50 protein-coding genes (1 of these 50 running past the window's edge) are annotated in these 44125 nt (G+C 70.5%); 20 read left to right on the top strand and 30 right to left on the bottom strand.

All coding sequences use genetic code 11. The annotated features are described in order from the left end of the window. Positions 1–112 precede the first annotated feature (112 nt). Positions 113–1864, bottom strand: a complete 1752-nt coding sequence (locus ACSGDB_RS12545) for an alkaline phosphatase D family protein (protein ID WP_434995109.1) — start codon at positions 1862–1864, stop codon at positions 113–115. A gap of 168 nt (positions 1865–2032) precedes the next feature. Here ACSGDB_RS12545 and ACSGDB_RS12540 point away from each other — a divergent pair, with 168 nt between their 5' ends. From ACSGDB_RS12540 to ACSGDB_RS12515, 6 genes are all read left to right on the top strand, one after another. Beyond that, positions 2033–3076 (top strand): hypothetical protein, encoded by a 1044-nt coding sequence (locus tag ACSGDB_RS12540; protein WP_434995108.1) that lies wholly within the window; start codon positions 2033–2035, stop codon positions 3074–3076. 126 nt (positions 3077–3202) lie between these two features. Next, positions 3203–3397: a hypothetical protein gene (locus ACSGDB_RS12535; RefSeq protein ID WP_434995107.1), complete on the top strand. Its 195-nt coding sequence runs from the start codon at positions 3203–3205 to the stop codon at positions 3395–3397. A 141-nt stretch (positions 3398–3538) separates the two neighbouring features. Then, positions 3539–3847 (top strand): hypothetical protein, encoded by a 309-nt coding sequence (locus tag ACSGDB_RS12530; protein WP_434995106.1) that lies wholly within the window; start codon positions 3539–3541, stop codon positions 3845–3847. Between the two features lie 98 nt (positions 3848–3945). Next, positions 3946–4371 carry an NAD(+)--rifampin ADP-ribosyltransferase gene (gene arr, locus ACSGDB_RS12525; protein ID WP_434995105.1) on the top strand — a complete coding sequence of 142 codons (426 nt, stop codon included), beginning with the start codon at positions 3946–3948 and terminating at the stop codon, positions 4369–4371. A 52-nt stretch (positions 4372–4423) separates the two neighbouring features. Beyond that, a complete protein-coding gene (locus ACSGDB_RS12520; protein ID WP_434995104.1) occupies positions 4424–4975 on the top strand; it encodes a phosphoribosyltransferase family protein in 552 nt (183 codons plus the stop codon). Between the two features lie 174 nt (positions 4976–5149). After that, positions 5150–5809 (top strand): dihydrofolate reductase family protein, encoded by a 660-nt coding sequence (locus ACSGDB_RS12515; RefSeq protein WP_434995102.1) that lies wholly within the window; start codon positions 5150–5152, stop codon positions 5807–5809. Positions 5810–5826: 17 nt separating this feature from the next. Here the strand turns inward: ACSGDB_RS12515 and ACSGDB_RS12510 are convergent, their stop codons facing one another. The 7 genes from ACSGDB_RS12510 to ACSGDB_RS12480 form a co-directional block, all read right to left on the bottom strand. After that, entirely contained in the window at positions 5827–6606 is a 780-nt protein-coding gene (locus ACSGDB_RS12510) for an enoyl-CoA hydratase/isomerase family protein (RefSeq protein WP_434995128.1), read from the bottom strand. A 60-nt stretch (positions 6607–6666) separates the two neighbouring features. Then, entirely contained in the window at positions 6667–7797 is a 1131-nt protein-coding gene (gene paaE / locus ACSGDB_RS12505) for a 1,2-phenylacetyl-CoA epoxidase subunit PaaE (RefSeq protein WP_434995101.1), read from the bottom strand. Then, on the bottom strand, positions 7797–8309 hold the full coding sequence (gene paaD / locus ACSGDB_RS12500; RefSeq protein ID WP_434995099.1) for a 1,2-phenylacetyl-CoA epoxidase subunit PaaD: 513 nt from the start codon (positions 8307–8309) through the stop codon (positions 7797–7799). Before paaD ends, paaE begins: the two co-directional genes overlap by 1 nt. A 21-nt stretch (positions 8310–8330) precedes the next feature. After that, positions 8331–9155 (bottom strand): 1,2-phenylacetyl-CoA epoxidase subunit PaaC, encoded by an 825-nt coding sequence (gene paaC, locus ACSGDB_RS12495; RefSeq protein ID WP_434995098.1) that lies wholly within the window; start codon positions 9153–9155, stop codon positions 8331–8333. Then, positions 9152–9499, bottom strand: a complete 348-nt coding sequence (gene paaB / locus ACSGDB_RS12490) for a 1,2-phenylacetyl-CoA epoxidase subunit PaaB (protein ID WP_434995097.1) — start codon at positions 9497–9499, stop codon at positions 9152–9154. Before paaB ends, paaC begins: the two co-directional genes overlap by 4 nt. After that, the gene (gene paaA, locus ACSGDB_RS12485; RefSeq protein WP_434995096.1) at positions 9500–10480 is read right to left on the bottom strand and encodes a 1,2-phenylacetyl-CoA epoxidase subunit PaaA; all 981 of its coding nucleotides are present in this window, start codon (positions 10478–10480) and stop codon (positions 9500–9502) included. Between the two features lie 152 nt (positions 10481–10632). Beyond that, positions 10633–11085, bottom strand: a complete 453-nt coding sequence (locus ACSGDB_RS12480) for a helicase associated domain-containing protein (protein WP_434995095.1) — start codon at positions 11083–11085, stop codon at positions 10633–10635. Between the two features lie 138 nt (positions 11086–11223). Between ACSGDB_RS12480 and ACSGDB_RS12475 the strand changes: the two genes are divergently transcribed. Then, positions 11224–11835 (top strand): TetR/AcrR family transcriptional regulator, encoded by a 612-nt coding sequence (locus tag ACSGDB_RS12475; protein WP_434995094.1) that lies wholly within the window; start codon positions 11224–11226, stop codon positions 11833–11835. Positions 11836–11986: 151 nt separating this feature from the next. Then, entirely contained in the window at positions 11987–12568 is a 582-nt protein-coding gene (locus tag ACSGDB_RS12470) for an endonuclease domain-containing protein (RefSeq protein ID WP_434995093.1), read from the top strand. 109 nt (positions 12569–12677) lie between these two features. Here ACSGDB_RS12470 and paaZ read toward each other — a convergent pair whose 3' ends face one another. Genes paaZ through ACSGDB_RS12450 form a run of 4 tightly spaced genes read right to left on the bottom strand, consistent with a single transcriptional unit; the run spans position 12678 to position 17668 of the window. Beyond that, positions 12678–14765: a phenylacetic acid degradation bifunctional protein PaaZ gene (gene paaZ, locus ACSGDB_RS12465; RefSeq protein WP_434995091.1), complete on the bottom strand. Its 2088-nt coding sequence runs from the start codon at positions 14763–14765 to the stop codon at positions 12678–12680. A 58-nt stretch (positions 14766–14823) separates the two neighbouring features. Next, entirely contained in the window at positions 14824–15723 is a 900-nt protein-coding gene (locus ACSGDB_RS12460) for a 3-hydroxyacyl-CoA dehydrogenase family protein (RefSeq protein WP_434995090.1), read from the bottom strand. Next, on the bottom strand, positions 15720–16460 hold the full coding sequence (locus ACSGDB_RS12455; protein WP_434995089.1) for an enoyl-CoA hydratase/isomerase family protein: 741 nt from the start codon (positions 16458–16460) through the stop codon (positions 15720–15722). Before ACSGDB_RS12455 ends, ACSGDB_RS12460 begins: the two co-directional genes overlap by 4 nt. Continuing rightward, positions 16460–17668, bottom strand: a complete 1209-nt coding sequence (locus ACSGDB_RS12450) for a thiolase family protein (RefSeq protein WP_434995087.1) — start codon at positions 17666–17668, stop codon at positions 16460–16462. The genes ACSGDB_RS12455 and ACSGDB_RS12450 overlap by 1 nt, the downstream gene beginning before the upstream one ends. A gap of 157 nt (positions 17669–17825) precedes the next feature. On the opposite strand from ACSGDB_RS12450, the gene ACSGDB_RS12445 reads away from it, so the two are divergent. After that, complete coding sequence (locus tag ACSGDB_RS12445; protein ID WP_434995086.1) at positions 17826–20021, top strand: S9 family peptidase; 2196 nt, start codon at positions 17826–17828, stop codon at positions 20019–20021. Here ACSGDB_RS12445 and ACSGDB_RS12440 read toward each other — a convergent pair. From ACSGDB_RS12440 to ACSGDB_RS12420, 5 genes are read right to left on the bottom strand one after another with little or no spacing between them, the layout of a single operon-like run. Continuing rightward, complete coding sequence (locus ACSGDB_RS12440; protein WP_434995127.1) at positions 19952–21031, bottom strand: LacI family DNA-binding transcriptional regulator; 1080 nt, start codon at positions 21029–21031, stop codon at positions 19952–19954. The genes ACSGDB_RS12445 and ACSGDB_RS12440 overlap by 70 nt on opposite strands. Then, a complete protein-coding gene (locus ACSGDB_RS12435; protein ID WP_434995084.1) occupies positions 21031–22518 on the bottom strand; it encodes a GH1 family beta-glucosidase in 1488 nt (495 codons plus the stop codon). Before ACSGDB_RS12435 ends, ACSGDB_RS12440 begins: the two co-directional genes overlap by 1 nt. Beyond that, positions 22515–23426, bottom strand: coding sequence for a carbohydrate ABC transporter permease (locus ACSGDB_RS12430; RefSeq protein WP_434995083.1), 912 nt, complete (start codon positions 23424–23426; stop codon positions 22515–22517). The genes ACSGDB_RS12435 and ACSGDB_RS12430 overlap by 4 nt, the downstream gene beginning before the upstream one ends. Further along, entirely contained in the window at positions 23423–24409 is a 987-nt protein-coding gene (locus tag ACSGDB_RS12425) for a carbohydrate ABC transporter permease (RefSeq protein WP_434995082.1), read from the bottom strand. Before ACSGDB_RS12425 ends, ACSGDB_RS12430 begins: the two co-directional genes overlap by 4 nt. Before the next feature lie 3 nt (positions 24410–24412). Continuing rightward, a complete protein-coding gene (locus ACSGDB_RS12420) occupies positions 24413–25705 on the bottom strand; it encodes an ABC transporter substrate-binding protein (protein WP_434995081.1) in 1293 nt (430 codons plus the stop codon). Between the two features lie 519 nt (positions 25706–26224). On the opposite strand from ACSGDB_RS12420, the gene ACSGDB_RS12415 reads away from it, so the two are divergent. Beyond that, positions 26225–26596 (top strand): hotdog fold thioesterase, encoded by a 372-nt coding sequence (locus ACSGDB_RS12415; protein ID WP_434995126.1) that lies wholly within the window; start codon positions 26225–26227, stop codon positions 26594–26596. Next, on the top strand, positions 26593–27462 hold the full coding sequence (locus tag ACSGDB_RS12410; RefSeq protein ID WP_434995080.1) for an SGNH/GDSL hydrolase family protein: 870 nt from the start codon (positions 26593–26595) through the stop codon (positions 27460–27462). Before ACSGDB_RS12415 ends, ACSGDB_RS12410 begins: the two co-directional genes overlap by 4 nt. Here the strand turns inward: ACSGDB_RS12410 and ACSGDB_RS12405 are convergent. Continuing rightward, positions 27459–28253, bottom strand: a complete 795-nt coding sequence (locus ACSGDB_RS12405) for a tyrosine-protein phosphatase (RefSeq protein ID WP_434995079.1) — start codon at positions 28251–28253, stop codon at positions 27459–27461. The genes ACSGDB_RS12410 and ACSGDB_RS12405 overlap by 4 nt on opposite strands. 83 nt (positions 28254–28336) lie before the next feature. Between ACSGDB_RS12405 and ACSGDB_RS12400 the strand changes: the two genes are divergently transcribed. The 4 genes from ACSGDB_RS12400 to ACSGDB_RS12385 are packed head-to-tail and all read left to right on the top strand — an operon-like array spanning position 28337 to position 31849. Next, positions 28337–28774, top strand: a complete 438-nt coding sequence (locus tag ACSGDB_RS12400; protein WP_434995078.1) for a VOC family protein — start codon at positions 28337–28339, stop codon at positions 28772–28774. A 47-nt stretch (positions 28775–28821) separates the two neighbouring features. After that, complete coding sequence (locus ACSGDB_RS12395) at positions 28822–29775, top strand: 1,4-dihydroxy-2-naphthoyl-CoA synthase (RefSeq protein WP_434995077.1); 954 nt, start codon at positions 28822–28824, stop codon at positions 29773–29775. Positions 29776–29782: 7 nt separating this feature from the next. After that, on the top strand, positions 29783–30913 hold the full coding sequence (locus ACSGDB_RS12390; protein WP_434995075.1) for an AMP-binding protein: 1131 nt from the start codon (positions 29783–29785) through the stop codon (positions 30911–30913). Positions 30914–30961: 48 nt separating this feature from the next. Beyond that, on the top strand, positions 30962–31849 hold the full coding sequence (locus ACSGDB_RS12385) for a 1,4-dihydroxy-2-naphthoate polyprenyltransferase (RefSeq protein ID WP_434995073.1): 888 nt from the start codon (positions 30962–30964) through the stop codon (positions 31847–31849). A gap of 75 nt (positions 31850–31924) precedes the next feature. Here the strand turns inward: ACSGDB_RS12385 and ACSGDB_RS12380 are convergent, their stop codons facing one another. Beyond that, positions 31925–32230 carry a DUF4229 domain-containing protein gene (locus ACSGDB_RS12380; RefSeq protein ID WP_434995072.1) on the bottom strand — a complete coding sequence of 102 codons (306 nt, stop codon included), beginning with the start codon at positions 32228–32230 and terminating at the stop codon, positions 31925–31927. A gap of 30 nt (positions 32231–32260) precedes the next feature. Between ACSGDB_RS12380 and ACSGDB_RS12375 the strand changes: the two genes are divergently transcribed. Continuing rightward, positions 32261–32707: a PLD nuclease N-terminal domain-containing protein gene (locus ACSGDB_RS12375; RefSeq protein WP_434995071.1), complete on the top strand. Its 447-nt coding sequence runs from the start codon at positions 32261–32263 to the stop codon at positions 32705–32707. 127 nt (positions 32708–32834) lie between these two features. Here the strand turns inward: ACSGDB_RS12375 and ccsB are convergent, their stop codons facing one another. The 5 genes from ccsB to ACSGDB_RS12350 all read right to left on the bottom strand — a co-directional run bounded on the left by ccsB (position 32835) and on the right by ACSGDB_RS12350 (position 37783). Continuing rightward, positions 32835–33860 (bottom strand): c-type cytochrome biogenesis protein CcsB, encoded by a 1026-nt coding sequence (ccsB, locus tag ACSGDB_RS12370; RefSeq protein ID WP_434995070.1) that lies wholly within the window; start codon positions 33858–33860, stop codon positions 32835–32837. Further along, positions 33860–35581 (bottom strand): cytochrome c biogenesis protein ResB, encoded by a 1722-nt coding sequence (resB, locus tag ACSGDB_RS12365; protein WP_434995069.1) that lies wholly within the window; start codon positions 35579–35581, stop codon positions 33860–33862. Before resB ends, ccsB begins: the two co-directional genes overlap by 1 nt. Before the next feature lie 51 nt (positions 35582–35632). Continuing rightward, positions 35633–36388, bottom strand: coding sequence for a cytochrome c biogenesis CcdA family protein (locus ACSGDB_RS12360; RefSeq protein ID WP_434995125.1), 756 nt, complete (start codon positions 36386–36388; stop codon positions 35633–35635). A gap of 57 nt (positions 36389–36445) precedes the next feature. Next, positions 36446–37015, bottom strand: a complete 570-nt coding sequence (locus tag ACSGDB_RS12355) for a TlpA family protein disulfide reductase (RefSeq protein ID WP_434995123.1) — start codon at positions 37013–37015, stop codon at positions 36446–36448. 90 nt (positions 37016–37105) lie between these two features. Beyond that, positions 37106–37783 carry a histidine phosphatase family protein gene (locus tag ACSGDB_RS12350; RefSeq protein WP_434995068.1) on the bottom strand — a complete coding sequence of 226 codons (678 nt, stop codon included), beginning with the start codon at positions 37781–37783 and terminating at the stop codon, positions 37106–37108. Positions 37784–37934: 151 nt separating this feature from the next. On the opposite strand from ACSGDB_RS12350, the gene ACSGDB_RS12345 reads away from it, so the two are divergent. Together ACSGDB_RS12345 and ACSGDB_RS12340 are read left to right on the top strand one after the other, a co-directional pair. Then, positions 37935–38492 carry a YceI family protein gene (locus ACSGDB_RS12345; protein WP_434995066.1) on the top strand — a complete coding sequence of 186 codons (558 nt, stop codon included), beginning with the start codon at positions 37935–37937 and terminating at the stop codon, positions 38490–38492. A 200-nt stretch (positions 38493–38692) separates the two neighbouring features. After that, on the top strand, positions 38693–39322 hold the full coding sequence (locus tag ACSGDB_RS12340; RefSeq protein WP_434995064.1) for a hypothetical protein: 630 nt from the start codon (positions 38693–38695) through the stop codon (positions 39320–39322). A gap of 31 nt (positions 39323–39353) precedes the next feature. On the opposite strand, the gene ACSGDB_RS12335 is transcribed toward ACSGDB_RS12340, so the two are convergent. Both ACSGDB_RS12335 and ACSGDB_RS12330 read right to left on the bottom strand, forming a co-directional pair. Further along, positions 39354–40040 (bottom strand): redox-sensing transcriptional repressor Rex, encoded by a 687-nt coding sequence (locus tag ACSGDB_RS12335; protein ID WP_434995063.1) that lies wholly within the window; start codon positions 40038–40040, stop codon positions 39354–39356. Positions 40041–40224: 184 nt separating this feature from the next. After that, complete coding sequence (locus ACSGDB_RS12330; protein ID WP_434995062.1) at positions 40225–40488, bottom strand: glutaredoxin family protein; 264 nt, start codon at positions 40486–40488, stop codon at positions 40225–40227. Between the two features lie 97 nt (positions 40489–40585). Here ACSGDB_RS12330 and ACSGDB_RS12325 point away from each other — a divergent pair, with 97 nt between their 5' ends. Then, positions 40586–41398 (top strand): HAD family hydrolase, encoded by an 813-nt coding sequence (locus ACSGDB_RS12325; RefSeq protein ID WP_434995061.1) that lies wholly within the window; start codon positions 40586–40588, stop codon positions 41396–41398. 112 nt (positions 41399–41510) lie between these two features. Here the strand turns inward: ACSGDB_RS12325 and ACSGDB_RS12320 are convergent, their stop codons facing one another. From ACSGDB_RS12320 to ACSGDB_RS12305, 4 genes are all read right to left on the bottom strand, one after another. Next, positions 41511–41609: a 30S ribosomal protein bS22 gene (locus ACSGDB_RS12320; protein ID WP_003792170.1), complete on the bottom strand. Its 99-nt coding sequence runs from the start codon at positions 41607–41609 to the stop codon at positions 41511–41513. Positions 41610–41803: 194 nt separating this feature from the next. Next, positions 41804–42016, bottom strand: a complete 213-nt coding sequence (locus ACSGDB_RS12315; protein ID WP_434995058.1) for a helix-turn-helix domain-containing protein — start codon at positions 42014–42016, stop codon at positions 41804–41806. 163 nt (positions 42017–42179) lie between these two features. Beyond that, the gene (locus tag ACSGDB_RS12310) at positions 42180–42725 is read right to left on the bottom strand and encodes an ArsR/SmtB family transcription factor (RefSeq protein WP_434995056.1); all 546 of its coding nucleotides are present in this window, start codon (positions 42723–42725) and stop codon (positions 42180–42182) included. Positions 42726–42784: 59 nt separating this feature from the next. Beyond that, positions 42785–43987: an acetoin utilization protein AcuC gene (locus tag ACSGDB_RS12305; RefSeq protein WP_434995055.1), complete on the bottom strand. Its 1203-nt coding sequence runs from the start codon at positions 43985–43987 to the stop codon at positions 42785–42787. 135 nt (positions 43988–44122) lie between these two features. On the opposite strand from ACSGDB_RS12305, the gene ACSGDB_RS12300 reads away from it, so the two are divergent. Beyond that, positions 44123–44125, top strand: the beginning of a protein-coding gene (locus tag ACSGDB_RS12300; RefSeq protein WP_434995054.1) for a TrkH family potassium uptake protein. The gene runs 1410 nt beyond the window's last position; 3 of the gene's 1413 nt are visible here — the first part of the coding sequence; its start codon is at positions 44123–44125; its stop codon lies beyond the right edge, outside the window.

Genomic DNA, 44125 nt, shown 5'->3' with positions numbered 1-44125 from the left:
GCGGGTGGTCCTCCGCCAGTTGCAGGTGAAGCCGGGCGGCCTGGACACGCAGACCTTCCTGGGCTTCGAAGACCTGGACAAGCGGTGACCCCGTGCCGTCGCCCCCCGCCCCCTACCGTCGCCGCCCCCTCCGCGCCCGGGTGCCCTCGGGAGCCGAGAGCGTCGCCTCGGGTTCCGCGTCCCCTCCGGGCGGATTTCCCGCGCCGCGCCGCGGCACGGTCATGGCGGCAACCTCCTCGAGCCGGGGGTGAAGATGGTCGTCGCCGTCCACCGTCCCCGATTGCCACGACAGGCTGAGGCCGTCCGCGGTGTCCTCGAGTGATGCGAGATTGTTGTCGAACCACGGACCCCTGATGGTCCGCCAGCGGAACGGCGGATCGGGGACCTTCACGGAGCGCGCCACGAGGGCCCCGACGGGTGCCGCCACGGCATAGGAGAGGATGGCGGTGGAGGAGCGCAGCAGCCGGGGCAGCGGATTGCGGATCGGCGAGCAGACCACCTGGAGGATCCGGCTGCCCGCCGTCCGGTCCACTTCCGCGACGTACGAGAAGTGGACGTCTCCCGACAGGAAGGCCACCGTCTCCGGTGCCGGGCCCCGGTTGCCGTCGGCCACGTCCGTCGCCATGCGGGCGACGGCGCGGAAGCTGTTCTGGAAGGCGGCCCAGTGTTCCAGATCCATCCCCTGCCGCAGCTTCTCGCCCAGCCGTGCGCCCCGCGCTCCCCACGCACCCTGTGCGAGGGCCTCGTCCCACGACTCGATGTGATGCAGCCCCAGCGGCAGGAGGAACGGCAGCGACGTTCCCACCAGCAGGTGCCGGAACCCGCCCACCATCCTGGAATCCAGCCAGGCCGTCTCCTCCTCGCTGAGCAGGGCCCGCGCATCGGGTGTCAGCACGCGGGATACGCGGGAGTCGACGACGATCAGGCGCGTGTCATCGAAGTCGCGGCAGTAGCTCCAGCGGTAGCTGGCCGGGTCCTTGTCCGCCCGATCGGCGAAGGCGTCGAGCTCCTCGCTCAGGTCGATCTCGGCGGCGTCGTGATGGTTGACGATCCGTTGCCACATGCGGTCCTCGGCGCGCTCGTCCGGCGACAGGTTGCCCAGGTGCTGGTACACCCAGTACGACGCCAGACCCGCGACGATCCGGTCCTGCCACCAGGAGGTGGCCTCCATCTCCTGCTTCCAGGAGGTGGAGGCGTTCCAGTCGTCGCGGATGTCGTGGTCGTCGAAGATCATGGCGCTGGGAAGGGTGGACAGCAACCAGCGGTTGGCGCCGTCGGACCAGGCAAGTTTGTACAGGTGGGCGTACTCCTCGTAGTCCTTGAGCTCGGCGCCGGGTTCCTCCTCGATGTCCCTCCGCCCGCGGATGAACTGCTGCATCTCGTCACTGGTGGAATCCGCGTACACCTGATCGCCGAGGAAGAGCATCAGGTCGGGTCGCGGTGACCTGTCGTCCCCTGCCCGGTCGAGCGCATAGGCACGCATGGCGTCGACGCCGTGGGTGCGGTTGCCCTCCCTGGTGTGGGGGACACTGGTGCGGCAGGACCCGAAGGCCAGCCGCAGGGGCGTCCCCGGGGTGCGTGTCGCAATGCTCGACGGCGGGAACCCGGGAACCGGCTCAGGGTCCGGCCAGGCCTGGTGTCCATCGATCTCCACCGTGTAGGCGGTGACGCTTCCCGGCTCGAGTCCGTCCACCTCGACGAGCGCGTAATGGTGGCCGTGGACCGCGAACGTGCGTGCCTCCCAGGATCGCCCGGCAGCCCGGACGGCCACACGTGCCGCTGCGCCGACCTCCACCCAGATACTCGCCGAGGTTGCGTCGACATATCGCAGGATGGGGCCAAGAACGAGGGACGTCGGTGTCATACGTATGTTCTACCCTTCTACCCGTCGGTCCGCAGGTCGATGTTGGAGAACGTGCCGTAGTCGTCGAGACCCGAGGCAAGGCGGAACTGATGCTCCGGCGACGTGGAACGATCCCTCTGCAACACTGGGGCCATGGTGCGTGAGCTCGCTGGGTGGCAGGAAGCGGCTGTGGCGGATTCCCTGATCCGGGTGAGCCTGTTCGAGCCCGTCGCGGTGATCCGGCGTCGAGGGGCGCCGGATCGGGTGGTCACCTGGGCTGACCTTCCGATCGGCAGGATCAATCCCACCATCCAGGTGACGGCCGCTTCCGGTGGAGCATGGGTCCTCTACACGCCGGCGACGGCGGATGAGGTGATGGAACGCGACGGAACCTCATCGCGGGTAGGATCGACGGCCATCCATATCTCCCCGTCGGGCGACGTCGTCCGTTTTCTGGACCTCATGAATGTTCATCTCTTGGGGTCCACCCGACATGGCCTGTGGCTTTGGTCAGGTCACTGGGACGTGAACACCACCGCGGACTGGCTGAGGGTGCGTGAGCTTCTGGTCCTCGACGCCGGCGGAGCGACGAACCCCACGAGCATCGATCGGATGCCGCTGATGGCCTTCGACGACGGGTCATCGCCACACCTGGTGGTGTATGCCTCGGCACCGGAGGAACTCCTCGACGCGTACGGTGGCACCGAACACACCTACCGGTGCCTGCAGATCGATCTGCCTGCCGGCGACCTTCCTGCCGCGCTTCGGATCGGAGCACAACCCTCCACCCCGATTGAAGCGACAAGCATTCCAGGGTGGTCCGAGGATGCCGCCCCTGCGACGTATCCCCTCGCTGCGGGGGATCCACGTGCGCGGTGGGACCTGGTCGATCTTCCGGCGGAGCAAAGGGAAGCAGCCGTGGATGCTGTCTGCGCCGAGTTCGCCGATCTGGACGCGTACTGGCGGACGCCCGCCGGAAACACGTCGCCCCTCGCGGACGGTGTGACGGATACCCGCGTCGACATCATCGGGCGATGGCCCGAGACGCGAGTCGAGGTGAGCTTCGCCCACCCTCACTTCCCGCAGGGTCGACTACGGAGAACCTACCGTGTGTTCGACGACGCCGGGCGCGTCAGGTCGGTGCACTACGCCGCGATCCATCTCATGGAAGACCTCGACACCGGAGCTCTGCCACCGGTCGGCAACCCCCGCAACGCCGTCCTGGACATCTGACATCACGCATCAATCCATCCCCTGTCGGGGCTCTCACCCGGTAGCGAGATCGGTCGAGGCAGACCAGCACGGGGCCGCACCCGTGGGTGGCTGAGAGCCCAGGATCAACTTCCCGAGTGGGAAGGGGTGCTGATCGAGACATCGTCCGGGAAGTTCGAGCTGTCCCACGGAGTCACCCGCGACACCCGGGAGGAGATCGCGGCGTCGTTCGTCGTCGGCGCCGAGTACGACGTCGAGACCGGCTGGTTCTCACGCGTGGTGATGATCGGCCTCCTCGACGAGATCGGTTCGATACGGGACTACGGGCTGGTCACTCCGTGATGACCATCGGGATCGGAACGAGCAGCGCCAGCAGCTAGGATCCAGGAATGACCCGAGGAAGGGGACGGGAGAATTGATGAGCGAGATCGCGAACCCTGATGCCGCGGATGAGTCCGTCTCTGAGGGACTCGGGGATACCGCATGACCAGCACGCCGCGCACCGTCGAAGCCGTCCGGGACGAGATCATCGCCGCCATCGCCGAGGTTCGCGCTGCCGCACTGCTGGGTCAGGATGAGCAGCGGGCCCATACGGCCGACCGGCTCGACGGACTGTTCGCAAACGTCACGGATCGGCGAGGTCTCCGCGAAGCTTCCGCGCGGGCGCTCAGTTTCTACCGCGGCGGGGCAGGCTCATTCCGCGACGTCGGTTATGCGGCTGCAGGGCACGCCGTCGACCGTCTGCATGCTGCCCTGCGGCGTGGCCGGTCCTGGTTCCTGCGGAACTCCTGACCGACTCGTGAGGGCCCGGGACGGGCAGGGGAGCTGCGGCAAGGTCCTGCTGAAGTGGCATACTCGCGGTTCAGAGTACGCCCGTAGAAGGAGTTCCGGTGTCCCGACCACTCGAAGAGGGCCCGTTCTTCCATGGCACGGTGGCGGATCTGAAGGTGGGCGATCTGCTCACGGCGGGCCGCCGATCGAACTACCGTCCCGAGATCATGATGAACCACATCTACTTCACAGCGCTCGCTGCCGGCGCCGGCCTCGCCGCGGAGCTCGCCGCGGAACTCGCAGAAGGGTGCGTCGCCACTCCACGGGTGTATGTGGTCGAACCCGTCGGACCGTTCGAGGACGACCCGAACGTGACCGACAAGAAGTTCCCTGGTAACCCCACGCGGTCGTACCGCAGCAGCCACCCGCTGCGCATTGTCGGCGAGATCACCGAGTGGACCCGATTGACACCCGAACAGTTGCAGACCTGGCGGGACCGGTTATCGGTGCTCCTCTCGAGCGAAAAAGGCGAGATCATCAACTGAGGTCCGCCGGGTCGTGCACGGATACTTCCGGCCGTGTTGCAAGGATGGATGCATGCGGACGGAATCTGGGATGCGGGATCGTCTTCGGCAGTCCTTCCGATGGCGAGGGGACCGGACCGATCCGGACTTCCGGGCCGATGTGACCGGATGGTGGCGCAGCCCGGACACACTCCTGTCGCTCGGTCCGGGTCTCGCGGCACTCTTCCCTGACGTGGTACCGACCGTCGTCATGGGTACCGAGTCCCATGGCAGCTTGCTCGGCGTCCTCACGGCACAGCACCTGGGTATCGGTTTCGCGGAAGTGCGGAAGGATCCTGGACGGGCGGCCGACAGCGATGCCTGGTGGGAGGTGTCGAGTGGACCCGACTACCTCGACCGGAATCTGCGACTCGGGCTGCGCCGCTCACTGTTGAAGGCCGGGGACAGGGTCCTCTTCGTGGATGACTGGATCGCCACCGGCGCCCAGGCAGAGGCGTGCCACGCCCTCGTCGAGATGAGTGGCGCGACCTGGACCGGCGCCGCGGTCGTCGTCGACGGGCTGGAGAGAACGTCCCTACGACGGAAGCTCCAGGTCAGATCGATGCTGAACGTCCGAGAGCTCTGACCCGACGGGACACGCTCTGTCCGGCAGGCGGATCGCCTGCCGCACCCTCAGATGCTCGAAGTCCCCAAGTGCCCGTCCCGCCATGTACATCGTCGGTCCGATTCTCTAGTGTCGGTCGTCAGTCGCCATGTCCGGTGATCCGATGCCGATGAACGACACGCTCCAGGAGGTCCCATGTCCCTCGTCCGGGTCCACAACTTCTCCGTCTCCCTCGACGGCTTCGCCACCGGCGAAGGGCAGACACTCGATGCCCCGTTCGGTCACGCGGGCTCACGGCTCATGGAGTGGGCGATCGGCACCCGCACCTTCCGCGAGATGGGCCTCAGCGGGGACGCGGAGGCCTCCTTCGGCGTCGACGATGCGTTCGCGAGCGCGTGGGGGCCCGGGATCGGCGTGGAGATCATGGGCCGCAACAAGTTCGGACCCCAGCGTGGGCCCTGGAAGGACGAGGAGTGGAGGGGCTGGTGGGGCGAGAACCCCGTGTTCCACACCCCCGTCGTCGTCCTGACGCATCATCCCCGGCCCGTCCTCGAGATGGACGGCGGGACGAGCTTCCACTTCGTCGACGCCGACCCCGCCGCCGCGCTGGAGCAGGCCCGCGCCCTGGCCGACGGCCTCGACGTGCGGATCGGCGGCGGCGCCGTCACGATCCGGCAGTTCCTCGCGGCCGACCTCGTCGACCACCTGCACGTCGTCGTCGTGCCGATCGTCCTGGGCCGGGGCGAACGCCTGTGGGACGGCCTCGAGGGGCTGGAGGAACGCTTCGACGTCGAGGTGACACCCTCCCCGACGGGGGTCGTGCACCTGGTCCTCACACGCCGGCCGACCCGGTAGGCCCGGGAAGCCGAGGATCAGGCGCCGAATCGCGGCGGCCGCTTCTCCCGGAACGCCTCGAGGCCCTCGCGATAGTCGTCGGAGACCCCGAGCACGCCCTGGACCTCGTTCTCGTCGCCGATGGCCTGCCACAGTCCGAGGCGCTCGTCGCGGATCCGTGCGACGAGGCGCTTCGAGGCGACCAGCGCCGGCAGCGGACCGGCCGCCGCCCGCGCGGCCTTCGACCGGGTGAACTCGAGCAGGTCCCCGGCAGGCACGGCGCGGCTGAAGAGTCCGCCGGCCACCGCCTCCGTGCCCGTCATGAGGTCTCCCGTGTACATGAGGTCCAGCGCCCGGTGCGGGCCGAGCCGTTCCGTGAACAGCCAGTGCCCCCCGGAATCCAGCACCAGCCCGAGCGCGGCGAACGGCGAGCCGATCTTCGCGGTCTCCGCGACGTACACCACGTCCGTCGCGAGCAGCAGGCCCAGTCCGACGCCGAGGCACGCGCCCTGCGCGGCCGCGAAGGTCGGTGCGGGGAAGTCCGCCATCTTCCGCAGCAGCGGGGTGAGCGTGGCGTCGAGGAACCCGAAGGCGTCGTCGGCGCCCGGCTGGACGGAGCCGAGGTCCCGGCCCGCACAGAACGCGCGTCCCTCCCCCCGCAGCACGAGCGCGCGGACGGTGCCCTCCTGCACGCCGGCCGCAGCGGCGTCGTACGCGGCGGAGAGTTCGGCGAGCGCCTGCCCGTCGACGGCGTTGAGCCGGTACGGCGCGTCCAGCACCACCTCGGCGATGCCGTTCTCGATGCCGAGGCGGATCATGCCCGCGGAGGGGCCGCCGGCCGACGGCGTGGTCGTGGAGGGGGTGGTCATGGCTGCCTCTCAGGCGTCGTAGTCGACGGCGACGGCGTCGCTGGTGGGGTGGGCCTGGCAGGTGAGGACGTACCCGGCGGCCAGCTCGTCGGGTTCGAGGGCGTAGTTCTCCTCCATGGCCACCGTGCCCTGGACGACTTTCGCACGACAAGTCCCGCACACCCCGCCGGCGCACGCGAACGGCACGTCGGGCCGCACCCTGAGGGCTGCGTTGAGGATGGACTCGCGGGCGTGGGTGGGGCTCTGCACGGAGCCCTGCAGCCCGTCCAGGTTGAAGGAGATGGTGTAGTTGTCCCCGTCGTCCGCGGGCACCACGGGGCGTCCGTGGCTGCCCTCCGGTCGGGTGGGCTCGCCGGTGGTGAACAGTTCGAAGCGCACCCTGTCGGCAGGCACACCGCGTTCGGCGAGGACGTCCCGGCACAGCTGCACCAGCTCGAACGGTCCGCAGAGGAACCACTCGTCCACCCGGTCGGTGTCGATGACCGTGCCGAGCAGCGCCTCGAGCTTCTCGGCGTCGATCCGGCCCGAGAGCAGCGGCGAGATGCGCTGCTCGCGGGACAGGACGTGGTGCAGCGCGAAGCGCGCGGGGTAGCGGTCCTTGAGGTCGGCGAGCTCCTCGAGGAACATGACGTCCATCGCGGCCCGGTTCGCGTAGACGAGGTCGAAGCGCACGTCCGGACCGGCGGCGAGCATGGACCGGGCGATCGCGATCACCGGGGTGATGCCGGATCCGGCGGCGACGGCGACGAGGGAGACGGGTTCCTCCCCCGGCGTCGTGCGTGGGGTGAACTGGCCCAGCGGGCTCATGGCCTCGAGCGTGTCCCCCGCTTTCAGGGATTCGTTGGCCCAGGTGGAGAAGACGCCGCCGAGGTCGCGCTTCACGGCCACGCGCAGCTCGCCCGGGCGCGGGTCGGCGCAGATCGAGTAGCTGCGGCGGACCTCCCGGGGCACGCCGTCGACGTCGAGGGTGGCGCGCAGCGCGACGTACTGGCCGGGCAGGTACCCGAAGGCGTCCTGCAGGTGGGGAGGGATCTCGAGGGTGACCTCGACGGCGTCGTCCGTCAGCCGGCGGACGCTGCGGACGGTGAGCGTGTGGAAGGCGCTCCGCCGCTTGGTGGAGGGGGCGAGGACAACGGCCATCAATGCACCTTGAAGTAGTCGAAGGGTTCCCTGCAGTCGTTGCACACGTACAGCGCCTTGCAGGAGGTGGACCCGAAGCGGGTCAGTTCGCGGGTGTTCAGGGACGAGCACTGGGGGCACTTGACGCTCAGGCCGATGCGCACCGGCCCGGCAGCAGCCTTGCCCGTGGGCGGCGCGATCCCGTACTGGGCGAGCTTCGCCTTGCCGTCGTCGCTGAGCCAGTCCGTGGTCCAGGCGGGCGAGAGCACGAGCCGGACGGCCACGTCGTCGTACCCCGCCGCGTGCAGTGCCGCGGTGACGTCGTCGCGGATGGCGTCCATGGCCGGGCAACCCGAGTAGGTGGGCGTGATGGCGACCTCCACCCGGCCCGACGGCGCCACACGGGCCTCGCGCAGCACCCCGAGGTCCTCGATGGTGAGGACCGGGATTTCCGGGTCGCAGACCGTCGCCGCGACGTCCCAGGCCGCCGCGTCGGGGGCCGCCGAGGGCCGCAGGTCCATGCCCGTCACCATGCCGCGCTCACCGGGAGCCCCTCACCACGACGCCCCGGGATGTTCGCGGGCGAGGACCTGCATCTCGGCGAGCAGGTACCCGAGGTGCTCGCTGTGGCGTCCGAGGCGCCCACCACCGACGGCGCCCGGCACCGCGGGGACCTCGAGTCCGGCCTCGGCGAGGACCGCGCCGACGGCGTCGTCGAAGGGTGCACGCAGCGCGCTCGGGCGCACACCGGCGTCGCCCACCTCGTCGATGAGCGGGTAATCGGTGAACAGTTCCTCCACGTAGGGCCAGGTGAGCCGGAGTCCGGCGATCATCCTGCGGCGCGACTCCTCCGTGCCGAGCGCGAGGCGCAGCACCCACTGGGTGGCGTGGTCCCGGTGGTAGTCGACCTCCTTGACGGCCTTCGCGGCGATCGCGGCGATCGTCGGGTCGCTCGAGTGGACGAGGCGGGAGTAGAGCTCCCACTGGTAGAGCGAGACGACGAACTGCCGGGCGATGGTGCGCGCGAAGTCCCCGTTGGGCTGCTCGACGAGGTGCACCGAGCGGAACTCGGGCTCGCGGCGGAAGTAGGCGAGGTCGTCCTCGGTCCTGTCCCAGGCGCGGCCGGCGTAGGTCAGGAAGGACCGCGCGTGGCCGATCTGGTCCAGCGCGATGTTGGCGAGCGCCACGTCCTCCTCGAGTTCGGGGGCCCGGGAGATCCACCAGCCGAGACGCTGCGCGAGGATCAGGGCATCGTCGCCGAGCCCGAGTGCGTACAGGGCGACGGCGTCGCCGGGCTTCTCCTCCTGCAGGGCGATGTCCTCGGGCCGCAGCGCGTTGCCCGGGGTGATGCGAGTGGCACTGGCGTTCGCCTCGCTCACAGGTGCTTCACCCCCTCGCTCTTCGTGTAGTACGTGGCGTGCCGGTAGTCCTTGCCCTGGGGCGACTCGAAGAAGGCGTCCTTCGCGTCCGGATCGCTCGTGATGATCGACGACGCCGGGACCACCCACAGGCTCACGCCCTCGTTGCGGCGCGTGTACAGGTCCCGCGCGTTCCGGACGGCCATCTCGGCGTCGGGCGCGTGCAGGGATCCGGCGTGCACGTGGGACAGGCCGCGCGAGGAACGCACGAACACCTCCCAGAGCGGCCAGGCCGCGCGGTCCTCGTGGAGACCGGACGACGGTGCCGTCGCGCCGTCGTCGCCCGTGGTCGATCCGCCGGTCATCTAGGCCACCTTCGTCGTCGTGCGCTTCGCGGCCTGCCGGGCGGCGTACGCCGAGGCGGCGTCGCGGACCCAGGCGCCGTCCTCGTGGGCTTCCCGGCGCCGTTCCAGGCGCTGCGCGTTGCAGGGGCCGCGGCCGGCGAGGACTTCCTTGAACTCGTTCCAGTCGAGGGGGCCGTGCTCCCACCGGCCGGTCTCCTCGTCGAAGCGGACGTCCTTGTCCGGCAGCTCGAGCCCGAGGACCCTGATCTGCTCGACGACCATGCCGACGAACCGGGAGCGCAGCTCGTCGTTGGAGAAACGCTTGATCTTCCATTCCATGGACTTCTGCGAATTCGGCGAGTCCTCGTCCGGCGGGCCGAACATCATCAGCGACGGCGCGTACCACCGGTCGACGGCGTCCTGGGCCATGGCGCGCTGCTCGGGGGTACCGTTGGCCAGCTCGAGCAGGATCTCGAAGCCCTGCCGCTGGTGGAACGACTCCTCCTTGCAGATGCGGACCATCGCGCGCCCGTACGGGCCGTAGGAGGCACGGCAGAGGGGCACCTGGTTGCAGATGGCGGCTCCGTCCACGAGCCAGCCGATGGCTCCGATGTCCGCCCAGGTCAGCACGGGGTAGTTGAAGATGCTCGAGTAGCGTGCCTTGCCGGCGATGAGGTCCTCGGTCATCTGCTCCCGCGGGGTGCCGAGGGTCTCCGCGGCGGAGTACAGGTAGAGCCCGTGCCCGGCCTCGTCCTGGACCTTGGCCATGAGCACGGCCTTGCGCTTCAGGGACGGTGCGCGCGTGATCCAGTTCGCCTCCGGCTGCATGCCGATGATCTCGGAGTGCGCGTGCTGGGAGATCTGGCGGGTCAGGGATTTGCGGTAGTCCGCGGGCATCCAGTCGCGCGGTTCGATGCGGGAGTCCTGACTGATGAGGTCGTTGAAGACCTTCTCGCCGTCGGCGTCGTGGTCCGCGCGGGTATCGATCGCTGTAGCCGTCATGGTGCCTGCCTCGCTCGTCCGGACGCCCGGTTTAATTACCGACCGTTCGTTCAGTATAGGGAGCGTGCGTGAGGACAGTCAACGGTCGGGCGGGCGGGTTCCGGGCGGCGGGAGGGGCGCGATCCCCCGGGGGCGGGCTGGGGAGCCGGGTATCAGCCGACCCGGGCGAGTGGCGCGTCCCTACTGTCCTGGCTCCCGGCCAGGATTTCCCGCAGCGCCCGGGCAGGGGCGTTCTCCGTGGCCCCGGAGGAGAGTTGGGCGTTCATCCATGCGGCGAGCCGCCTCTCGCCGGCGGAAGCGGGGGACGAGAGCGAGGGCAGCCGGCCCTCGTCCTCGAGGAACTCGGAGATGCTGTCGACCTTCAGCCAGGCCGCCCCGGTGCGCTGGTGCTCGACCGTCTCCTCGGAGAGGAGCCCGGCTTCGCAGAGCTTCGCGCGGTGTGCGGGCGTCAGCCGGCCGGCACGCGCGGCCTTGCGCTGTTCGTCGAGCCACATCGCCAGCCGGTGCTCACCCGGCGTGGGCGCCCTGAAGTACGGATCCCGCCCCTCGCTGTCACGGAAGGCGATGAGTGCCCGCAGGCGGAGGTCCCAGGAGGTGGTCAGCATGGGAACGCCCTTTCGAGGAAAGCAGGTGAGAGTAATAAGGCTACTACTTACTAGGCAGGCTAACTATCACCCGTTGGGGTGATCTTTCGTTCGCGCGGTGGCGCTCGACCGACCGGTCGGTCATGCAAAGATGGGCGCATGACCGTCGATGGATCCCGCCCTGCCGCCACCCGGCGCGGACGCCCCGGATACGACCAGCAGTCGGTCCTCGCGGTCGCGGTCGCGGCCTTCAACCGGCACGGCTACGAGGCGACCTCGATGGGGATGCTCGCCGAGGAACTCGGCATCAGCAAGTCGGCGATCTACCACCACGTGCCGTCGAAGGGCGACCTCCTGCGCCTGGCCCTCGACCACGCACTGGGCGGCCTGGAAGCCGTGCTGCAGGATCCGCGCTCGCACAGCGGCCCCGCAGATGTCCGGCTCGAATTCGTGCTGCGGGGGACCATCGCCGTCCTGACCGAACGGCTCCCCTTCGTCACGCTGCTGCTGCGGCTGCGCGGCAACACGGAGGTCGAGCGTGAGGCCCTGGAGCGGCGCCGCACCTTCGACCGCGAGGTGGCGGCGCTGGTGGATGCCGCGCGGCACGAGGGCTCCATCCGGAAGGACATCGACCCGAGGACCACCACGCGCCTGATCTTCGGCACCATCAACTCCATCGTCGAGTGGTACAAGCCGGGCGGGCCGTTGACCGCGGAGAAGCTCTCCGACGACGTCATCCACATGGTGTTCGACGGCCTGCACCGCCGCTGACGAGCCGGGTCGCTGGGGATCCCCCTGCGCAGCACCGTCACGTGGGCATGGTCGGACATTCCCACTCCGCGCCGCCGCGCAGGGGGACGAGGCCCGTCCACATACCGATGCCCGCCCCCGCTCGGGCCCACGGGTGGGAGATCCTGCTGCCATGGATGTACTGACCGCGCTGACGGCAACGGGCGTCGACCACGGCCGGGGTGTCGAGGGGGAAGGTCTCCTGGTACACCGGGCCGCCCTGCCGATCCCGACGCCGGCCGTGTGCCTGCAGTGCGTCCGCTGCCTGCCCGAGCTCGACGCCCTGTGCATCGTCGAGTCCGCCGTCGTCCTCGGCTTCGTACTCCTCTCCGACCTGCGCACAGAAGCCGGGCGCCGCAACGCGGCGGCACTCCGGCGCATCCTGGACCTCCTCGATCCGCACTCCGAATCGATTCTCGAGACCGTTGCGCGCTATCACCTGCGCCGAGCCGGGTACCAGGTCGCTTCGCAGGTACATGTCCCCGGGGTGGGGCGCCTCGACCTCATGGTCGACGGCATCCTGGGCATCGAGGCGGACGGTCGGCAGTACCACAGCGGCCAAGGCGAGTTCGAGGAGGACCGCCGGCGCTGGAACCTGCTCACCACCCGGGGCGTGCCGGTCCTGCGCGTGACCCATGCCCTGCTGACCCGCCGGCCGGACCACTTCCTGGCCCTCGTGCGGCACGCCGTCGCCGCGCACCGACCCCGAGGCTGAGGGCGTCCCCGGTGCCGAGCCTCCCGGAACGCACGCCCGTGGAGTGGGAATGTTCGAACACTCCCACTCGGTCCGGGCGTGCAGTGGGATCAGCGGGCGGGAAGCGCCGCTACTTCCGCACGAGGGTGAGGACGTCGTAGGTCGCCACGATCTCGTCGTCCTGGTTGTGCAGGACGGCGTCCCAGGCCACCTCCCCGTACTCATCCGTCTCACGCGGCGTGATGCGCTTGGCCGTCAGGGTCACGCGGATGGAGTCCCCTGCCGCGACCGGCGTGATGAACCGTAGGTTCTCCAGCCCGTAATTGGCCAGCACCGGACCGGGCGCAGGGTCCACGAACAGGCCGGCGGCCCAGGACAGCAGCAGGTACCCGTGGGCCACGATCCCCGGGAAGAACGGGTTCGCGGCCGCCGCGTCCTCGTCGGTGTGCGCGTAGAAGGTGTCCCCCGTGGTCTCCGCGAAGGCCTCGATGTCCTCCAGCGTCACGCGGCGCAGCTCCGACCGCACGGCGTCCCCGATGCGCAGCGTCGCCAGGTCCTTCCGGAACGGGTGGGTGTCCTCGAATCGGCGGTCCGCGCCGGTGTGCCACTCCCCCGTGATGCTCGTGAGCATGTTCGGCGAGCCCTGCACGGCGGTGCGCTGCATGTGGTGCAGCACCGAGCGCATGCCGCCGAGCTCCTCGCCGCCGCCCGCACGGCCGGGACCGCCGTGCACGAGGTGCGGGACCGGCGACCCGTGGCCCGTGGAGCTGCGGGCGTCCTCGCGGTTCAGGATGAGGACGCGGCCGTGGTGCGCGGCGATCCCGAGCACGAGCTCCTGGGCCACCGCCGGGTCGTTGGTGCACACCGTGGCGACGAGGGAGCCCGAGCCGAGGGCGGCCAGGTGGACGGCGTGCGCGAGGTCCTCGTAGCCGATGACGGACGCGACCGGCCCGAAGGCCTCCACCGAGTGCAGGGCGCCGGCCTCGACGTCCTGCCAGGTGAGCAGCACCGGTTCCATGAACGCGCCGTCGGGGGCCTTCCCGGAGGTGTTGTCGGCGAGGACGACGTCGGGCGCGTCCAGCGAGCCGAAGGCCAGGGAGGCGCCGCCGTCGAGCAGTTCACGCACGGCGTCCTGCACGCCCTCGAGCTGCGCGAGCGAGGCCAGCGCGCCCATGGTGACGCCGTCGGCGCGCGGGTCGCCCAGTGTCACCCGCGAGCGGATCCGTTCGCCGGCGGCGCGCACGACGTCGTCGACCAGCGCCTCGGGCACGATGGACCGGCGGATGCTCGTGCACTTCTGCCCGGCCTTGACGGTCATCTCGGTGACCAGGGACCTGATGAAGGCCTCGAACTCGGGGGTGCCCGGCACGGCGTCCGGTCCGAGGATGGCGGCGTTCAGGGAGTCGGTCTCGCACGTGAAGCGGACGCCGCCGCGCTCGACGGACGGGTGGGACTTCAGGTGGTTCGCGGTGGACGCCGAGCCGGTGAAGGACACGAGGTCGCGGTAGTCGAGGTGGTCGAGGATGTCGCGGGCCGGTCCGGAGACGAGCTGCAGGGAACCCTCCGGGAGGATCGCGGAGCCGATGATGAGCTTCACGACGGCGGCGGTCAGGAATCCGGTGGGCGTCGCCGGCTTCACGATGGTGGGGACCCCGGCGAGGAATGCGGGGGCGAGCTTCTCGAGCATCCCCCACACCGGGAAGTTGAACGCGTTGATCTGCACCGCGACGCCGGGGATGCGCGTCTGGATGTGCGTGCCGAGGAAGCACCCGTCCTTCGACAGCACCTCGGGCGGGCCGTCCACGATCACGTGCGAGTTCGGCAGCTCGCGGCGTCCCTTGGACCCGAACGTGAAGAGCACGCCGATGCCGCCGTCGATGTCGACCATGGAGTCGACCCTCGTGGCGCCGGTCTTCGCCGACAGCTCGTACAGCGGCTCGCGCTGCGCGTTCAGGTACTGCGCGAGTTCCTTGAGCTTCAGCGCGCGCTCGTGGAAGGTGAACCGCCCGAGGGCCGCCTGGCCCGTGGTTCGCGCGAACCGGACGGCCGCGGCGGTGTCGATCCCTGCGGTGCTGACGAGGGCGAGGTCCTCGCCGGTGCTGGCGTCGCGCACCACGGTGCCGTCGCCCTCCGCGGCGGTCCGCTCGGGTGTCCACCAGGCGTCCTCGAGGAAGCTGGGGACGACGTCGATCTGTACTCGTTCCGGGGCGGTGGTCATGGTCCGCTCACCTTTCACTGGTGCTGCCGGGATGGGCGCTGGGGTTCGGTCGGGTCGGTCAGGGGGCGGGCGACGGCGGGGCGTCGTCCCAGGCGAAGAAGCCGCGACCGCTCTTGCGGCCCAGCTCGCCGCGCGCGACCTTCTCGCGGAGGATCGCGGGCGGGTCGAAGCGCGGCCCGAGGGTGGACGCCAGGTACTCGGCGATGCCGAGGCGGACGTCGAGGCCCACGAGGTCCGTGGTGCGCAGCGGGCCCACCGGGTGCCGGTAGCCGAGCACCATCGCCGCGTCGATGTCCTCGGCGGTCGCGACGCCCTCCTCGAGCATGCGCATCGCCTCCAGCGCGATGGCCACGCCGAGCCGCGAGCTCGCGAAGCCCGGTGAATCACGCACGACGACGGGCGTCTTGCCGAGGGCCGCCGCCCAGGACCGGGCGGCCCGCTCGAGCGCGTCCGCGGTCTCCGTGCCGAGGACCACCTCGATCAGGGCCGAGGCCGGGACGGGGTTGAAGAAGTGGAGCCCGCAGAACCGCGCGGGACGCCGCAGGGCGTCGGCGAGCGCGTCGACGGACAGGGAGGAGGTGTTCGTCGCGAGCCAGGCGCCGTCGTCGAGCACGTCCTCGACGGCCCGCAGCGCCTGCCGCTTCAGGGCGGGATCCTCCGGCACGGCCTCCACCACGAGGCCGCAGCCGCCGAAGTCCGCGTAGTCCGTCGACACCGAGACGCGGGCCTCGAGGTCCGCGAGCGGGGACGCCGTCGTCCCGCGCTCGACGCTGTGGGCGAGGGCCCGGGTGACGCGGTCGAGCCCGGCCTGCGCCGCGGCGTCGTCCCGTTCGACGACGACGACGCTCGACCCGGCGAGGCAGAATGCGTGGGCGATGCCGGCGCCCATGCGCCCACCGCCCAGGACGCCGACGCGCGCCGGGACACCCGCGGGAATGCTGGTGGGGTCGGTGCTCATGAGTCCTTCTTCCGGTCGAGGAACCGCTGCATGCGGTCGAACTTCGCGTCGGACTCGAAGAGGACGGACTGCGCCAGCTGGTCGATCACCGGGTGCGCGTCCCGGGGTGCGTGGAAGACGCTCTTGGTGATGCGGACGGCGAGCGGGTCCTGCCGCGCGATGCGGTCGGCGAGCGCGTGGGCCGCCGGCAGGAGGTCGTCCGGCGCGTGGATCCCGGTGATGAGGCGGGCCTCCAGGGCCTCCTCGGCGGTGAGGATGCGCCCGGCGAGGAGGATCTCCAGGGCGAGGGGCTCCCCCACAAGCTCCTTGAGCCGCCAGGTGGCGCCCGCGGCGGGCAGGATGCCGAGGCCGGTCTCCGGGTTGCCGATCTTCAGGCGCGGCGTCCCCAGCCGGAAGTCCGCCGCGAAGGCGAGTTCCGCCCCACCGCCCAGGGCGAAGCCGTCGAGGGCGGCGATGACGGGCATGGGCAGACCGGCGATGCGGGCGAAGAGGGTCGAGTTGATGCCCGCCAGGGCGTCGTCGCGGCGGCGTTCGCGCAGTTCGGCGATGTCGGCGCCCGAGGCGAAGACGCCGTCGGACCCGGTGAGGATGAGCGTGCGGGGCGAGTCCTCGAGGTCCCGGCACACCGCGTGCAGCTCGTCGACCATCCGGCGGTCGATCGCGTTGCGGGCTTCCGGCCGGTGCAGTTCGACGACGAGGCGGCCGGGCGCGTCGGTGAGCTTCAGCGACGACGCCATCAGACGGCCTCGACGAGCAGGGCGGTCCCCTGGCCGACGCCGACGCACATGGTCGCCAGCCCCAGCCTCCGGGCGGGGCCGGCGAGTTCGCGCTCGAGCCTGCCGAGCAGGGTGACGGCGATGCGCGCCCCCGAGGATCCGAGCGGGTGGCCGAGCGCGATCGCCCCGCCGTCGCGGTTCACGATCCCCTCGTCGAGCCCGAGCCGGCGGATGCACGCGAGCGACTGCGTGGCGAAGGCCTCGTTGAGTTCGACGGCGCCGAGCTCGGCGACGGTGAGCCCGGTGCGCTGGAGCACCTTCTGCGTGGCCGGCACCGGGCCGATGCCCATGATCTCCGGTGGGACGCCCGCGGACGCGCCGTCGAGGATGCGGGCGCGCGGCGTCAGCCCGTACCGCTCGATCGCCGCCTCGGACGCGACGATGACGGCGGAGGCGCCGTCGTTGAGTGAGCTGGAGTTGCCGGCGGTGACGACGCCGTCGGGCCGGACCACGGGGCGGAGGCCGGCGAGGGCGTCGAGGGTGGTGTCGGCCCGCGGTCCCTCGTCGGTGTCCACGGAGAAGGACGTCCTGCCGCGGTTCACCTGGACGGGGACGATCTCGTCCGCGAAGCGCCCGGCCTCGATGGCGGCGAGGGCGCGCTGGTGGGAGCGGAGCGCGAAGGCGTCGGCGTCCTCGCGCGTGATGCGGTCCAGCGCTGCGACTTCCTCCGCGGTCTCGGGCATCGAGTAGGTGGCCTTGTCGCGGGCGGCGAGACGCGGGTTGGTGAAGCGCCACCCGATCGAGGTGTCCACCACGGCACCGGGCTTCGCGAAGGCCTTCGCGGGCTTCTCCAGGACCCACGGCGCGCGGCTCATGGATTCGACCCCGCCGGCGACGACGATGTCCGCGGCCCCGGCCCTGACCATGTGGGACGCCATGATGATGGCGGAGAGGCCCGACGCGCAGAGCCGGTTGACGGTGATCCCGGGGACGTCGTCCGGGAAGCCCGCGAGGAGCGACGCGAGCCGTGCGACGTTGCGGTTCTCCTCTCCCGCGCCGTTGGCATTGCCGAGGATCACCTCGTCCACCGTGGCCGGGTCCACCCCGGCGCGCTGCACGACAGCGGAGAGCACGAGCGCTGCGAGGTCGTCCGGCCGGACGCTCGAGAGGGCGCCGCCGTACCGGCCGACCGCGGTGCGGACGCCACCCACCAGGAACGCCTCGGCCATGTTCGTCTCCCTCGTCGTCGTGGTCGGCCCGCTCCTGTCGAAACGAATTACCGAACGTTCGTTCTGTAAAGGCCTGCTCCAGAATTGCACGGCCGCCCAGCACGGTCAACCGGCCGCCGCATCGAGGCCGCGGACCGGCAGTGGCAAGATGGACGCCATGACCGCTGACGCCACCGCGACCGAGATCCCCCTGCCCTCGCCCGCCCGGAAGGTGCCCTCCGAACGCACGCACCACGGGGACACGTTCATCGACCACTACGAGTGGATGCGCGACAAGGAGAGCCCGGAGCTGATCGAGCACCTGAAGCGCGAGAACGCGTACACCGAGGCCGTCACCCGCGGCCAGCAGCCGCTGCGCGAGGCGATCTTCGGCGAGATCAGGGACCGGACGCAGGAGACGGACCTGTCCGTCCCCGCCCGGAAGAAGGGGTGGTGGTACTACTCCCGCACCGAGGAGGGCAAGCAGTACGGCATCCAGTGCCGCGTGGCCGCCGAGGACACCGGCGACCTCGGCCGCGACTGGACGCCTCCCGTGGTGGTCCCCGGCCGGCCCGTCCCGGGCGAGCAGGTCATGCTCGACGGCAACGCACTCGCCGAGGGCAAGCCGTTCTTCTCGCTCGGGGGCCTGTCCGTCACCGAGGACGGCACGCTGCTCGCCTACAGCGAGGACAACGCGGGCGACGAACGCTTCACGCTGCGCATCAAGAACCTGGAGACCGGGGACCTGCTGCCGGACGCCGTGCCGAACGTCTTCTACGGGCTGGCCTTCTCCCCGGACGGCACGCGGGTCTACTACACCGTCGTCGACGACTCCTGGCGCCCCTACCAGGTGCGCGCGCACACGCTGGGCACCCCCGTCGACGAGGACGCCATCGTCTTCCAGGAGGACGACGTCGCCCTGTGGACCGGCTTCGAGGTGTCCGCGGACCGGACGCAGCTGCTCATCAGCATCGGCTGCTCGGAGTACAGCGAGTACCGCGTGCTGGACCTCGCCGCCCCGGAGCGCGGGTTGACCACGCTGCTCTCCCGCGACGAGCGCATCCTGTACGACGCCGAGCCCCTCGACGTCGACGGCGTGCCGCACTACCTGCTCACCCACAACCGTGGCGCGAAGAACTCGATGGTGAGCCTCGTCGCCGCTGCCGAGTTCGCGAAGCCGCTCGCCGAGCAGTCGTGGACGACGGTCATCCCGCACGACGACGCCGTCCGCGTCGAGGGCGCCTCCGTCACCCGCACCCACCTCGTCCTGTCCGTGCGCAAGGACACCATCGAGCGCGTGCAGGTCCTGCCCCTGGCGGGCCTCGGGACTCCCGGGCAGGCCGCGCCGTCGGAACCGGACTTCGACGAGGAGCTGTTCACGAGCAACCTCGCCAACGCGGAATTCGACTCCCCCATCATCCGGCTCTCCTACACCTCCTATCTCACGCCCCCGCGCGTCTTCGACTACGTGCTCGAGGACGGTTCCCTGGCGCTGCGGAAGGAGACCGAGGTGCGCGGCGGGTACGACCCCGCGGACTACGTCGCCGAACGGCACTGGGCGCCGGCCGCGGACGGCACGCTGATCCCGCTGTCCGTGATCCGGCGCGCGGACCTCGTCCGGGACGGCTCCAACCCCGGCTTGATCTACGCGTACGGCAGCTACGAGGTCAGCATGGATCCGGCGTTCTCGATCGCCCGGCTCTCCCTGCTGGACCGGGGCATCGTCTTCGTCGTCGCGCACATCCGCGGCGGCGGGGAGATGGGCCGCAGCTGGTACGAGCAGGGCAAGAAGCTGGCGAAGAAGAACACGTTCACGGACTTCGTGGACGCCACGACCTACCTCGGCACCTCGGGGTGGGTGGATGCCGGCCGGGTCGCCGCGATGGGCGGGTCCGCGGGCGGGCTGCTCATGGGCGCCGTCGCGAACCTGGCACCGGAGAAGTACCGGGCGATCGTGGCGCAGGTGCCGTTCGTGGACGCCCTCACGACGATCCTCGACCCGGAACTGCCCCTCTCGGCCCTGGAGTGGGAGGAGTGGGGCAACCCGATCACGGACCCGGCGGTGTACCGGTACATGAAGGAGTACACGCCGTACGAGACCGTGCGCCCCGTGGCCTACCCGCGCATCGCCGCCGTGACCAGCTTCAACGACACGCGGGTGCTCTACGTGGAACCCGCGAAGTGGGTGGCCCAGCTGCGCGAGACCACCACGGGCTCCGAGCCGATCGTCCTGAAGACCGAGATGGACGGCGGCCACGGCGGGGCCAGCGGCCGCTATTCGCGCTGGCGCGACGTCGCCTGGGACTACGCGTTCGCCGCGGACGCGGTGGGCGCGACGGCGGTGCTGCCGCGCGCGACGAGCTCCGTCGGGTAGATGACGGGCTCCGGGTGCGAGCCCGGGGCGTCGATCTCCTCGAGGAGCATCCTCCCCGCCCTGACGGCCATCTCGACCATCGGCTGGGTGATCGTGGTGAGGGGCGTCGGCGCCGTCTCAGCGACCGCGTGGTTGTCGTAGCCCATCACGGCGATGTCCCCGGGAACGGTCTTCCCCGCCGCGTGGATGGCATCGATCACGCCGAGCGCCATGAGGTCCGAGGCCGCGAAGACGGCATCGATGTCCGGATGGTCGGCGAGCAGCCTACGGGCCGCGGAGGCGCCGCCCTCCGTGGTGAAGTCGCCGTGCACCGCGGGGCTCTGCGGGAGCCCTGCCTCGGCGAGCCCCTCGTTCCAGCCGCGCAGGCGGTCGACGGCGGCCGTCATGTCGGCGGGACCGGCGACCGTCGCGAGGCGGCGGCGCCCGAGCCCGATGAGGTGCCGGGCCGCGAGCCGGCCGCCGCCCACGTTGTCGGAATCCACATAGGTGACGTCCGAATCCGTGTCCCACGGGCGGCCGATGAAGATGGTCGGGAGGCCCGACTGGGCGAGCGATCTCGCCCAGGAGTCGGCCTCGTGGTGCGAGACGACGATCGCGCCGTCCACGTGCCCGCCGCGCAGGTAGCGCAGGGTGCGGGACGAATCGTCGTCGGCCCGCGACATCAGCAGCACCAGCTGCACGTCGGTCTCCCGGAGGGCCTCCGTGATGCCGGTGATCACGACCGCGAAGAAGGGATCCAGCATGACGCGGACATCCGGTTCCGGGATCACCAGGGCGATCGAGGACGTACGGCGCGTCACGAGGCTGCGGGCCGCGCGGTTGGGGATGTATCCGAGATCGACGACGGCGCGGTCCACCGCGGCCTGCGCTTCAGGGCTGACGCGGTCCCCGCCGTTGATGGCGCGCGACGCCGTGGACCGCGACACCCCGGCCGCCAGCGCAAGATCCTCGAGCGTGGGGCTCGGGCGGCTTGCGGTCCGGCGCAGCGACCGGGGCGGGGACGTGTTCATCATCCCGACAATACGACACCCGCCGTCCCGGCGTCCTGCGCCGTCTCGACGGCCGGCACGGCGTCGGTGGCGGGCACGGTGTTGGTAACGGCCAGGCGCGCGTACCAGAGGGCGCTCGCCTTCGGGGTGCGCTCCAGCGTCTCGTAGTCCACGCGGACCAGGCCGAAGCGCTGGTGGTAGCCCCAGGCCCACTCGAAGTTGTCCATGAGGGACCACGCGAGGTAGCCCCGGAGGTCCACGCCGTCGTCGATGGCGTCCTTCATGGCCCGCACGTGCGCGTCGAAGAAGCCGAGGCGGTCCTGGTCGTCCACGAAGCCGTCGGCGTCCGCGACGTCGTCGTAGGCTGCGCCGTTCTCCGTGACGTAGATCGGGATGCCGGCGGGGCCGGTGTACTCGTCCTGCAGCCGGTTGAGCAGGCGGCGGAGCCCCTCGGGCTGCACCTCCCAGCCCATGCCCGTCACGGGCAGCCCGCGCGGGACCGAGCGGACGCCGTGCGCGGCGACGTAGGGCGAGGAGACCGGACGCTCGAGCGGGGCGTGGCCCTCCTGCGGCGCGGCGTGGCCCGCCGGCGTCGTCGTCAGGGCCTCGCCGTGGTAGTAGTTCACGCCCAGCACGTCGATCGGGGCGCCGATGACGTCCAGATCCCCGTCGCGGATGTGCTCGGCCAGCCCCAGGTGCTCGACGTCGCGGAGGACGTCCTCGGGGTAGGCGCCCCGCAGCACGGGGTCTAGGAAGATGCGGTTGAACTGCCCGTCGACGCGCCGGGCGGCGTCGCGGTCCGCCTCGCTGGCGGGATCGGCGGGATCCGGGACCGTGAGGTTCAGGGTGATGCCGAGCGTCGCCTCCGCATCCCGGCGGCGCAGCTCCTGCGTCGCCAGGCCGTGCCCCAGCATGAGGTGGTGGGCTGCGGCCAGGGCGGCCGTCGGCTCCTGCCGGCCGGGCGCGTGCACGCCGGCGGCGTAGCCGAGGAACGCCGCGCACCAGGGCTCGTTGAGCGTGGTCCAGATCCGGACGCGGTCCCCGAGCGCCTCGTGCATCACCGCGGCGTACTCGGCGAAGCGGTAGGCCGTGTCGCGGTTGGTCCAGCCGCCCTCGTCCTCGAGCGCCTGGGGGAGGTCCCAGTGGTACAGGGTGAGCCAGGGCTTGATCCCGGCTTCCAGCAGCTGGTCCACGAGCTCGGAGTAGAACCGGATGCCCTCGGGGTTGGGCGTGACGCCGTCCGGCATGCAGCGCGACCACGACGTGGAGAACCGGTACGCCTGCAGGTTGAGGCTCTTCATGAGCGCGACGTCGTCGGCCGACCGGTGGTAGTGGTCGCAGGCGACGTCGCCGTTGTGGGCGTCCGCGACGGCTCCGGGGACGCGGGAGAACGTGTCCCAGATGGACGGCCCGCGGCCGCCCTCGCGGGCTGCGCCCTCGATCTGGTAGGCGGCGGTCGCCGCGCCCCAGAGGAAGCCCTCGGGGAAGGTGATCTCGGTACTGCTCATCCTTTGACTGCTCCTTGCATGATTCCGGAAACGAGTTGGCGTCCTGCCACTGCGAAGAGGAGCAGCAGGGGGATGGTGGAGAGCACGGCTCCGGCGAGCACGATCGAGTAGTCGACGAAGTGCGCGGCCTGGAGCAGCTGCAGTGCCACCGGGAGGGTGGGATTGGAGGGGTCCAGCACGATGAACGGCCAGAAGAAGTTGGTCCACGTGGCGACGAACGTGAACAGGGCGAGCATGGCCGCCGCAGGGCGTGCCGCGGGAAGCCCCACGTACCAGAACGCCTGGATCATCGACGCCCCGTCGATGCGCACGGCCTCGATGAGCTCGTCCGGCAGTGCGTCCCGGAGGTACTGGGTCATCCAGAAGACGCCGAACGCCGTGACGACGCCGGGCACGATCACCGCCCAGAGCGAGCCGGTCCAGCCGAGCTTCGCCATGACGATGAACAGGGGCACCACGCCGAGCTGGGTGGGGACCGCCATGGTGGCGATCACGAACACCAGCAGGGCCTTGCTCCCGCGGAACCGGAGCTTCGCGAACGCGAACCCGGCGAGCGTGGAGAACAGGACCACCGAGAAGGCCGTGACCGTCGAGACGAGGATGCTGTTGCCGAGCGCCTTCCAGAACGGGATGCTGTCCAGCACGGTGGCCGCGTTGGCGAAGAAGTTGCCGCCGGGCACCAGGGGGACGCCCTGGCTGATCACCGAGCTGTCGTGGCTGCCCACCAGGAAGGACCACCACAGCGGGAACACCGAGCCGAGGATGACGGCCCCGAGGAACCCGTAGGTGAGGAATCCCGGGCGCCGCATGGTGCCGCCCGGGGCACCGCGACGCCGGCCGAGGCCGCGCTGCGCGGCCCGGGCCGCCCCCTTGCCTGCGGTCTGCTCGATCATGGGGATGGAGCTCATCGTCGGCCTCCCTGGTTGGCGATGCGGCGGGTGATGAGGAAGTTGACCAGCGCGATGACCACGATGATCAGGAACAGGAGCCAGGCGACCGCCGAGGCCCTGCCGAAGTTGCGCTGTCCCCAGCCGAGCTCCCAGATGTACATGGTGAGCGTCTGCCACTGCCGGTCGGCCCCGCCGAGTCCCGCCTGGTCGAAGACCCTGGCCTCGTCGAAGATCTGGAGGCCTCCGATGGTCGCCGTGATCACCACGAAGATGATCGTCGGCCGCAGCATCGGGACGGTGACGGAGAAGAACTGGCGGAGCCGGCCGGCACCGTCGATGGTCGCCGCCTCGTAGACGTCCCGGGGGACAGCCTGCATGGCGGCGAGGAAGATCAGTGCGTTGTAGCCGGTCCAGCGGAAGTTGACCATCGTGGCGATGGCCGCGTGACTGGCAAGGGAGTCCGCGTGCCAGCGGACCGGGTCCAGTCCGATCCCCGTCAATATCGCGTTGACCAGGCCGGCCTGGTCGGCGAAGAGATTGTTGAAGATCAGCCCCACGGCCACGGGAGCCACCACGAAGGGGACGAGGACGCCCATCCTCCAGAACGTCCTGGCCCGGAGGTTGGCGTCCAGCACCGCCGCGATGGCGATGGCGAGGACGACCTGCGGGACGGACGAGAGGAGGAAGATGCTGAACGTATTGCCTACCGCGTTCCAGAAGAACGGCTGCGCGAGGACGAACTGGAAGTTCTCCAGCCCGGTGAACGCGCCCTGTCCCCCGATCAGGTTCCAGTCGTGGAGCGAGACCCATGCGGTGTAGAGCAGGGGGAACAGGCCCGTGACGGCGAAGAGCAGGAAGAACGGGGAGATGTAGAGATACGGCGACAGCTTGACGTCCCACTTCGACACCTTCTGGGAGAAGGCCAGCCGCTTCACGCTCTTGTCGTGTGGCGCCTGCCCTCCCGTGGGGTGGGGGGATTGGACCCGATCCGTGACAGCCATGGGCTACAGAGCGCCTACAGCGGTGACGAACTTCTCCCAGGAGGAGGCGGCGTCGTCGGTCTTGTCGACGTCCACGCGGGTCAGGGCCTGCTGCATCGCATCGTTGATCGCGAAGTACTTGGGGCCCTTGAACGGCGTGACGTCGACGGCGGCGGCCCTGTTGGCGAGGATCTCACCGGTCGGGGCGTCGTTGAAGAACGCGTTGGTCTGGCCCTGGAGCGTGTCGCTCTCGAGTGCGTCGACCTGGCTGGGGAAGGTCCCCTTGGACTCGAAGGCCTTGATCTGCTGCTCGGGGGCCGTCAGCCAGTCCGCGAGCTTCTTGGCCTCGGCCTGGTTCTCACCCTGGGTGGGGACGGTCAGGTAGGAGCCACCCCAGTTGCCGCCGCCGCCGGGGAAGACATCGGCGATGTCCCAGCCCTCGACGCCCTCGGCGTTGCCCTCGATGACGCCGAGCATCCACCCCGGGCAGAGCTTCGTGGCGAAGGCGTCGGACTGGAAGCTGGCCACCCAGTCGTCCTCCCACTGCGTGAGGTGCGCGGACAGACCGTCGTCGACCGATGCCTGCAGGACCTGCTCGTAGATGTCCTTGACCTCGGGGTTCTCGGTGGCGATGACCGTGCCGTCGTTCTCCTCGTAGGCGTTCTGGACCTGGTTGATCATGCCCTGGTAGGTCGCTCCGGCGGAGTCGAACCAGGCCACGCCGTCGCTCGCCGCGACGAACTTCTCGCCGGCGTCGAAGTAGTCCTGCCAGGAGCCGTCCAGCATCTCCGCGACGGACTCGCGGTCGCTCGGGAGCCCCGCCTTCTCGAACAGGTCCGCGCGGTAGCAGACGGCCTGGGGCCCTGCGTCCGTACCGTAGCCGATGAGGGCGCCGTCCTCGGTGGTGGCGGCAGCGGTCTTCCAGTCGAGCCAGCGTCCCTCGACGGCGGGATCGGAGAGATCCGCGAACTGGTCCGGGTACTCGAGCAGTTCGGGCAGCCAGTCCACTTCGATGCCCTCGATGTCGGAGAGGCCGGAGCCGGCGGCGAGCCGCGTGGTGAGGTTGTCGCGGGCCTCGTTCGAGGTGGCGGCCTTCTTGTGCTCGATGGTGACGTTGGGGTTGAGCTCCTCGTATTCGGTGAAGAGCTCCTCGTAGCCGAATTCGTTGAAGGTGCCGACGGAGAGGGTGACCTCCTCGGTGCCGGTCTCCCCCTCCACGCCGGCATTCGTCTCGCCGCCCGACCCGCAGGCGGTGAGGGTCAGGGCGAGGCATGCTGCTGCGGCCGAAAGGGCGGTGATTCGTGCTCGGTTCTGCACGGGTGACTCCTTCGTCAACTCGGATCCCTGCGTCTGCAGCGGATCCTGAATGGGCTTTCCTGATGGCACCCGCGTCCGCAGGGACGCAGGCTGAAACGGTCGGCTGGTGCTTCTCCTTCAGGAGGTCGAAGGCGCCGACGGACGCAGGAGGGCACGGGTGGGCACTCCCGCGGATGCGGGTGGTGGTAGCGGTGAGGAGTGCGGTTCCGCGGGACGAATCCGGTGGGAGCGCTCTCACGCTGTGTCATCCATCGTTGCTGTGACGTAGGACACTGTCAAGTGGGAGCGCTTCCACGGGCACTTCTCCGCGGGCATAACCAGCGTCGTCGCAGGTCAGCGAGGGGGCGCGGCGGGAGCCGTGACCTAATCGTTATGGGAGGCGCCTGTCAGGGATCGTGATCGCCCGGCACTAGAGTGGCGGGCATCCCCGCCTCACGCACCGAACCACAGGAGCAACACGCCGTGACCGACGAAGCCCCACCCCCCTGGACCATCACCCTCGGAGAGCTCGACGAGCGGATGGGGGTCACCATCGTGGAACAGTCGGTGGACCGGGTGGTGGCGACGATGCCGGTCGAGGGGAACCGCCAGTCCTTCGGGCTCCTGCACGGCGGCGCATCCCTCGCGGTCGGTGAGGCCGTGGGGTCCTGGGCCGCGGTGATCCACGCTTCCACGCTCGGCAGGACGGCCGTCGGCGTCGATGTCTCGGCGACCCATCACCGCAGCGTGAGGGAGGGCACCGTCACCGTGACGGCCACGCCCATCCACCTCGGCCGTACGCTCACCACCCACGAGGTGCTGATCACCGACGACGCCGGACGGCGCCTGTGCACGCTCCGCATCACCAACCTGCTGCTGGACAGGCCGATCCCCGGTACGGTGAGCCCATGAACCTCACGACGCGCACCACCAGGATCAGGTCCACGCGGCTCGCCGCCCTTGCCGCGGCGGCCTCGGCTGCCCTGATCGGGGGTGCTGCAGGCCCCGCCGCGGCCGCACCGCCGGCACCGCTGGCCTACGTGGCGCTCGGGGACTCGTACGCCTCGGGGTTCGGTGCCGGCTCCTACGTGAACGCGTGCGGCCAGTCGCCCCTCGGCCTGCCCGGCATCCTGGACTCGAAGAAGCAGGTGGACCTGGTGGCCGACGCCACCTGCGCCGGCGCGAAGGCGGGAACCGAGCCGGGAGGACCCCAGGACCTGCCGGAACAGGTGGCACGCGTCGCCGCCGTCGGTGCCCTCTCCCCGTCCACGGACCTCGTGACCATCTCCGCGGGCGGCAACGACGCGGGCTTCGGGCAGGTCGCCGGTGTGTGTGCCACCCGTCCCGTCGCGGAGTGCAAGCAGTTCATCGCCGTCCAGAACGCCACGGCCCTGCCGGCGCTCGGGCGCACCCTCGACACGCTGTACAGCACGATCGGTTCCGCGGCGCCCGGCGCGACCGTGGTGGTCACCGGTTATCCGCACCTGTTCTCCCCCGAGGCGGGGATGCCCGTGCTCCTGCCAGTCGCGTCGCAGACCGCATTCAACGACGCGACCGACGCCGTGAACGCGGTGATCAGGGACCGGGCCGAGGCCCACGGCTTCACGTTCGTCGACCTCGTGCAGAAGTTCGAGGGGCACGGACTCGGGTCCGCGGATCCCTGGATCACCTTCCAGCCCGGCGCCATCGACAATCTGCACCCGACGGCGGAGGGCTACCGGTCCGGCTACTTCCCCGCCGTGCGCAGCTCCGTGAACTTCGCCCAGCTGCAGCGTTAGGGGGCCTGCACGGAGTGCGTCAGGCGCGCCCTGACGCCGCGGAGTTCCGCCGTCGTCAGACCGGCGTCGCGGAGGTATCGTCCGGCGTCGAGCGATGACAGCAGGCCCTCGAGCTGCCCGCGCGCCCGGGCGAGCCACACCGCGAGCTCGGCATCGGTCTTCGGTGTCTCGTGCGGTGTCGCCTGGCCGCGGTGGCGCTCGTTCATCGTGATGACGGCCCGCTCGTAGTCGGCGACGATCTCCGACAGGCCGATCCCCGCCGCACGGAGCAGCACCGCCACCACGAGCCCCGTGCGGTCCCTCCCGGCAGCACAGTGCACCACCACTCCCCCGGCCGGAGCCGCCACGAAGGCGCGGGCGATGCCGGCGAACTTCTCCGGCCACCGCCTGAGGTTCTCGCCGTAGTGTTCCGGGGAGCTGAGATACGGACCGCAGAGCGCCATGAACTCCTCGTCCGCCTGGTCCTCCGTGGGGAGGTTGAGGAACGTGAACCGCTCCAGGGCAGCGGGGTCGACGAGCGGATCCGTTCCGCGGCGGCCGATCTCGACGGGGTGGCGGAGATCGAGGACGGTCCGGACGCCCTGTGCCCAGGCCTGATGCCACCCAGCCTCCGTGAGCCACTCGCGGCGGCCCATGCGGTAGAGCCGACCCGGCTGGACGGAGCCTCCGACACCGCCGAGGTCCCGAGCGTTCACCGCGCCGTCCCACGGAGCGGCCACCGTCGCCGGCCCGGTGCCCGGGAGCGCGGCCGCCGTGTCCGCTGTGAGGCCGGTGGAGGGGGTCGCATCCATGGCCGAAGCGTAGCAACCGCCCCTGCGGGGCCGTGGTGCGGGGGGCCCTTCCCATCCCCTGCCCGACGTCCTAGCCTTCCGTCATGCCCTTCACCATCCAGATCACGATCGACTGCAGGGACCCGCACGCCCAGGCGGACTGGTGGGCGGAGACGCTCGGCTGGACCGTCGAACCGACCGACGAGGCCTTCGTCGACCGGATGATCGCGCAGGGCTACGCGCGGGAGTCGGACGTGGTCACCCACAACGGCACGCGGGTCTGGAAGGACGGCGCCGCCATCTGCCGGGCGGACGACGTCGGCCGCCCGGGCCGGGAGCGCATCCTCTTCCAGCCGGTGCCCGAACCGAAGACCACCAAGAACCGCATGCACATCGACGTCGACCTGGACGGCGCCGACCGCGACGCCCAGCGGGCGCGGCTGGAGGCGCGCGGCGCCCGCTATCTGGAACGGCACTCCCAGGGCCCGCACGCCTGGTACGTGATGCTCGATCCCGAGGGCAACGAGTTCTGCATCGCCTGACCGCGGGACCGGGTACCCCGGCGTGCCCGCGCCGCTAGACTCGACGGGTGACTGCAGAGCTCCCCGCCAAGGTATCCGACATCTTCGACCCCACCCGCTGGCGGGTCGTGACGGGCTTCGAGGACTTCACGGACCTCACCTACCACCGGCAGGTGGAGCGCGGCGCCGACGGCGGCGTCCTCCGGGACCTGCCCACCGTGCGGATCGCCTTCAATCGGCCCGAGGTGCGCAACGCGTTCCGGCCCGGGACCGTCGACGAGCTGTACCGGGCCCTCGACCACGCCCGCATGACGCCCGACGTCGCCACCGTCCTGCTCACCGGCAACGGGCCGAGCCCCCGCGACGGCGGCCACTCCTTCTGCTCGGGCGGCGACCAGCGGATCCGCGGCCGCGACGGCTACCGGTACGCGGAGGGCGAGACCAGGGAGACGATCGACCCGGCGCGGGCCGGCCGGCTGCACATCCTCGAGGTGCAGCGGCTGATCCGCACCATGCCGAAGGTGGTCGTCGCCGTCGTGAACGGGTGGGCCGCCGGCGGCGGCCACAGCCTGCACGTCGTCGCGGACCTCACCATCGCGTCGGCGCAGCACGGCCGGTTCAAGCAGACGGATGCCACCGTGGGCAGCTTCGACGCCGGCTACGGCTCCGCCCTCCTGGCCCGCCAGATCGGCCAGAAGAAGGCGCGGGAGATCTTCTTCCTCGCCCGCGAGTATTCCGCGCAGGACATGGTGGCCATGGGCGCGGTCAACGAGGCCGTGGATCACCAGGAGCTGGAGGTGACCGCGCTCGCGTACGCCGCGGACATCGCCCGCCAGAGTCCGCAGGCCCTCAGGATGCTCAAGTTCGGGTTCAACCTCGCCGACGACGGCCTCGCCGGCCAGCAGGTCTTCGCGGGTGAGGCGACCCGCCTCGCCTACATGACGGACGAGGCGGTGGAGGGCAAGGAGGCGTTCCTCGAGAAGCGCTCCCCGGACTGGTCATCCTTCCCCTACTACTTCTAGGAGCGGCGTGGAACTCCTCCCCGTACACACCCCCGCGGGCTTCGACGCCCTCGAGCTGCTCACGCCCCTCGCCGCGGCACTCGCCGGCGAGGGTCCCGCCGTCGCCCCGCATACGCCGGCGGATCAGGTGTTCGCCGGGGAGCTGCCCGACGACGGGATCGCAGCGGTCATCAGCACCTCGGGATCCACGGGGACCCCCAAGCAGACCATGCTCGGCGTCGACGCGCTCGCGGCCTCGGCCATGGGCACCGCGTTCGCCCTGAAGGCCGAGGGCCAGTGGCTCCTCACGTTGCCGGTGCACTACGTCGCGGGCTTCCAGGTCCTCGTGCGCTCCCTGTACGCCGGGACCCGCCCCTGGGTCATGGACACCTCCGGGGGGTTCACGCCACAGGCCTTCACCGACGCCGCGGCCGAACTGACCGACCGCGTCCGGTTCACCTCCCTGGTCCCCACCCAGCTGCACCGCCTGCTCGCCGACCCGTCCCCCGAGACGCTCAAGGTCCTGCGCCGCTTCGACGCCATCCTGCTCGGCGGAGCTCCCGCCGGGGCGTCCCTGCGGTCCCTCGCCCGGAGCCAGGACCTGACGATCGTCGAGACCTACGGCATGAGCGAGACCTGCGGCGGGTGCGTCTACGACGGCACACCGCTCGACGGCGTGGAACTCCGGTCGGTGGAGGGCCGCCTGCGCATCGCCGGCCCCGTCCTCGCCGACGGCTACCTCGATGCACCGGGGCTCACGGAGGAGAAGTTCGTCTCCGCATCCGGCCGGCGCTGGTTCGTGACCGACGACGCCGGGGACGTGGCGACGGACGGTTCCGTCACCGTCCACGGCCGGCTCGACGACGTCATCATCACCGGGGCGCTGAAGGTCTCGGCGACGAGGGTCTCCGACGTCATCCAGGCGCTGCCCGGCGTCGAGGAGGCCCTGGTGCTCGGGATCCGCAGCGAGGAGTGGGGCACGGCCGTCGCCGCGGCGATCGTCGGCGAGGTCGACGCCGACGTCGTCCGGCAGGCGGTGCACGTCGAACTGGGAGCGCACGCCGTGCCCAAGGCCGTCGTGATGCTGGACGCCCTCCCCCTGCTGCCGGGCGGCAAGCCCGACCGCCGGACCATCCAGGCGCTCCTCGAACGCGCGTAGGCGTCCGACCCCATTCCGCAGTACCTCCCCGACCCGAAGGACCGACCCGTGGCGACTGCCGCTCAGTGGCTCGAAGGAGCCCGCCCCCGCACGCTGCCGATGGCGTTCGCCCCCGTGATCGCCGGAAGCGCGGCCGCCTTCGGGCTGGGGTCCTTCAGGCCCCTCAACGCGACGCTCGCGCTCGTCGTCTCGGTGCTGCTGCAGGTCGGCGTGAACTATGCGAACGACTACTCGGACGGCGTCCGCGGGACGGACGACGTCCGCGTGGGCCCGCTGCGGCTCACCGGTTCGGGCGCGGCGCAGCCCCGGCACGTGAAGCTCGCCGCGTTCGCCTGCTTCGGCCTCGCCATGCTGGCCGGGCTCGGCCTCATCCTGCTGTCCCAGGCGTCGTGGATCCTGCTGCTCGTCGGTGTGGGCTGCATCGCGGCGGCGTGGGGCTACACGGGTGGCAAGAACCCGTACGGCTACCTCGGGCTGGGCGACGTGTTCGTCTTCGTGTTCTTCGGGCTGGTCGCGACCCTCGGCACCACGTTCACGCAGGCGGGCCAGCTCAGCGCCGCCGCGTGGATCGGCGCGGTGAGCACGGGACTGATCGCCATGGCCCTGCTGATGGCCAACAACGTGCGGGACATCCCGACCGACACCGCCGTGGGGAAGAGGACCCTGGCCGTGAGGCTCGGGGACACCGCCGCACGGATCAGCTACGTGATGATGCTCGCCGCCGCCGTCCTGCTGCCGCTGCTCCTGAGCGGCGAGTATCCGTGGATGCTGCTCGTCCTGCTGCTCGTCCCGGCGTGCCTCAGGCCGAGCCGGCTGATGCTCACGGGCAGCCAGCGCATGAGCCTGATCCCGGTCCTGAAGCAGACGGGGCTTATCAGCCTGGCCTTCGGCATCCTGTTCGCGGCGGGCATCGTGCTGACGCGGACCCTCGGCTAGCCGTCCTGCCCGGGCAGTACAGCTGGACGTCCGGACCCGGCGGGGCTCCCGCCCCGACGCCCCCGGGAGCGGGGATCAGGCCGCGTCGCGGCGGGGCTTGCGGTCCGCGTTGACGGGCGTGTTGGGATCGAGTGCGTCCTCGGCGGCGGCGTCGTCGAGCTCGACCGCCGTCCGGACCGGCGGGGCGCCCGGCGTCATGCGGCGCTGCAGGGTGGCCGCGGCGGCATCCCGGAGATCCCGGGCGAAGAGGTAGGTCACGCACCACGCGAGGACGGCGGCAACGATCGCCGAGAGGAAGAGTCCGAGCCCCAGCAGCACGCACGCGACGTAGAAGACGACGATCAGGAGCAGCCGGAGGGCGGTGAATTTGAGGAAGGGCACGCTCCAAGTTTACTCGCCTACAATTGGCGCATGCCCCGCCTCCTGCTGTTCGCCGCGATCCTCGGAGTCGCCGTCATCATCTACGCGTTGATCGACTGCGTCATGAGCCGAAAACACGAAGTGCGGAGCATCTCGAAGACCGCGTGGTTCATCACCATCCTGCTGCTGCCGCTCATCGGAGCGGGCATGTGGTTCCTGCTGGGCCGCCCGCGCACCGAGCGACCCCCCGGTCCGCGCCGCCCGGCGTCCCGCCAGCCGACCGCCCCCGACGACGATCCCGCCTTCCTGCAGAACCTCGAGGCCCAGCGATGGCAGCAGGCCCGTGAGCAGGAGCGGCGCCGCCGCGAGCAGGAGCAGAAGGAGCGCGAGGCGAAGGCCCGCGAGGCCGGGAAGAACAAGCCCGTGCAGGACGGCAAGCCCGACGGCGACGGCAACGACGACGCCGGGTCCGGTCCGACAGGCGCACACCAGCCCTGACGGGGTCCCAGCCGGCACGGGAGTCCGTTCCCGCGCGGACGGGAGCCAGGACACAGGAAGAGCCCCGCAGCAGGAGCTGCGGGGCTCTTCCTATGTCCTGGCCGGGGCCGGCTGCCGGGCTGTCCGCCTAGACCCCCGAGTAGCTGTGGAGGCCCGAGAAGTAGATGTTGACGATCGTGAAGTTGAAGACGATGCAGAGGTAGCCGACGATCGACAGCCACGCGGCGCGCGTCCCCGTCCATCCCCGCGTTGCACGCGCGTGGAGGTACCCGGCGTACACGGTCCAGATGACGAAGGTCCAGACCTCCTTGGTGTCCCAGCCCCAGTACCGGCCCCAGGCCTGCTCCGCCCAGATGGCACCGGCCATGAGGGTGAAGGTCCAGCCGACGAACGCGATGGCGTTGAGGCGGTAGGCGAGGTTCTCGAGGCTCAGCGCGGACGGCACGAGGCGCAGGAACCGGGCCGAGTCCGCCTTGCCCGCGGAGATCTTGGCCTCCCGCGAGGACTGGAGGAGCTGCAGCACCGACATGGCGAACGTGATGGTGAACAGGGCGGAGGCGGCGACCGCGATGGAGACGTGCACGATCAGCCAGTAGCTCTGGAGCGCCGGGATCAGCCGTGCCACGGGGGTGGGGAACCCGACGGTTGCCGCGCACAGCATGACCACGACGAGACCGACTACGAAGGACCCGACGAAGCGGAGATCCTTGCGGGTGAGCGTGACCAGGAAGATCACGGCGACCAGGAATGCGCCCGTGGTGCAGAACTCGTACATGTTGCCCCACGGCACGCGGTTCGCCGCGACGCCCCGGGTGAGGACGGCGGCGCCGTGGATGACGGCGGCGAGCACCGTCAGGGCGACGGCGATGCGCGCGGCGCCGCGCCGCGGCCCGGAGCCGTAGTCCATCGAGTCGTCGGCCGTGGCGGGGGCGGTCGGCGCGGCGGTCGACGTCGGGCCCCTCCGCCCCCCGACGCCGGCGAGCGCAGGCGTGGCCTGCTCCTCGGCGAGACGGGTCTCGAGCGAGCCGATGGTCGTGCTCGACCGCACGAGGTCGAGCACGAAGAAGATCAGGGCCGCCACATAGGCGATGGAGGCCAGCAGCATGAAGAGCTCACTGACCTGCCCGAGCTCTGCGTTGACTGGTTGTGGCATCAGTTGTCCTTTGCGTTGTGGTGCGACTGCTGCGTGCCTGCCGCCGACGCGGCCTCCGGCACCTTATGTTCCCCCGTGCCGCTGTCAGGGACCGACCAGCGGTCCCTGAGCAGCTTCTCGACGGCCTGGCCCTCGGCGGGCAGCCGGTGGTCCTCGCCGCGTGCGAGCAGCCCGTACTCGACCATGAGGCGGCCGTCGGGGTGCTCGGCGGTGCGGACCCAGAGTCTCCGTCGACCGATGAACAGCGACGCCGTGAGGCCGAGCAGCGCGAGCGTCGAGAAGACGAGCGCACCGACCTCCCCGGGATCGTGGTGGATGTCGAGGGCGACGTACCGCTTCAGCCCGTCGAACGTGACCGATCCCTTGCCCTCGGGCAGGTCGTAGGTCTGGCCCACGCCGAGCACGATCCCGCCGTCGTCGCTGGTCCGGCTGTTCAGTTCCGTCAGGTCCTCGGTGTCCAGCACGTACACGTTCTTCGGGGTGCCGTCGTCGAGCCCCAGATCCCCGTAGTAGGAGTTCAGGTTGAGCTGCGGGTTGAAGGGGTCCGGGTCGCGGGAGAAGGACACGCCCTGCTCGTCCACGAACGCGGTGGGGAGGAAGAACCCCACGAACCCGAGCTGGTCCGGCTTGGCGTCCGGTGCCTTGATGACGATGAGCGACGTGTAGAGGCCGTCCGAGGGGACCGAGACGACCGGCCCCTCCGAGGCGATGTTGCCCTCGCCGTCGCGGACCGTGACGACCGGGGCATAGCCGTTGCCGACGAGGTACACGTTCGTCCCGCCGATCGTGAGCGGCGCATTGACCTTGAGGACCCGGGACTCCTCGGCCGCGCCGGGGCCGTCCTGCGTGGTCACGTTCGCCGTGAAGTCCAGGGGCTGCCCGTAGTGGCTCTCCTGGTCGCGGTCGAAGCGGACGTCGAAGGAGTCCAGCCGGAGGGAGTACGGCTCGAGCCGGTCGTCGGAGAAGTTGGAGCCCGGGCTGAAGGAGTCGTAGCCGATCAGGGTGTTGACGAAGCTGTCACCCTCGACGACGATCTTCTGCCCGTTGTACCCGAACAGCCCTCCGACGGCCACCGAGACCAGGACCCCGATGAGGGAGGTGTGGAACACGAGGTTCCCGAGTTCCTTGGCGAGTCCACGCTCGGCGCCCACCGAGGGGCGGTCCGTCCCGGCGTCGCGCACATCCACGCGGTAGCCGCGCTTCCGGAGGAGGGCCGCGGCCTGCTCGGCGGCGGCGGCGGGCGTGAGCCCCGCGCCGCGGGCCTGATCCGCCGGCACCTCGAGCGTGCCGTGGACGGGCAGTCGCGAGAGCCGCTTCGGCGTGCGGGGCGGCTTGGAGCGCACCGCCCTGAAGTGCGCGATCGCCCGTGGGATCACGCACCCGATGAGCGAGACGAAGAGCAGGAGGTAGATGGCGGAGAACCAGACCGACGAGTAGACGTCGAACAGCTGGAACCAGTCGAGGACGGGCCCCGTGTCCGGGTTGTCCTCGATGTACTGCGTGACGACGGCGGGATTCGCGGGGCGCTGCGGGAACAGCGAGCCCGGAACAGCGGCGACGGCGAGCAGCAGGAGCAGGAACAGCGCGGTGCGCATGCTCGTGAGCTGTGTCCAGGCCCACCGGAGGGTCCCGAGGAACCCGAGGGAGGGCAGGACGACGTCGGACCGGGACGTCGGTGCGCCCGGCCTGTCCCTCGTGTCCTGCGTGAGGTCCTGCTTCACTGTGGGCCTTCCATCAAGTCGATTCGATTCCGTGCCGTGGTGCGCCCGCGATCAGATCGGGAGCACGACGTTGCCGATCAGCAGATCCTGCAGCTGGGTGATCCACAGGTTCCAGACGCCCGTGACCATGAGGACGCCCACGAGCACGAGGAGCCCACCCCCGGAGCGCTGCAGCAGCAGCCGGTGTCGCCGGAAGAACGCGAGCGCACCCATCCCGCGCCGCACGCCGAGGGCGATCAGCAGGAACGGCAGCCCGAGCCCGAGGCAGTACACGAAGGTGAGAACAGCGCCCTTCAGGGCGGTGGCGTCGTTGCCGGAGATGGCGAGCAGCTGCACCGCGCCGAGCGTGGGCCCGATGCACGGTGCCCAGCCGAGCCCGAAGGTCAACCCGAGCAGCGGAGCGCCCAGGAGACCCGCCGGCACCCTGGCGTGGATGCGGCTCTCCCGCTGGAACCACGAGAGTCCGCCCATGAAGATGATGCCGAGGAGGATCACGATCACGCCGAGCGCCTGGAGCAGCCAGCCCTGCGAGACCCGCAGGAAGGCTCCGAGCTGGCCGAAGAGCGTCCCGTAGGCCATGAAGACCACCGAGAAACCGACGACGAACAGGCCGATCCCCGCGAGCATGCGGCCCTTCTTCTGCTTCTCGAGATCGACGCCGGTCAGTCCTGTCACGTACCCGAGGTACCCGGGGACCAGCGGAAGGACGCAGGGCGAGGCGAAGGAGACGAGACCTGCCAGGAGCGCGACGGGCAGCGCCAGGAGCATGGAACCGTTCAGGACGGCGTCGGCGAAGGCGTTGCCCACGGCGAGGGGCACCGGCGCAACCGACGGCCCCGTCATCCGCGCTCCCGGACCCGCGCGCTATTCAGCGAGGGCATCGGAGATCAGGGCCTTGAGCGTGCTGCGGTCGGCGAGTCCGAGGATCCGCGCCGAGACGCGCCCCTCGCGGTCCAGCACGATCGTGGTGGGGACAGCCTGCGGCGGGACGTACCGCGTCATGTCCAGCAGTACGCCGCCGTCCTTGTCGGCGAAGCTCGGGTACGGGATGCCGAAGCTCCGCTCGAAGGCTTCCGCCGTGGCCTTCTCGTCGCGGATGTTCACACCGTAGAAGGCGGCGCCCTGCGGTGCGTAGTCGTCGTGCAGCGAGACGAGGTCGGGGGCTTCCTCACGGCAGGGGGCGCAGGAGGCGTACCAGAAGTTGAGGACGGTGACCTGGCCCTCCCAGTCCGAGCTCGATACGGAGGTACCGTCGAAGAGGGTGCCGGAGACCTCGACGGGCTCTCCCCTGTCGCTCGCCGCGTATTCGGTGACCGAGCCGTCGCCGGCGATGTAGTTCTTGCCGTCCCCGGCGGCGGCCTGCTGCGCCAGCGGATCCTCCGCCGCGCAGGACGTCACGGCGAGCGAGAGCGGCACGGCGAAGGCCAGCGCCATCCGCAGCCTGAGCAGGCGGCGGCGCGGTACGGGACGGAGGGGTGGGGTCACGGCTTCTTCCGTTGAATTCTACGACGTGTAGTAATTCTATTACGCGCCGGGGACATTCGCCGCCTCGGGCAGCAGGTCCGCACACGGCTCGGCGTAGCGCACCCGACGGATGGCCCCGTCCTCGAAGTCGAGGGACGTGACGGACGTCAGCGTACACTCGCGCTGGCGGGGGTCGTGCCAGAGCCGGCGGTGCTCGGCGGCCAGCCTCGTCACCCAGATCGGGAGCTGGTGGCTGACCAGGACGGCCTCCGCGGGGCGGTCCGAGCCCTTGCCCGCGCTGAGCTCGAGGGCCCGGCGCCGGGCGTCGTGGATGCCGACCATCATGCGTTCCACCTGCCCGTGGTAGGGCTCACCCCAGGAGGGGCGGAGGGGATTGACGAGGAACGGCCAGTTGCGGGGCTGACGGATCCGGCTCTTGATCCCCGACATCCCCTCGAAGCGGTTCTCCGCCTCGATGATCCGTTCGTCGGTCGAGATGGCGAGCCCGAGGGCGTCCGCGAGCGGCTGCGCGGTCTCCTGCGCGCGGTCCAGCGGCGAGGCCACGAGGTGCACGATGTCGGCACCGTCGTCCCGCCGCTCCTGGAAGTGCCGGGCCATCTGCGCCGCCATCCGACGGCCGAGATCGGAGAGATGGAACTCGGGGAGCCTCCCGTAGAGGACCCCCTCGGGGTTGTGGACCTCACCGTGGCGCACCAGGTGGACGGTTGATCGCTGCATCCATCCAGTTTCGCGCATGCCGTACGCGACGGCCAATCGACTCCCGCATCCGAATCAGTTGAAGCTTCGACCAAAGTCAGGAATAAAACATGCATATGCATGCTTCTGCTTCATGTAAGCATCCGCACGCCACCATCCTCAGGAGTTCTCCATGACTGTCCCCTCAGGCCTCACCGCCGGCACCTGGTCCTTCGATCCCTCCCACAGCGAGGTGGGCTTCAGCGTCCGCCATGCGGGCATCAGCAAGGTCCGTGGCTCGTTCCAGGACGTCGACGCCGCCCTCACCGTCGGCTCCTCCCTCGAGGACTCGAGCATCTCCGCCACCATCAAGACCGCCTCCTTCACCTCCGGCGACGAGAACCGCGACGGCCACGTCAAGGGCGCCGACTTCTTCGACGTCGAGCAGTTCCCCGAGATGACCTTCGTGTCCACCTCCCACGAGGGCTCCGGCGAGACCTACAGGATCAACGGCGACCTCACCATCCGCGGCATCACCAAGCCCGTGGTCCTGGACGCCGAGTTCAACGGCGTGGCCGTGGACCCCTTCGGCGCCACCCGCGCCGGGGTCTCCGCCTCCACCAGCATCTCCCGCAAGGACTTCGGTCTCACCTGGAACGCGGCCCTCGAGGCCGGCGGCGTCCTGGTCGGCGACAAGGTCACCATCACCATCGAGGCCGCCTTCGTGGCCCCCGCGGTCGCCACGGTCTGATCCGTCGCCCCGGGCCCCGGCGCCCGGCTGCAGGCCCGACGGCCGGCGTCGTCCTCCCGACGACGCCGGCCGTCGGCGTTTCGTCGAGCGTCCTCCGGGGGCCCGGGAACTAGGCTGACGGTGACCACATCCACGATGCGCGCGTCCATGGGGGCACCATCGGCAGGATGACCACCCCTCGATCAGCGGAGGACGCAACGATGAGCACACCACAGGACACCCCGAACGGACAGGACAGCGGGGCGGGCTGGAACGCACCGGGATCGGCCGGCGGCCAGACTCCCCCGTCCCAGCAGGCCCCGTCGCCCTACGGCCGGCAGGACGCCGGCGCCCAGTCCCCGAACTACGCCTACCCGACGTCGGCCGCGCCCGGCCTCACCGAGAAGGGACCGGCACCCAAAGAGGTCCAGCGGGCCTACTACCTCATCCTCGCCGCCGGCATCCTGCACTTCCTGGCCTCCATCCTCTCGCTGACGGAGATCCCCGACGGCCCCGGAGCGCCGGTCCAGATGGTGTTCCAGGTGCTCTTCGCGGCCCTCACCGCGGCGGTCTACGTCGTCCTGGCGATCTTCATCCGCCGGGGCCGGAACTGGGCACGCATCACCGCGACGGTGCTCATGGCGCTCAATGTACTGGTCACCGTCGGCGGCCTGCTGCTCCTGCCGCTGGCGAACCAGGCCATCGAGGCCTCGGGCCAGGAGGCCGTGCCGGTGTCCGGGCTGTCGATCGCGCTCAGCGTGATCATCCTGATCCTCGGCGTCGCCGGCGTCGTCCTGACCTACCTGAAGCCGTCGCGGCCGTACTTCGCGCCGCAGAAGCTCGGGTACTGAGGCCACTGCACGGGAGCCGGGCCCTCCGGCACTACTGGGCGTGGGAGATCGGACCGAGGTCCGGCTCCTGCGCCCTTTGTGCGTGGTAGGCCAGGATCTGCAGTTCGGTGGACATGTCCACCTTGCGCAGCTGCACGTGCGGCGGCACCTGCAGCACCACGGGCGCGAAGCTGAGGATGCTGGAGATCCCGGCCGCGACGAGCCGGTCGCACAGCTCCTGGGCGACCTGCGCCGGGACCGCGAGTACCGCCATGTTGGTGCGGGTGCGCTCCAGCACGGCCTCGAGGTCGTGCACGGCGCTGACCCGCAGGTAGCCCACCTCGGAGCCGATGACGAGCTGGTCGGCGTCGAAGAGCGCCACGATCTCGAAGCCCCGCGAACCGAACCCCGAGTACCCGGCGAGCGCCCGTCCCAGATTGCCCGCACCCAGGATGGCGACGCGCCAGTCGAGCGTCAGCCCGAGGGCGACGGAGATCTGCCGGTTGAGGTACTGCACGTCGTACCCGACGCCGCGGGTGCCGTAGGACCCGAGGTAGGAGAGGTCCTTGCGGAGCTTGGGCGAGTTCACGCCGGCGGCGTCCGCGAGTTCCTCGGAGGACACCCGCTCGATACCCTCGGCGAGCAGGGAGTTCAGCGCCCGCAGGTAGATGGTGAGACGGGCGAGCGACGCCGGCGGGATGTGGCGCGCCGCGTCGTCCACGCGGCGAAGGCCTGGCATGTCCGGCGTTGTCACTGTCATCGGCTCCGTTGCTCGCACCGCCGCGCCCGGTGCGGGAGCCGCGGTTCCGTGATCCCTCGGCGTCGGGGGCGGAAGTACAACCACTGTATGCCGCCGGAGCGGGGCCTCCAAGCCGGATGACGGGCGGCGTGCATGGGTGCGGGGCCGGCCCGGCGAGGGCTCGTCAGGGGGTGGTCAGCAGCCGCCTCAGCCGCGCCTCGTCGATCGACCAGAAGTCGCGCTGGACGCCGTCGATGAACAGGACGGGCAGCTCCTCCGCGAAGCGGGCGCCGAGCGTGGGGTGCTCGGCCGCGCTCACCTCGCGCCAGCCCAGGCCGAGGTCGCCGGTCACCCTCCGCACCACAACGCGGGCGTCCTCGCAGAGATGGCACCCGGGGCGGGTGAGGAGCACGACGCCGGCGCCGGGCGTCTCCGCGGGAGTTTCCATCCCTCCACGGTACTGCGCCCGACCGGCCTCGGCGGAGGAGACCGGACCGGCAGGACGAGCCGTCGGGGTGTCCTGCCGAAGAACTAGACTCGGGGGCATGCCGGACGCCGCGCGGGTCACGCACCCCACCCTCCAGCCTTCGGCGACCGTCGAGGGCGAGGCCGCCTTCTTCGACGTGGACAACACGCTGATGCGCGGCGCGAGCCTCTTCCACGTGGGCCGCAAGATGTACCAGCGCAAGGCGTTCACGCTGCGCTTCGCCGCGGGCCTGGCCTGGAAACAGCTCCGCTTCATCATGCGCGGCGAGACGATGACGGATGTGAACTCGGTGCGCGACGCCGCCCTCGCCTTCGCCATCGGGATCGCCCACGAGGACGTCCTGGCCCTCGGCGAGGAGGTCTACGACGAGATGATCGCCTCGAAGATCTGGCCCGGGGCGCGCGCCCTGGCCGAGCAGCACCTGACCGCGCACCGGCAGGTCTGGCTGGTGACCGGGACCCCCGTGGAGGTCGCCGGCGTGATCGCGAGACGCCTCGGCCTCACCGGGGCCCTCGGCACCGTGGGGGAGGTCGCGGACGGCCTGTACACCGGCCGGCTGGTCGGCGAGTTCCTGCACGGGCCGGCCAAGGCGGTGGCCGTGCTGGCCCTGGCGCAGCGGGAGGACCTGGACCTCGCGCGCTGCTGGGCCTACAGCGACTCCTACAACGACGTCCCGCTGCTGAGCGCCGTCGGGCATCCCGTGGCGATCAACCCGGACCGCCGCCTCCGCCGGCATGCCCGGGCGAACAACTGGCCGGTCTACGACTTCCGCAGCGGACGGCGGGCGGCGACCCTCGGCCTGCGCGCCGCCACCGTCGCAGGATCCCTCTACGGGCTGTGGCGCGGGTACGCCCGGCTCAGGACCCGCTGACCTCAGGAGCAGCACCCGACGGACCCCGTGAACGACGACGGCCCGGCTTCCACGCAACGAATGCGGGAATCCGGGCCGGTCGGCATCCTCCGGCTCGAGGCCGGACGAGTGCCTACTTCTTGTTGCGGCGCTGGTGACGGGTCTTGCGAAGCAGCTTGCGGTGCTTCTTCTTTGCCATACGCTTGCGGCGCTTCTTGATTACTGAACCCATAGAGTCCTCACAAACTGTTGTGTTGCCAGGGCGTACTGCGGCGCGGGGCCTCGAGGACCGCCCTGGTGATGACGAAAGACGCGTGCCTGGTGGCAGTCGCCCGTGTGATGCACTAAGTCGGGCGGGCTCGAGACCCGCCCAAAACGCTCCTTAACAGGGTACATCCGTTTGGGGAACCCGCGGACGACCGGCGATCAGGCGCTCGCGGCCTGCCCGTCGACCTGCGACCGGTGGAGGAACCCCTCGACCGCGGACTGGGGGACGCGGTAGGAGCGGCCGAACTGGACGGCGGGCAGGTCTCCGGCGTGCACGAGCCGATACACGGTCATCTTCGAGACGCGCATGAGCTCGGCCACTTCCGCGACCGTCAGGAACTGCACATCCGAGAAGTTGTTCCCGTCTGCCATCTCACCACTATTCCTTCGCATGGAGGCTTGCACTTCACCCTGGGGCCTATCGAAAGCGCTGCCCGGGCGACCGATCGGCGTGTCGCCTTGTAGCAAGAGGATAATCCGCCTAGAGGATCACTCTAGTGGCAGATGGGGCTGGAGTGAAAGACGGCCGACGGGCCTACGCCGACGGATCGCGCCGTCGGCGCAGTTGGGCCAGCAGGTCCGCGGCGCGCTCCGCCGCACGGCCCATGGTCCGCCCCATCGGGGGCCGCGGTGCGTCGCCTCCGGCGGGTCCCGACTGCGCCGCGAGGACCGCGGTGGCCAGCGCCGGCGTGGCCGCGGCACCCGGCGCGTCGACCGTCTCCGGCTCGAGCGCCGCGACGACGTCCGCCACCGTCGCGAACTCCGGGGACGGCCGGTCCAGTCCGTCATCCGCGGGGGCCGCGGGCGGTCCCGCGGTCCCGGCATCCTCGAACCCGGCAAGCCAGTCGCGCACCACGCCGAGCGGCGCGGCGTCCAGCGAGTAGTAGCGCTTCTGTCCCTGGGCCCGCATGCTCACCAGGCCCGCCTCCCGCAGCACCTTCAGGTGCTTCGACACCGTCGGCTGACTGACCTGCAACTCGATCACGAGCTCCCCCACCGCCCTGTCGCCGTTCCGCAGATTCTCGAGGATCTGCCTGCGTGTGCCCTCGGCGACGACGGCGAATACATCATCGATTCCCATCCGCCTACCCTAGCGATATATACGCCGCACGGCATCCTGACGTGGCCGGCGGGTCCCGGTCAGTCGAACCAGGGGTCCAGTCCATGGAGGGGGAAGAGGGCCTTCCTCGTCGCCATCACCGTCCGGTCCAGGTCGTCGTTGGGGTCGTACCCGACCTCCCACGAACGCCACCAGAGGTCCGCGCCGTCACCCATCAGCCGGGGCGCCTCCACACCGTGCCGCTCGAGCACATACTCCCGCCAGGCGGGCGGGACCGGCGTCGCCGGGCCTGTCGGCGCACCGGCGGCCACCGCGACGAGCAGCGCCCAGGACCGCGGCACCACGCTCGCCAGGGCGTACCCGCCTCCCCCCGTCGCGACCCACCGCCCCTCGCACAGGCGGTCCGCCAGGTCCCGCACGCCCACCATCAGCGCGTGCTGGGCGTCGACGCTGACCCGCAGGTTCGTGAGGGGGTCCTCGCGGTGGGAATCGCAGCCGTGCTGGCTCACGATGACCTCGGGGGCGAAAGCCCCGGCGAGCTGCGGCACGACGGCGTGGAAGGCCCGCAGTACCGCCGCGTCCCCGGCGACGGTGGGCAGCGCGACGTTCACCGCGTACCCCTCCGCTCCCGGTCCGCCGGTCTCGCTGGCGAAGCCGGTACCGGGGAAGAGGCTCATGCCCGTCTCGTGCAGCGAGATCGTCATGACCCGGGGGTCGTCCCAGAAGATACTCTGCGTCCCGTCGCCGTGGTGTGCGTCGACGTCGACGTACAGGACGCGCCGGACGCCGCGATCGAGCAGCCGCTGGATCGCGGCCGCGGCGTCGTTGTAGATGCAGAAGCCGCTGGCGCGGGAGCGCGCCGCATGGTGCATGCCGCCGCCGAAGTTCACCGCCCGTACGGCTGAACCCCGGAGGATCGCCTCGGCCGCGCCGAGCGACCCGCCTGCGAGCCGGGCGCTGGCCTCGTGCATCCCCGCGAAGGCGGGGGTGTCCTCCGTGCCGAGGCCCCTGGCGGCGTCCGAGGTGCAGGGGTTGCCGCTGACCCGGCGGACCGCCCTGATGTAGTCGGGGCTGTGCACGGCCGCCAGCTCGTCGTCCGACGCGACGGGAGGAGCGGCAACCGTCACGCCGTCGAGGTCCAGCAGCCCGCAGTCGCGCGCGAGCCGGGCCGTCAGGTGCAGCCGCTCCGGGTTCATGGGATGGTGCCCGCCGAAGTCGTAGGCCAGCATCGACTCGTCCCAGGCCACCTGGAGGGGGACCGCCGACCGTGAGTGCGTAGACATTCCTGAAAGGCTACGCGATGCGCGATGCTCCGATGCCGCCTCCCGGTGAGATGCTTTACTACTGCAAGGGACAATCAGGCATGGTTACGCGCCGGTTCGGCGGTAGGACCAGCGAAGAAGGCAGAGCGGACGTCAATG

The sequence above is a fragment of the Arthrobacter sp. Ld5 genome, assembly GCF_051172775.1.
GTDB lineage: Bacteria > Actinomycetota > Actinomycetes > Actinomycetales > Micrococcaceae > Arthrobacter_D.
The sequence above is the reverse complement of the archived record's forward strand: the minus strand, read 5'-3'. Positions and strand labels throughout refer to the sequence as shown.

Coding starts and splice junctions, on each gene's coding strand:
- ACSGDB_RS12335 (WP_434995063.1), bottom strand. CDS start 40,040: ATGCCAGGCCTTCGCCGCGTGGACGACGCGGCGCGCCACATCCCGCCG.
- ACSGDB_RS12460 (WP_434995090.1), bottom strand. CDS start 15,723: ATGAGCACCGACCCCACCAGCATTCCCGCGGGTGTCCCGGCGCGCGTC.
- paaE (WP_434995101.1), bottom strand. CDS start 7,797: ATGGCCGTTGTCCTCGCCCCCTCCACCAAGCGGCGGAGCGCCTTCCAC.
- ACSGDB_RS12440 (WP_434995127.1), bottom strand. CDS start 21,031: ATGAACACGTCCCCGCCCCGGTCGCTGCGCCGGACCGCAAGCCGCCCG.
- ACSGDB_RS12415 (WP_434995126.1), top strand. CDS start 26,225: ATGGGGGTCACCATCGTGGAACAGTCGGTGGACCGGGTGGTGGCGACG.
- ccsB (WP_434995070.1), bottom strand. CDS start 33,860: ATGCCACAACCAGTCAACGCAGAGCTCGGGCAGGTCAGTGAGCTCTTC.
- ACSGDB_RS12355 (WP_434995123.1), bottom strand. CDS start 37,015: ATGGCGCTGGCCTTCGCCGTGCCGCTCTCGCTCGCCGTGACGTCCTGC.
- ACSGDB_RS12480 (WP_434995095.1), bottom strand. CDS start 11,085: ATGCTGACCACCTCCTGGGACCTCCGCCTGCGGGCACTCATCGCCTTC.
- ACSGDB_RS12400 (WP_434995078.1), top strand. CDS start 28,337: ATGCCCTTCACCATCCAGATCACGATCGACTGCAGGGACCCGCACGCC.
- ACSGDB_RS12315 (WP_434995058.1), bottom strand. CDS start 42,016: ATGGCAGACGGGAACAACTTCTCGGATGTGCAGTTCCTGACGGTCGCG.
- ACSGDB_RS12510 (WP_434995128.1), bottom strand. CDS start 6,606: ATGATCCGCCTCGGCATCGAGAACGGCATCGCCGAGGTGGTGCTGGAC.
- ACSGDB_RS12425 (WP_434995082.1), bottom strand. CDS start 24,409: ATGGCTGTCACGGATCGGGTCCAATCCCCCCACCCCACGGGAGGGCAG.
- ACSGDB_RS12455 (WP_434995089.1), bottom strand. CDS start 16,460: ATGGCGTCGTCGCTGAAGCTCACCGACGCGCCCGGCCGCCTCGTCGTC.
- ACSGDB_RS12350 (WP_434995068.1), bottom strand. CDS start 37,783: ATGCAGCGATCAACCGTCCACCTGGTGCGCCACGGTGAGGTCCACAAC.
- ACSGDB_RS12445 (WP_434995086.1), top strand. CDS start 17,826: ATGACCGCTGACGCCACCGCGACCGAGATCCCCCTGCCCTCGCCCGCC.
- ACSGDB_RS12340 (WP_434995064.1), top strand. CDS start 38,693: ATGAGCACACCACAGGACACCCCGAACGGACAGGACAGCGGGGCGGGC.
- ACSGDB_RS12545 (WP_434995109.1), bottom strand. CDS start 1,864: ATGACACCGACGTCCCTCGTTCTTGGCCCCATCCTGCGATATGTCGAC.
- ACSGDB_RS12470 (WP_434995093.1), top strand. CDS start 11,987: ATGGATGTACTGACCGCGCTGACGGCAACGGGCGTCGACCACGGCCGG.
- paaZ (WP_434995091.1), bottom strand. CDS start 14,765: ATGACCACCGCCCCGGAACGAGTACAGATCGACGTCGTCCCCAGCTTC.
- ACSGDB_RS12410 (WP_434995080.1), top strand. CDS start 26,593: ATGAACCTCACGACGCGCACCACCAGGATCAGGTCCACGCGGCTCGCC.
- ACSGDB_RS12475 (WP_434995094.1), top strand. CDS start 11,224: ATGACCGTCGATGGATCCCGCCCTGCCGCCACCCGGCGCGGACGCCCC.
- ACSGDB_RS12520 (WP_434995104.1), top strand. CDS start 4,424: ATGCGGACGGAATCTGGGATGCGGGATCGTCTTCGGCAGTCCTTCCGA.
- ACSGDB_RS12515 (WP_434995102.1), top strand. CDS start 5,150: ATGTCCCTCGTCCGGGTCCACAACTTCTCCGTCTCCCTCGACGGCTTC.
- paaD (WP_434995099.1), bottom strand. CDS start 8,309: ATGGTGACGGGCATGGACCTGCGGCCCTCGGCGGCCCCCGACGCGGCG.
- ACSGDB_RS12330 (WP_434995062.1), bottom strand. CDS start 40,488: ATGGAAACTCCCGCGGAGACGCCCGGCGCCGGCGTCGTGCTCCTCACC.
- paaB (WP_434995097.1), bottom strand. CDS start 9,499: ATGACCGGCGGATCGACCACGGGCGACGACGGCGCGACGGCACCGTCG.
- ACSGDB_RS12325 (WP_434995061.1), top strand. CDS start 40,586: ATGCCGGACGCCGCGCGGGTCACGCACCCCACCCTCCAGCCTTCGGCG.
- ACSGDB_RS12305 (WP_434995055.1), bottom strand. CDS start 43,987: ATGTCTACGCACTCACGGTCGGCGGTCCCCCTCCAGGTGGCCTGGGAC.
- ACSGDB_RS12345 (WP_434995066.1), top strand. CDS start 37,935: ATGACTGTCCCCTCAGGCCTCACCGCCGGCACCTGGTCCTTCGATCCC.
- ACSGDB_RS12450 (WP_434995087.1), bottom strand. CDS start 17,668: ATGGCCGAGGCGTTCCTGGTGGGTGGCGTCCGCACCGCGGTCGGCCGG.
- ACSGDB_RS12530 (WP_434995106.1), top strand. CDS start 3,539: ATGACCAGCACGCCGCGCACCGTCGAAGCCGTCCGGGACGAGATCATC.
- ACSGDB_RS12320 (WP_003792170.1), bottom strand. CDS start 41,609: ATGGGTTCAGTAATCAAGAAGCGCCGCAAGCGTATGGCAAAGAAGAAG.
- ACSGDB_RS12375 (WP_434995071.1), top strand. CDS start 32,261: ATGCCCCGCCTCCTGCTGTTCGCCGCGATCCTCGGAGTCGCCGTCATC.
- ACSGDB_RS12405 (WP_434995079.1), bottom strand. CDS start 28,253: ATGGATGCGACCCCCTCCACCGGCCTCACAGCGGACACGGCGGCCGCG.
- ACSGDB_RS12310 (WP_434995056.1), bottom strand. CDS start 42,725: ATGGGAATCGATGATGTATTCGCCGTCGTCGCCGAGGGCACACGCAGG.
- ACSGDB_RS12435 (WP_434995084.1), bottom strand. CDS start 22,518: ATGAGCAGTACCGAGATCACCTTCCCCGAGGGCTTCCTCTGGGGCGCG.
- paaA (WP_434995096.1), bottom strand. CDS start 10,480: ATGACGGCTACAGCGATCGATACCCGCGCGGACCACGACGCCGACGGC.
- ACSGDB_RS12430 (WP_434995083.1), bottom strand. CDS start 23,426: ATGAGCTCCATCCCCATGATCGAGCAGACCGCAGGCAAGGGGGCGGCC.